The organism is Nocardioides mangrovi (assembly GCF_020073815.1).
GTDB classification, from domain to species: domain Bacteria; phylum Actinomycetota; class Actinomycetes; order Propionibacteriales; family Nocardioidaceae; genus Nocardioides; species Nocardioides mangrovi.
Genome location: NZ_JAIQZJ010000025.1, coordinates 1 through 45,018, shown reverse-complemented (window position 1 = coordinate 45,018; position 45,018 = coordinate 1). Strand labels below are relative to the sequence as shown.

The following is a 45,018-nucleotide window of genomic DNA, read 5'->3' as shown; positions in this document are numbered from 1 at the left end:
CAGGCCCCCGCCCTGCTGGTTCTAGTGAACTACTACTAGCACCGGCAATGGATCACTGGGTAACCCCGATCGGACCGAGGTCCGGGTAGGAGTTGGACGCGGCGTCGGTCATGAAACCGGTGATCGCCGAGCCACGCAGCCAGTAGAACACCGAGGTGTCCAGCGGGATGTAGGCGGTGTCGTTCGCCAGCACCGTGTCGGCCTGGGTGAGCAGGTCGTTCTGGGTGTCGATGTCGGGGGCCGTGGCCGCCTGGTCGATCAGACCCTCGAACTCGTCGCTCTGGTAGTAGCCGTAGTCCTGGCCCAGGTTGGTGACGTTGCCGTTGGCGTCACGGGCGAAGTTCGTCCGCGAGTCGAACAGCGGCGGCAGGACCGTCATCGCCGACGGCCAGTCAGCACCCCAGCCGGCCCACACGACGTCCGAGTCCTTGTCGGGCTGGTTGATGACGTCGTAGTAGGTGTCGGCCAGCGGGTCCAGGGTGACCTTGAAGCCGGCAGCCTCCCAGCCCTCCTTGAGGATGGCCGCGGTCTTGTCCTGGGTCTCGGACTGACCGTAGGTGTAGGTGATCGGGTACGGCATGTCGACGCCGGCCTCCTCGAGGAGGGCCTTGGCCGCCTCGGGGTCGCCGTCGTTGGAGCCGGAGAACGCCTCCTGCTCGGTGTAACCGGGCAGGTTCGGGTTGATGATCGACTCGGCCGGGACACCGGCCTTGTCGCCACCCTCGGCCTTGATGTAGCCGTTCACGTCGGTGGCGAGAGCCAGCGCCTGGCGGACCTTCGGGTCGGTCAGGGTCTTCTGGTTCGGCACCAGGTAGTTGGTGTACGGCGACTCGACCAGCGAGGCGCGGTCAGCGACCGGGCCCTCGATCTGGCTGAAGTACGACGGCGCGATGCGGGCCGAGGTGATGGCGTTCGGGTCCGAGTCCGCGACCAGGCGGTCGAGGATCGGCTCGGCGGCGGTGAAGATCTGGTAGTCGATCTCGTCCGGCAGCGCGAGGCGCAGCTTGTCCGGGGTGTCGGTGGACTCGTCGTACTGGTCGTTGCGGACCAGCGTGGCGCCCTTGTCGACGTCCCAGGTGTTGCCGTCGATCTTGTAGGGGCCGTTCGAGAAGATCGTCCACTTGGACTTGTCACCGTGGTCCTGCGACTCCTTGTAGGGGTCGGTGGCCATCAGCGACGCGACGGACAGCGGGAAGTCCGGCCACGGCTTGTTGAAGTGGTAGGTGATCGTCTTGCCGTCGCAGGTGACGGCCTTGTCGAACAGCTCCTGGCCGTCGCCGCGGTACGGGCCCTTGTACATCGAGCCGCCCTTGGGGTCGGTCGGGATGTCCAGGTAGCTCTTCAGGTAGAAGCCAGCGCCACCGGTGAGCACGTCGTCGGCGAACGCACGCGACGCGCCGTACTTGAAGTCCTCACACGTGATGTCGGAGCCGTCCTCCCACTTGATGCCGTCCTTCAGGGTGAAGGACCACACCTTGTTGTTCTCCGTCGAGGTACCGGTGTCGGTGGCCAGGTCGGGGACGGGAGCGTTCGCGACCTTGGGGTCGTTGTCGAACGGGAAGCCCACCAGGGAGCGGTACACCGTCCGGCGGAAGTTCGCGAGCTCGACACCGTAGTAGATGCGCTGGGGGTCAACGCTCTCGAACGGGAAGTGCTGCAGGTACTGCAGCGTCCCACCCTTGGCGCCGGTGTCGCCCGAGCCGCCGTCGCTGCTCGGCGATCCGTCGGAATCGCCACCCCCGCACGCCGCGAGGGTGACGGCCAGAGCCGCCGCAGCGCTGAGGGCGACCATCCGCTTTCGCATGTTGGCCATTACTTCTCCTTGAATGTGTACGCGCCGAGACCGGCGGCACTGTTCGGCGACGCGGTGCCGCCGAAGACTGTGGGGTGGGGGTGACGCGCGGTCAGCGGTCGCCCTTGGGATCCAGGGCATCGCGCAGGCCGTCGCCGAGCAGGTTGAACGAGACCACGATGAGGGCGATCAGGAAGGCCGGCATGAAGAAGTACATGAAGTCGCCGGTGGCGTACTGGATCGAGTCCTTGAGGATGTTGCCGAGCGTCGGCGTCGGCGGCCGCACGCTCACGCCCAGGTAGGACAGCGCCGCCTCGGCGGAGATGAAGGCCGGCATGTAGAGCGTGAAGGTGACCAGCACCGGTGCCCACAGGTTGGGCAGCAGCTCCTTGAACCAGATGCGGCGGCGGCTCGCGCCGTAGAGCCGCGCGGCGTCGACGAACTCGCGCTCGCGCAGCGACAGCACCTGTCCGCGGATCAGGCGGGCCGTGCCGGTCCAGCCGAAGAGGCCGAGCACCAGGATCACGAAGAGACCCTGGGCCAGCGGCCCGGCGGGGACGTGGAAGGTGTCGGTGAGCAGCGCGATGCCGACCGACGAGGCCGCCAGCAGCAGCAGCGTCTGCGGGAAGGCGAGCACCAGGTCGATGAGCCGGCCGATGATGGCGTCGACCCAGCCACCGGCGTACCCGGCGATGATGCCGAGCACGACGCCCAGGAGGACCGCGATCACCGAGGCGGCGAGGGCGACGGTCAGCGAGTAGGTCAGGCCGAGCCAGATCCGGCTCAGCACGTCGCGGCCGATGCCGGGCTCGATGCCCAGCGGGTGGTCCCACGTGATGCCCCACCACTTGCCGCTCGGCAGCGCGTCGGGACCGATCGCGTCCTGGTCGGAGCTGAACGGGTCGAGCACCCCCGCCAGCTTCAGGATCGGGCCCGCGATCGCCGCGAGGAGGTAGAGGATGACGATGACCAACGCGGCCATCGACTTCTTGTCCTTGCGGAACCGCGCCATCGCGAGCTGCGTGGGCGACTTGCTCGCGGGGCCTGAAGCGGCTCGCCTGTCGGCAGCCTGCTGGGCGCTCTCGGGCTCGCGCTCGTTCACCGGACTGGCGGTCATGGCACCTCTGTCTGATCGGATCGTGCATGGCGTCGGGATCCCTTGCCGGGGTGACGGCTCCGGACCCACGAACCGGCAGCGACTCTATGTGACACCGGGCGAGGAACCGATCTTCTGCGTGTAACGATCTGATCTCGACCCGGCGCCAGCCGCATTCGTCGGAATGGTCCTGGAGCGCGACAGCCTTCGTGACTCCATCGTGATCACCACCGTCCTTGCGCCGCGGGGGCGCTCGGACGGCAGGATCTTTAGGTCACAGGCTGGCGACAGGCTACGTCGCGGGGACGCAGGTCACGCGGGTGGGGTGGCGTCCTGCGGGTCGGCCTTCGGCTCCGGACGGGCGTCCACCCCCGCCTCCTTGCGCTGCTCCGGGGTGATCGGAGCGGGCGCGGCGGTGAGCGGGTCGAAGCCGCCGCCGGACTTGGGGAAGGCGATCACGTCGCGGATCGAGTCGCTGCGCGAGAGCAGGGCGACGATCCGGTCCCAGCCGAAGGCGATCCCGCCGTGCGGCGGCGCGCCGTACTTGAACGCCTCGAGGAGGAAGCCGAACTTCTCCTGCGCCTCGTCCTCGTCGATGCCCATGATCGCGAAGACGCGCTTCTGGATGTCGTCGCGGTGGATACGGATCGAGCCACCGCCGATCTCGTTGCCGTTGCAGACGATGTCGTAGGCCCACGCGATCGCGTTGCCGGGGTCCTGGTCGAAGGTGTCGAGGTCCTGCGGCGAGGTGAAGGCGTGGTGGACCGCGGTCCAGGCGCCGCTGCCGACGGCGACGTCACCGGCGGCCGTGGCGTCGTCGGCCGGCTCGAAGAGCGGCGCGTCGACGACCCAGAGGAAGCTCCACTCGTTCTCGTCGATCAGGCCGCACCGGCGGCCGATCTCGAGGCGGGCGGCGCCGAGCAGCGCACGGCTCGACTTCACCGCGCCGGCGGCGAAGAAGACGCAGTCGCCCGGCTGGGCGCCGACGTGGGCGGCCAGGCCGGCCTTCTCCTCGTCGGAGATGTTCTTCGACACCGGCCCGCCGAGCTCGCCGTCCTCCTGGACCAGGACGTAGGCGAGGCCGCGCGCGCCGCGCTGCTTGGCCCACTCCTGCCAGGCGTCGAGCTGCTTGCGCGGCTGGCTCGCTCCCCCGGGCATCACGACGGCGCCGACGTACGGCGCCTGGAAGACGCGGAAGGGGGTGTCCTTGAAGTAGTCGGTGCAGTCGACGAGCTCCTGACCCATCCGCAGGTCGGGCTTGTCGGAGCCGTAGCGGGCCATCGCCTCGGCGTACGTCATCCGCGTCAGCGGCACGGGTACGTCGTGGCCGATCAGCTTCCAGAGCGCGACCAGGATCTGCTCGGCGACGGCGATGACGTCGTCCTGCTCGACGAAGCTCATCTCGATGTCGAGCTGGGTGAACTCCGGCTGCCGGTCGGCGCGGAAGTCCTCGTCGCGGTAGCAGCGGGCGATCTGGAAGTAGCGCTCCATGCCGGCGACCATCAGCAGCTGCTTGAAGAGCTGCGGGCTCTGCGGCAGGGCGTACCAGCTGCCCGGCTGCAGGCGCGCGGGAACCAGGAAGTCGCGGGCGCCCTCGGGGGTGCTGCGGGTCAGGGTCGGCGTCTCGATCTCGACGAAGCCCTCCGCGTCGAGCACGTCGCGCGCGGCCTTGTTGACCTTGCTGCGCAGGCGGATCGCGGCGCCGGGGCCGCTGCGGCGCAGGTCGAGGTAGCGGTGGCGCAGGCGCGCCTCCTCGCCGACGTCGACGTGGTCGCTGATCGGGAAGGGCAGCGGGGCCGCGGCGCTGAGCACCTCGACGTCGGTCGCCACGACCTCGTAGGCGCCGGTGGGCAGGTTCGGGTTGATGTTGCCCTCGGTGCGCTCGACCACCTCACCGGTGACCTTCAGGCAGAACTCGTTGCGCAGCGGGTGCGCCACCTCGGAGTCCCGGATCACCACCTGGACGACGCCCGAGGCGTCGCGGAGATCGATGAAGGCGACCCCGCCGTGGTCGCGCCGGTTGGCCACCCATCCGGCGAGGGTCACGGTCTGGCCGACGTGCGCAGGCAGCGTCAGGGCGCCGGCGTCCTGGGTGCGGATCACTTCTCTGTCTCCTTGACTAGCACCTGCGGTCGCAGGTCCTCGATGGGTGGGGTCCAGTCGGCCGGATCGGCGGCGACCTGGTCCCCGGATCGGATGTCCTTGACCTCGTGGGCCTCGCCGGGGAACCACACGTAGGGGATGCCCCGGCGCTCGGCGTACCGGATCTGCTTGCCGAACTTCTGCGCGGACGCCGCGACCTCGCACGGGATGCCGCGAGCGCGCAGCGCCGTCGCGACGGCGGTGCTCTGCGCGCGGGTCTCCTCATCGGCGACGGCGACGAGCACGGCGCTCGGGACCGGCCGGCTGCCGGCGAGCACCCCGTCGGCGAGGAGCGGGATGAGGCTGCGGGAGACGCCGAACGACACGCCCACGCCGGGGTACGTCGAGCGGCCGTCGGTCGCGAGCGCGTCGTAGCGGCCGCCGCCGCCGACCGACTTCAGGCGCTCGTAGCCCTCCATGAAGATCTCGACGACGGTGCCGGTGTAGTAGTCGAGACCCCGCGCGATCCGCAGGTTGGCCTCCACGCTGACGTGGCGGTGGTCCCCCGCCGAGCAGCCCTCGACGACGGCGGCGAGCTCGACCAGGCCCTCGTCGAGCAGCTCGTCCTCGACGCCGAGCGCCCGCACCCGGTCGACGAAGGAGGTGTCGGCGACCCGGATGGTCGCGAGCTCCAGGCAGCGCTGCGCCTGCTCGGGGGTCGCCCCGGCGTCGCTCACGAGGAGCGCGGCGACCTGCTCGGCGGGGAGCTTGTCGAGCTTGTCGATGGTGCGGATCGCGGTGGTCACGTCGGGCAGGCCGAGGCCGCGGTAGAAGCCCTGGATCAGCTTGCGGTTGTTGAACTGGAAGCTCACCGGCGGGATCGGCAGCGCGTCGAGCGCGTCCACCATCACCCGCATCACCTCGACGTCGTGGTGGAAGGGCAGGACGTCCTTGCCGACGATGTCGACGTCGGCCTGGGTGAACTGCCGGTAGCGGCCCTCCTGGGGCCGCTCGCCCCGCCAGGCCGGCTGGATCTGGAAGCGGCGGAACGGGAACTCCAGGTGGCCGGCGTGCTCGAGCACGTAGCGCGCGAACGGCACCGTGAGGTCGAAGTGCAGGCCGAGCCCGGAGTCGCCGTCCTCGTCGCCGGCCTGGAGCCGGCGGAGCACGTAGATCTCCTTGTCGATCTCGCCGCCCTTGGCGAGCCGGTCGAGGGGCTCGACGACGCGGGTCTCGATGTTGGCGAAGCCGTGCAGCTCGAAGGTGCGCGACAGGGTCTCGACGACCTGCCGCTCCACGGCCCGGTCTGCGGGCAGGAGCTCAGGGAACCCGCTCAGCGGGGCGATCTTGGAAGCCATCAGAGGTCCTGGAGGAAGGGGTTGGTCACGCGCTCCCGGCCGATCGAGGTCTGCTCACCGTGGCCCGGGAGCACGACGACGTCGTCGGCGAGGGGAAGCACCTTGCTCTTGAGGCTCTGCAGCATCGTCAGATGGTCGCCGCCGGGCAGGTCGGTGCGGCCGATCGAGCCCGCGAAGAGCAGGTCGCCGGAGAACATCACCTCGGAGACGTCCGCTGCCCCGGGACTCGGGGCGTCGTACGGCGTCCGGAAGGTCACCGACCCCTCGGTGTGGCCCGGGGTGTGGTCGACGACGAAGCGCAGGCCTGCGATCTCGAGCTCCTGGAGGTCGGTCAGCTCGCGGACGTCGTCGGGCTCGGCGAACTCGTAGCTGCCGCCGAGCAGCATGGCGGTCGTCTCGCGGGACATCCCGGCCATCGGGTTCGCGAGCAGGTGCCGGTCGGCCGGGTGGATCCACGCGGTCGCGTCGTAGGTGCCGGCGACCGGCGCGACGCACCACATGTGGTCGACGTGCCCGTGCGTGACCAGGACGGCGACCGGCTTGAGACGGTGCTCCCGGACCACGTCGGCGACGCCGCCGGCGGCGTCCTTGCCGGGGTCGATCACGACGCACTCGCTGCCGGGTCCGGTGGCGGCGACGTAGCAGTTGGTGCCCCACGGACCCGCGGGAAAGCCGGCGATCAACACCCCGGCAGACTATCGAGCACGGCGTCCACCCGTCGCATCGGTATCTGCGCCCCGGTCCCGGCCTTGACTAGCATGGTCCCCGACCGGTTGCCCGGAACGACGGACGAGCTTCGAGTGGAGTGCACCTGTGACGAGTCATGAGTGGGGACGAGTCGACGACGACGGGACCGTCTTCGTGCGGACCGCCGACGGCGAGCGCTCCGTCGGACAGTACCCCGAGGGCACCCCGGAAGAGGCACTCACCTTCTTCACCGAGCGGTACGCCGCGCTCGCGTTCGAGGTCGACCTGCTCGAGCAGCGCGTCTCCTCGGGCGTGATGTCGCCCGACGAGGCGGCGTCCTCGGTCCGGACCGTGCGCGAGCAGGTCGAGACCGCCAACGCCGTCGGCGACCTGGCCGCCCTCACCGGCCGCCTGGACGCGCTCGCGCCGCTGCTGGAGCAGCAGCGTGAGGCGCGCAAGGCCGAGCGGGCGCAGAAGTCCGCCGAGGCGCGGGCCGGCAAGGAGAAGATCGTCGCCGAGGCCGAGACGCTCGCCGAGAGCCAGGACTGGCGCCAGGGCGCCAACCGGATGCGCGAGCTGCTCGACGAGTGGAAGGCGCTCCCCCGCATCGACCGCGCCTCCGACGACGCGCTCTGGCGGCGCTTCTCGACCGCGCGCACGGCGTACACCCGGCGCCGCAAGGCGCACTTCGCCGAGCAGCACGAGAAGCGCGACGCGGCACGGGGTGTCAAGGAGCGGCTGGCCACCGAGGCCGAGTCGCTGGCGACCTCGACCGACTGGGGCCCGACCGCCGGGCGCTACCGCGACCTGATGCGCCAGTGGAAGGCCGCCGGCCCGGCGCCGCGCGAGGTCGACGACGCGCTGTGGAAGCGCTTCCGGGGCGCCCAGGACACCTTCTTCGGGGCCCGCGACGCCGCGGCCGCCGAGCAGGACCAGGAGTTCGCCGCCAACGCGGTGGTCAAGGAGGAGCTGCTCGTCGAGGCCGAGGCGCTGCTCCCCCCGCTGCGCGAGACCGGCGACATCGACGCCGCCAAGCGCGCGTTCCGCGACCTCGCGGACCGCTGGGACGCCGCCGGGAAGGTGCCGCGCGACCGCATGAAGGAGCTCGAGGGCCGCATGCGCAAGGTCGAGCAGGAGATCCGCGGCGCCGAGGACGAGCAGTGGCGTCGCTCGGACCCGGAGAAGTCCGCCCGCGCCGACGACATGGTCTCCAAGCTCGAGGCGGCGATCGCCCAGGTCGAGAAGGACCTCGAGAAGGCCCGGGCCGCCGGCAACGCCAAGAAGGTCACCGAGCTCGAGGACAACCTCGAGTCCCGCAAGTCCTTCCTGGAGATGGCCAAGCGCGCCTCGGCCGACTTCAGCTGACCGGCGCCGCGCGTCGTACCTGACGTCTCGGTCGCGATCCGTGCGGATCCACGACCATTCCGTCAGGTACGACGGCTACTGGGTCACGCGATAGGCGTCGAACACGCCGGGGACCGAGCGGACCGCCTTGAGCACGGTGTCGAGGTGCTTGGCCTCGGCCATCTCGAAGGTGAAGCGGCTCTTGGCGACCCGGTCGCGGGTCGTCGAGAGGTTGGCGCTGAGGATGTCCACGTGGGCGTCGGAGAGCGCCATCGTGATGTCAGAGAGCAGCCGGGCCCGGTCGAGCGCCTCGACCTGGATGTTGACCAGGAAGCTCGACTGGCCGGTCGGCGCCCACTCGACGTCGATGAGCCGCTCGGGCTGGGACTGCAGGCTCGAGGCGTTGGTGCAGTTCTGGCGGTGCACCGACACTCCCCCGCCCTTGGTCACGAAGCCCAGGATCGGGTCGGGCGGCACCGGGGTGCAGCACTTCGCCAGCTTCACCCAGACGTCGGCCGCGCCCTTGACGATGACGCCCGAGTCGCCGCCCGGCTGGACCTTCGCCCGCGACCGGCGGCCGGTGATCGTGACGCCCTCGGCGAGGTCCTCAGCCGCCCCGTCGTCGCCGCCGTGCAGGTCGATGACCCGGCGTACGACGGCCTGCGCGGACAGGTTGCCCTCGCCGACGGCGGCGTAGAGAGCCGAGACGTCGGTCAGCTTGAAGTGGGTCGCGGCGAGCATCAGCGACTCGTGGGTCATGAGCCGCTTGAGGGGCAGGCCCTCCTTGCGCATGAGCTTGGCGATCTGCTCCTTGCCCTGGTCGATCGCCTCCTCGCGCCGCTCCTTGGTGAACCACTGACGGATCTTCGAGCGGGCCCGCGGAGACCTCACGAAGGCGAGCCAGTCGCGCGACGGACCGGCGGTCGGCGACTTGGAGGTGAAGACCTCGACCACGTCGCCGTTCTCCAGACCCGACTCCAGGGGCACCAGGCGGCCGTTCACGCGGGCGCCGATGGTGTGGTGGCCGACCTCGGTGTGCACGGCGTACGCGAAGTCGACCGGGGTCGAGCCGGCCGGGAGCGCGATCACGTCGCCGCGCGGGGTGAAGACGTAGACCTCGGCGCGGTTGATCTCGAAGCGCAGCGACTCCAGGAACTCGCCCGGGTCCTCGACCTCGTTCTGCCAGTCGAGCAGCTGGCGCACCCAGGTCATGTCGTCCTGGTCGGCGAGCCGGTCGGTGTCGACGCCGGCGCGGCCGTCCTCCTTGTACTTCCAGTGCGCGGCGACGCCGTACTCGGCGCGGCGGTGCATGGAGTAGGTGCGGATCTGCAGCTCGACCGGCTTGCCCTGCGGGCCGATCACCGTCGTGTGCAGCGACTGGTACATGTTGAACTTCGGCATCGCGACGTAGTCCTTGAACCGGCCGAGGACCGGGTTCCAGCGCGAGTGGAGCACGCCGAGGACGGTGTAGCAGTCGCGGTCGTTCTCGACGAGCACCCGGATGCCGACCAGGTCGTAGATGTCGGAGAAGTCGCGGCCGCCGACGATCATCTTCTGGTAGATCGAGTAGTAGTGCTTCGGGCGGCCGGTGACGGTGCACTTGACCTTGGCCTCGCGCAGGTCGGCCTGGACCTGCGAGATCACCTCGGCCAGGAACTGGTCGCGCGAGGGCGCCCGCTCGGCCACCATCCGCACGATCTCGTCGTAGATCTTGGGGTGCAGGGTCGCAAACGCGAGGTCCTCGAGCTCCCACTTGATGGTGTTCATGCCCAGCCGGTGGGCCAGCGGGGCGTAGATGTCGAGGGTCTCGCGGGCGACCCGCTCCTGGGTCTCCTGCCGGACGTAGCGCAGGGTGCGCATGTTGTGGAGCCGGTCGGCGAGCTTGATGACCAGCACCCGGATGTCGCGCGACATCGCGACGATCATCTTGCGGATCGTCTCGGCCTGCGCGGAGTCGCCGTACTTGACCTTGTCGAGTTTGGTCACGCCGTCGACGAGCTGGGCGATCTCGTCGCCGAAGTCCTGCCGGACCTGCTCGAGGGTGTACGGCGTGTCCTCGACGGTGTCGTGGAGCAGCGAGGCGGCCAGCGTCGGCTCGGTCATGCCGATGTCGGCGAGGATCGTGGTGACCGCGAGCGGGTGGGTGATGTAGGGGTCGCCGCTCTTGCGGGTCTGGGTGCCGTGCATCTTCTCGGCGGTCAGGTAGGCCCGCTCGAGCAGGCCGAGGTCGGCCTTCGGGTGGTTGGCGCGCACCGATCGGAAGAGCGGCTCGAGGACCGGGTTGGCGGTCTGGTTGCGGGTGCCCATCCGGGCCAGCCGGGCCCGCATGCTCCGCGTGGAGGGGGCCGCCTCGGGCGCGCGACGCTCCCGCTCTTCGGGCGGTGCGGTGCGCTCCTCGGTCACGCTGGCCAGTCTACGTGGCGGGCCGGTGCTGGCTAGACGCTGAGGAGCGTGGTGAGGGGGACGCCGTCGAGGGCGGCCCGCCCCGGCAGGAAGCTCAGCTCCATCAGCATCGCGACCGCGTGCACCGAGCCGCCACACATGCCGACCAGGTCGACCGTCGCCTTCGCGGTGCCACCGGTCGCGAGCACGTCGTCGACGAGCAGCACCCGGTCCCCCGGCTGGAGCGCGTCCTGGTGCACCTCGAGCGTGGCCTCGCCGTACTCGAGGGCGTAGGAGACGGCGTACGTCGGGCGGGGCAGCTTGCCGGCCTTGCGGACCGGGACGAAGCCGACGCCGAGGGCGAGCGCCACCGGGGCGCCGAGGATGAAGCCGCGCGACTCCATGCCGAGGACCTTGTCGACGACCGGGCGGCCCGCGTCGTCGCGGCCGGGCGCCGCCAGCGCCTCGACCACGGAGCCGAGGGCCGTCGCGTCGTCCAGGAGCGGGGTGATGTCCTTGAAGAGGATCCCGGGCTCGGGGAAGTCGGGCACGTCCGCGATGAGCGAGAGCGCCCGCTCGAGCCCGGGCGTCACTTCTTGCCGCGCTTGGACTTCGTCTGCCGGGTCGGCTGCTGGCGTCCGGACGCGGCGCTCTGCTGCACCGGGCGGCTCTGCTGCGGGACGTTGCGGCCGCGGCCCATCGCCTCGGGAGAGCGGGGCGCCCGCTCGACGACCGGACCGCCGGAGACCGGAGCTTCCTCGCGGAGCTCGTCGTCGGCACCCGGCTCGTCGCCCACCGGCATGTCCTCGGTGAAGGACGGGACCGCGGCGTACCGGTCGGCGTTGCGGCGCTCGGCGGCCTTGGCGCGACGCTCGGCCAGCTTGACCTCGGTCTCGTTGGACTTCAGGTGCACCAGCACGCGGGGGGCGATGTAGACCGAGGAGAAGACACCGGCCGCCATGCCGACGAACTGCGCGAGCGCGAGGTCCTTCAGCGAGCTGGCGCCCAGCTGCACGGCGCTGACGTAGAGGATCGCGCCGATCGGGATGAGGGCCACGATCGAGGTGTTGATCGAGCGGACCAGGGTCTGATTGACCGCCAGGTTGGCCGCCTGGGCGTAGGTCTGCCGGGTGTTCCGGAGCTCGTGGGTGTTCTCGCGGATCTTGTCGAAGACCACGACCGTGTCGTACATCGAGAAGCCCAGGATCGCGAGCAGGCCCGTGACCGCCGCGGGTGTCACCGCGAACCCGGACAGCGAGTAGACGCCGACCGTCAGGGCGATGTCGTGGAACAGGGCGACCAGCGCGGCCACGGACATCTTCCACTCGCGGAAGTAGCCCCAGATGAAGAGCACCACGAGGAGCAGGAAGATGATGACGCCGGTGATGGCCTTCTTGGCGACGTCCTGACCCCAGCTGGCGCCGATCTCGGTCTTGGAGATCTGGTCCGCGTCGGCCCCGGTGACGTCCTTGATGATGCCGCGGACGACCACGTCGTCGGCGGCACTGAGGTCCTCGGTCTGGACGATGAGCGAGGACTCGCCCGAGGTGGTGACCGTGGGCTCCGAGGCGGTGTCGATCGAGGAGCTGCCGATGTCGTCGCGCAGCTCGTCGGCGGTGCTCTGCCCGGCGACGTCGGAGGACAGGTCGCTGATGGTGTACTGCGTGCCGCCGGTGAACTCGATGCCGAAGTTCAGGCCCTTGATGAGGATCACCAGGATCGCCAGGGCGACCAGGGTGCCGGAGATGCTGTACCAGAGGATCCGCCGGTGGACGAAGTCGATCGACTTGCGTCCCTGGTAGAGCTCGTTGCCGAGCCGTGAGAACTTGCCCATCAGGCCTTGCCTCCCGTCGACGGCGCGACCCGGTCGATGCCGAGCGTGCTCGCGCTCAGCCCGGACAGCTCGCCGCCACCGTTGAAGAACTTGAACCGGGCCAGGAAGGTGACCATCGGCTTGGTGAACCAGAAGAGGATCGCGAGGTCGATGAGCGTGGAGAGGCCCAGCGCGAAGCCGAAGCCCTTCACGACGCCGATCGCGAAGAAGTAGAGCACCGCCGCGGACAGCAGCGACACGACGTTCGCCGCCAGACGCGTCTTGCGGGCCCGTCGCCAACCGGTCTCCACCGCGACCCGCATCGACCTGCCCTCACGCATCTCGTCACGCATGCGCTCGAAGAAGATGATGAAGGAGTCGGCGGTGACACCCACGCCGATGATCAGACCCGCGATGCCGGGCAGGGTGAGGGTGAAGCCGGCGGTGTGCCCGAGCAGCAGGACCAGGGCGTAGGTGATCGCGCCCGCCGTCAGCAGCGAAGCGAGCACCACGAGGCCGAGGCCGCGGTAGTAGAGCAGGCAGTAGATCATCACCAGGATCAGGCCCAGCGCGCCGGCAGTGAGGCCCGCGGTGAGCTGGTTGCCGGCCAGCGACGGGCCGATCTGCTCGACCTGCTTGCCGTCCTTCTCGAAGGAGATCGGCAGCGCGCCGAACTTCAGGCTGGTCGCGAGCGACTTCGCGGTCTGGTCGGTGAAGCCACCGCTGATCATCGCGTTGCCGTCGGTGATGACGCCGTCGAAGCCGGGGTCGGAGATGACGTTGCCGTCCAGGACGATCGCGAACTGCTGGTCGGTCGTGTACATCGCACGGGACAGGTCGGCGAAGGTCTTCTTCGCGTCGCCGCCCAGGGTCAGGTTGACCTGCCACGCGACCTGGCCGGACTGGACGCCCGCGCTCGCGTCGGTGAGGTCGGTGCCCTCGATCACGGCCGGCGAGAGGAGGTACTTCTGGCCGGCGGTGTCACCCGTGCCGCAGGTGACCAGGAACTGGTCGGCCTTGTCCTCGACCGGCTTCTTGGCCGGGCAGCTGTAGGCGTTGTAGGCGTCGATCGCGTCCTGGCCGGGGCTCGACATGAAGTCGAGGCCCATCTGGGCCTTGCTGTCGTTGCCGGAGTCGGACCCGGTGCTCGCGCTGGGCGACTCGCTCGGGGTCGCGGTCTCGGTCGGGGTGGCGGAGTCCGACGGCGAGGCGGAGGACGAGGGCTTGGCGCCCTTGCTCTTGTCCGCCTTCGTGGCCGACTTGGTCTTGTCGACCAGGAAGCCGGGGCGGTTCTTCGCGCTGCCCTTGCCCGACGTGTCGCCCTTGCTGTTGCCGGACTTGCCGCTGCCGGAGCTGGAGCCGGTCGAGCTGTTGGGCAGGGTCTGGGTGCCGGTGCCCGTGTCGGTGCTGGAGGTGGCGCATGGACCGGGGACCGAGCTCGAGCACGCCACGGTGCGGAAGCGCAGCTGCGCCTGCCGCTCGACGGTCTCGATGAGGCTGTTGGAGGTGTCACCCGGGACCTCGACCACGATGTACTGGTCGCCCTGGGTGGTCACCTCGGCCTCGGAGAAGCCGGAGCTGTTGACGCGCTCGTCGATGATCTTGGCGGCCTCCTCCAGGTTGTCCTTGCTGGGGTTGTCGGCCGCGGTCAGCGTGATCCGGGTGCCGCCCTGGAGGTCGAGGCCGAGCTGGGGCTTCCAGTTGCCGCCGATGGCCACGAGGCCGTACAGGACGGCCACGGCGGCGGCGAAGACGAGCAACGTGCGGCCGGCGTGAGCGGCGGCGTTGCGCTTGGCCATGTCAGTTCTCCTCAGGGCCGTCGGCGACGGCGTCCGACTCGTCGGTCCCAGCCGGCTCGCTGGGCTCGGGCGCGTGGTTGACGGTGCCGATGGCGCCGCGCGCGACCTTGATGGTCACCCCGGGCGCGATCTCGAGGTGGACGTGCTCGTCGTCGAGCTCCCGGACCGTGCCGTAGACGCCCGAGGTGAGCACGATCTCGTCCCCGACCGAGACGGAGGACTGCATCGTCCGCATCTCCTTCTGGCGCCGCGAGGCGGGCCGGATGATGAAGAGCCAGAAGAGCAGCACGATGCCGACGAGCGGCAACAACTCCAGCACGAAACAACCTCTCGAGCGCGATCAGGAAGCGTCGGGCGCCCAACACCGAGCCAGGCTCTACCGACGACGGGAAAGTGTAACCGTGGAGATGGCGCAGACCACGAATCAGGCCCTCTCGACGGGTACAACGCTCAGTCGTCGAAGAGAGTGCCCTCCGCCGGCGCCTCGGCGGGCGCCCGCAGCCCGAGATGGGTCCAGGCGGCCGGGGTGGCCACCCGGCCGCGCGGGGTGCGGGCCAGGAAGCCGTTGCGGACCAGGAAGGGCTCGGCGACCTCCTCGACCGTCTCGCGCTCCTCGCCGACGGCGACGGCCAGGGTGGAGATGCCGACCGGTCCCCCACCGAACCGGCGGCAGAGGACGTCGATGACCGCCCGGTCGAGGCGGTCGAGGCCGAGCTGGTCGACCTCGTAGAGGTCGAGGGCCGACTGGGCGACCGGGAGGGTGACGACGCCGTCGGCCCGCACCTGGGCATAGTCCCGGACCCGGCGCAGCAGCCGGTTGGCGATGCGCGGAGTGCCCCGGGAGCGGGAGGCGATCTCGGAGGTGCCGTCGGACTCGACGTCGACGTCGAGCAGCCGCGCGGAGCGCTGGACGATCAGGTCGAGCTCGTCCGGCTCGTAGAACTCGAGGTGGGCCGTGAAGCCGAAGCGGTCGCGCAGCGGCCCGGGCAGGAGGCCGGCCCGGGTGGTGGCGCCGACGAGGGTGAACGGCGGGATCTCCAGCGGGATCGCGGTCGCACCCGGGCCCTTGCCGATGACGACGTCGACCCGGAAGTCCTCCATCGCCATGTAGAGCATCTCCTCCGCCGGTCGCGACATCCGGTGGATCTCGTCGACGAAGAGCACGTCGCCCTCGTTCATGCCGGAGAGGATCGCGGCGAGGTCGCCCGCGTGGGTGATCGCCGGCCCGCTGGTCAGCCGGAGCGGCGCCCCCATCTCGCCGGCGATGATCATCGCCAGGGTGGTCTTGCCGAGACCGGGCGGGCCGGAGAGCAGCACGTGGTCAGGGGCGCGGCCACGCATCCGGGCGGCCTCGAGGACCAGGCCGAGCTGGTCGCGCACGCGCACCTGGCCGACCACCTCGTCGAGGGTGCGCGGGCGCAGCGCCGCCTCGACCGCCCGCTCGTCGCCCTCCGCCTCGGCGGCGGTCAGCGAGCGGAAATGGGTCGCCTCCGCCTCGTCGAGCTCGTCCTCGTGGAAGGGCATCCGCTCCCCCTGCCTATGCCTTGCTCAGCGTGCGGAGCGCGGCCCGCAGCAGCGCCGCCACGTCGGGGACGTCGCCCGCCTCCGGCGCCACGGTGTCGATGGCCTTCTCCGCGTCCTTGACCGACCAGCCGAGACCGACAAGGCCCTGCTGGACCTGGTCGCGCCAGGGGTCGGCGGCGACGGGGGCCGAGGCGGAGCGACCGCCGGTCGGGGCGCCGATCCGGTCCTTGAGCTCCAGGATGATCCGCTGGGCGCCCTTCTGGCCGATGCCGGGCACCTTGGTCAGCGTCTTGACGTCATCGCTCGCGATCGCGACCCGCAGGTCGTCGGGGCTGAGCACGGCGACCATCGCCTGGGCGACCTTCGGGCCCACGCCGGAGGCGGTCTGCACGAGCTCGAAGGTCTGCTTCTCGTCGTCGTCGACGAAGCCGAAGAGGGTCAGCGAGTCCTCGCGCACCACCATCGAGGTGGCCAGCGTGGCCTTGGTGCCCGGCCGGAGCGTGGCGAGGGTGCCGGGCGTGCACATCAGCTCCAGGCCCACTCCCCCGACCTCCAGCACCGCGCTGGACAGGGTGAGGGCGGCGACCTCGCCGCGGACGAACGCGATCACGACAGACTCCTCGGTGGACGAGCGTGGCGGGCGCCCGCGAGCGCGGCGTCGATGCGGGCCTGGGCGCCCCCGCGCCAGATGTGGGTGATGGCCAGCGCCAGCGCGTCGGCGGCGTCAGCGGGCTTGGGCATCGCATCGAGCCGCAGGATCCGGGTCACCATCGCGCCGACCTGGGCCTTGTCGGCCCGGCCGTTGCCGGACACCGCGGCCTTCACCTCGCTCGGCGTGTGGAGTGCGATGGGCAGCCCCCGTCGCGCCGCGCACACCATGGCGATGCCGCTGGCCTGCGCCGTACCCATGACCGTGCTGACGTCGGAGCGCGCGAACACCCGCTCCACGGCGACCGCGTCGGGGCGGTGCTCGTCGAGCCAGGCGTCGACGCCCTTCTCGATGGTCACCAGCCGCTCCGGCACCGGCAGGTCGGAGGAGGTGCGCAGCACGTTGACGTCGACCAGGCGGAGCGGCCGCCCGACCGAGCCCTCGACCACGCCCATGCCGCAGCGGGTCAGCCCGGGGTCGATCCCCAGCACACGCATCCGTCAGCCCTTCCGTCCGAACAGGTGTTCGGAGGCCACGCTAACGGCCGCCTCCCCCGCTTGCCGGTCCGACACGCCCGCTCGACCGCAGCGAGGTATGTAACGCCCGGTGACCGACTCTTTCCACCATGCTGCAGCACGGTGGGAAGGCCAGGTAACACGGCGTTACAGACCGACCGGGCAGTCAGCCAGGAACCGTCCACAGGATCGTCCCGAGCACCGTCGTCCACAGCCGCCGGCGTCGAGCGAGCGCGGAGGTGGGTGCCCGGCTGACCGTTGCGCATGGACCTCCGCGCACTCCTGCCCCTCGACGCCCACGGGATGGTGTCTCGCGCCGACGCGCTCGCCGCCGGCCTGGACGACGCCGACCTCCGTGCACTCCGGCGTGAGCAGGCGTTGGTCCCCCTCAGGCGGGGGATCTACGTCGAGGCCGCGGTCTGGCAGGAAGCCGACCCCTTCCGCGCCCAGCCCGTCCTGCGCATCCGGGCAGCCGAGCAGGTGCTGCGCTCCGACCACGTGCTCAGCCACGACTCGGCTGCCATCGTGCTCGGCCTGGGCGTGCCCGACGCGCAGCGCGCGCTCGTGCACATCACCCGACCGAAGGTGCACGGTGACGCCGTCCGGGCTGGGATCAAGCACCACCTGGCACCGTACGCCGACGCGCAGGTGGTGGTCGTCGACGGCTTCCGTGTGCTCGACCGTGCGCGCACGGCGCTCGACATGGCACGTGAGCACGGCCTGGTCGCCGGGGTCGCCTGCTGCGACGCCGCTCTCCGGGCCGGAACGACGCCCGACGATCTCGCTCGCGCTCGCGAGGCGATGTTCTGCTGGCCGCAGAGCCGGGTCATGGACGCCGCGCTCGATCTGGCCGATCCCGGCGCCGAGTCGTGGCTGGAGTCCGAGGGACGGGTGTTCGTGACCGGTCTGGCGATCGGCAGGCCCCAGACGCAGTTCGGACTGACGGACGGCCAGCGCACCGTGTGGTGCGACCTCAGGGTCGGTCGGCACGTGTTCGAGATGGACGGATGGCTCAAGTACCTCCCCGACCACGTCGCAGGAGACCCGAAGGCCGTGCTCCGGGAGGAGAAGCGCCGGCAGGACTTCATCACCGGTTTCAAGCTCGGCGTCTCCCGGATCACCCGCGAGGACCTCCGCCGGCCGGAGCAGACCCGCCGCCGACTGCTCCGCGAGTACGCCGACACCTGCGGGAGGTTCGGCACCGACATCACCGATTTGGACGAATTCCGTCCGCAAAAGCCGCGGCGGCACTGACTCCGCCCGCTCGTCTGTAACGCCCGGTTACCGACTGTTGCCACGACGCTGCAACAGGGTGGGAGGAGCGGGTATCCGGGCGTTACAGACCCGCCCACGCCGAGGCACCACCCCGGTCAGGCGTCGATGGACTCCAGGACGTCGTCGGGGATGTCGGCGTTGCTGAAGACGTTCTGGACGTCGTCGAGGTCGTCGACGGCGTCCACGAGGCGGAAGACCTTGCCCGCGACGTCGACCTCGGCGACCGGGATGTCCATGGTCGCCACGAACTGGACCTCGGCGGAGTCGTAGTCGATGCCGGCCGCCTGCAGCGCGGTGCGGACGGCGACGACGTCGCCCGGCTCGGACTGGACCTCGAAGCTGTCACCGAGGTCGTTGACCTCCTCGGCGCCCGCGTCGAGGGTCGCCTCGAGGACGTCGTCCTCGGAGACCTCCCACGGGCTGCCGGCCCGCTCCTGGCTCTTGGCCGCGACGACGACGCCCTTGCGGGTGAAGAGCCGCGAGACCGAGCCGGGGTCGGCCATCGTGCCGCCGTTGCGGGTGACCGCGGTGCGGACCTCCATCGCGGCGCGGTTGCGGTTGTCGGTGAGGCACTCGACGAGGAGCGCGACGCCGGAGGGTCCGTAGACCTCGTACATGATCGTCTCGTAGTCGACGCCGCCGCCGTCGAGGCCGCCCCCGCGCTTGACCGCGGAGTCGATGTTCTTGTTGGGGACCGACTGCTTCTTGGCCTTCTGGATGGCGTCGTAGAGGGTCGGGTTGCCCGAGGGGTCGGGCCCACCCATCTTCGCGGCGATCTCGATGTTCTTGATCAGCTTGGCGAACAGCTTGCCGCGCTTGGCGTCGATCGCGGCCTTCTTGTGCTTCGTGGTCGCCCACTTGGAGTGGCCAGACATGCGTCCCTCTTCTACTCAGCTCTCGGCTCGGTCCGTCACCAGGTCCACGAACAGACGGTGGACCCGGGCGTCGCCACCCACCTCGGGGTGGAACGACGTCGCCATCAGCGAACCCTGGCGGACCGCCACCACTCTACCGGCGGCCTCGCCGTCCTCGACACGTGCGAGGACCTCGACGCCGGGCCCGGTCTCCTCGACCCAGGGGGCCCGGATGAAGATCGCGTGCACCCGGCCGTCGATCCCGGCGACGTCGAGGTCGCCCTCGAAGGAGTCGACCTGCCGCCCGAAGGCGTTGCGCCGGACCGTGATGTCGAGCCCGCCGACGGTCTCCTGGCCGACCGCGCCGTCGAGCAGCCGGTCGGCGAGCAGGATCATCCCCGCGCACGTCCCGAAGGCCGGCATCCCCTCCTTGACCCGCTGCCGCAGGGGCTCGAGCAGGTCGAAGGTGCGGGCCAGCTTGGCCATCGTCGTCGACTCCCCGCCGGGGATCACGAGGCCGTCGCAGGCGTCCAGCTCCGTCGTACGACGCACGGCGGTCGCACGGACGCCGAGGCCCTCCAGCGTCCGCACGTGCTCCCGCACGTCGCCCTGGATCGCCAATACGCCGACGGTGATGCCCACGACCCTGCATCCTAGGTGGGTGCGCGTCGCGATCGTGGCCCTGGCCTGTGCCCTGGCGTTCCTGACGCCCGCGCCGGCCGGGGCCGCCACGGTCGACGGCTGGCACACGACCACCCCGGCGAAGGCCGGCTTCCATCCCCAGCGGCTCGCGAAGGTCGCCCGGCAGGCGAGGTCCTACGACAGCACCTGCTTCGCCGTCGTGCGCGACGGCCGGCTGGTGCGGGACTGGAACTGGGGCACCGACCGCACCACCCACCGCCAGACCTTCTCGGTGACCAAGTCGATCACCAGCGCCCTCGTCGGCATCGCCGTGCGCGACGGCGACCTCGACCTCGACGACCCGGTCGCCGACTACGTCCACGCCTGGCGCGGCACGGCGTCCGCGGACGTCACCGTGCGCGACCTGATGAGCAACGTGAGCGGCCGCTTCTGGTCGGTCGACTCCGACTACGCCCAGCTCACGCAGGCGCGGAACCGGACGGCCTACGCGATCGGGCTCGACCAGGAGTTCCCGCGCGGCACCGTCTGGTCCTACAACAACGCGGCCATCCAGGTCCTCGACAAGGTGCTCCGCACGGCCACCGGCACGCGCACCGACCGCTTCGCCGCCACCCGGCTCTTCGAGCCGCTCGGCATGACCCACACGTTCATGACCCGCGACGTCGCCGACCGCTCGACCAACGTCTACTTCGGCGTCGAGTCGACCTGCCTCGACCTCGCGCGCTTCGCCCGCCTCTACCTGCAGCAGGGCTCGGTCGGCGGCCACCGGATCCTGGCCCGGAGCTACGTGCACGCCTCGGTCGGCGAGTCGTCGAGCACGCTCAACGCGGCGTACGGGCTGCTCTGGTGGGTCAACCGGTACGGCGCCCTGCGCGGACCGATCGACGACGTCGACGAGGACGGCCAGCCCGTGACGCCGGTGACCGGCCGCCTCGTGCCGGGCGCCGCCGGCAACCTCTTCTCCGCGATCGGCCTGCGCGGCCAGATCGCGATGGTCGACCCGGGCTCGCGCACGATCGTGGTGCGCCTCGGGCCGGGCACCACCGACGGCTACGGACCGCGCAAGGCGGCCCGCGCCGTCACGTGGGCGCTGAAGAGGTAGCGACTACCAGCCGCGCTCGGCGAACTGGATCGAGCGGGCGGGCTCGTCGACGTTGATGCCGACCATCGCCTCGCCGAGCCCGCGGGAGACCTTGGCGACCACGTCGGGGTCGTCGTGGAAGGTGGTGGCCTTGACGATCGCCTCGGCGCGCTGCGCCGGGTTGCCCGACTTGAAGATGCCCGAGCCGACGAAGACGCCCTCGGCACCGAGCTGCATCATCATCGCCGCGTCCGCAGGAGTCGCGATGCCGCCCGCGGTGAACAGCACGACGGGGAGCTTGCCCTGCTCGGCGACCTCCTTGACCAGGTCGTACGGCGCCTGCAGCTCCTTGGCCGCCACGAAGAGCTCGTCCTCCTGGAGCGCGCCGAGCCGGCGGATCTCCTTGCGGATGGTGCGCATGTGGGTGACGGCGTTGGAGACGTCGCCGGTGCCGGCCTCGCCCTTGGAGCGGATCATCGCCGCGCCCTCGGTGATCCGCCGCAGCGCCTCGCCCAGGTTGGTCGCACCGCAGACGAAGGGGACCGTGAAGGCCCACTTGTCGATGTGGTTCTCATAGTCCGCGGGGGTCAGCACCTCGGACTCGTCGATGTAGTCCACGCCCAGGCTCTGGAGGACCTGCGCCTCGGCGAAGTGGCCGATCCGGGCCTTGGCCATCACCGGGATCGAGACGGCCTCGATGATGCCGTCGATCATGTCCGGGTCGCTCATCCGCGAGACCCCGCCCTGGGCGCGGATGTCGGCCGGGACCCGCTCCAGCGCCATCACCGCGACGGCACCGGCGTCCTCGGCGATCTTGGCCTGCTCGGGCGTGACGACGTCCATGATGACGCCGCCCTTGAGCATCTCGGCCATGCCGCGCTTGACCCTGGTGGTGCCTGTGTTCTCACTCATGGGAGGAGGGTAGTGCGGCCTCCGCGAGGGCCTGCTTCCGGACCACCCACACCCGCTGGCCGACGGTGACCGTCGACGCGACGGCGAGGGCCCAGAGTGCGATGTAGAGCAGCACGGGAGCGTCGAAGATGGCGCTGAAGCCGGTCATCACGAGGATCGCGACCAGGCGGTCGGCGCGCTCGGCGATGCCGACCTTCACCTCGAAGCCGAGGGTCTCACCGCGCGAGCGGGCGTACGACGTGACCGCCCCCATCAGCAGGCAGACCAGGCTCAGCACCAGGTAGAGCCTGCTCGGCTCCTCCCAGGCGAAGTAGAGCGCGAGGCCGATGAAGATCGCGCCGTCGGCGACCCGGTCCAGGGTGGAGTCCCAGAACGCCCCGAACTTGCTCACCCGCCCCGTCGTCCGGGCCATGTAGCCGTCGATGAGGTCGCTGAACACGAAGGCGGTGATCACCAGCACGCCGGTCAGCAGCATCCCCTGGGGGAAGAAGACCAGCGCGCCGGCACAGACGCCGAGGGTTCCGACCAGGGTCACGGCGTCGGGGCTGACGCCCAGCCGGATCAGCAGGTTGGCGATCGGCGAGATGACCTTCGTCCAGAAGGCGCGGAAACGTTCCATCATGGCGGCAGCAGGCTACCGGTCCACAGGACCCGCTGAGGACTCAGACAGCCTGCGGCACGGTCTGCGGGTGGTCGAGCACCGGCTCGAAAGCCAGCTCCGCGGCCCCGACGAGGGGCGAGTCGTCACCGAGACGGGCGGCGCGGATCACCGTCTCCGCGCGGGGCGACATCAGGCTGCTGCGCTGGAATGAGTGCAGCACGGCGGGCTCGGCGGCCCGCCAGACCTGCGCGAGGCAGCCGCCGAGGATGACGACCTCGGGGTTGAAGAGGTTGACGATCGCCCGGATCCCGACGCCGCACCACTCGGCGACGCCCTCGACCGCGGCGGCGGCCCGGGCGTCGCCCGCGCGCGCCGACTCGATCACCTCGGCGACGGCCGGTGGCCCGCCGCCCGTCAGACGGCCGGCGTTCTGGAGGAGGACGTTCTCACCGACCTTCATCTCCCAGCAGCCGACCGCGCCGCAGCGGCACTCCGGCCCCTGGCTGTCGACCTGCATGTGGCCGACCTCGCCGGCGTACCCGCTGGCACCGGTCAGCGGACGGCCACCCACGAGGAAGCCGCCACCGATGCCGACGCTGGCGCTGAGGTAGGCGACCTCGGTGTAGCCGACCGCGGCACCCCGCACGTGCTCCGCGAGGACGCCGAGGTTGGCGTCGTTGCCGGTCGAGACGGGCCTGCCGAGCCGCTCGGCGAGCAGCTCGGTGAAGGGCTCGTCGAACCAGCCCAGGTTGGGCGCGAAGCGGACCTGACCGTCGTTGGCCCGCACCGCTCCCGGCACGGCGACGCCCACGCCGAGGCAGCGGCGTCCGCTGGCGGCCGCGAAGGTGTCGTCGACCATCTGGGCGACGGACTCCACGACGTGGGCGACGTCGTGCTCGCCGCGCTGGTGGGCTCGGATGCGACGGTCCAGGACCTCGCCCCCGAGCCCGACCAGCGCCACGGCGATCCGATCGACGCCCACGTCGATCGCGACCACCACATTGTCGGGACGAGGCACCACCAGGTGGGACGGACGTCCCGACCTGCCCCCCACCGCCGCCGTCTCCTCAGAGACCAGCCCGAGCGCCTGGAGCTCACCGGTGAGCGCACCGATGGTGCTCCGGTTGAGCCCGAGCTGCTTGGTCAGCACCGCGCGGGTGGTCGGGCCGTGCGTGTGCACCGTCTGGAGGATGGCGCGCAGGTTCGCACGCCGCAGCTCCTCGGTGCCGACGCCGGTGGGGGTGGGCAAGGTCGGCTCCCGTCAGACCCGACCGGTGGAAGCGGCGCGGCGACGGCTGATCGCGTCGACGCTCGCTGCCACGAGCAGCACCAGGCCGGTCACGATGTACTTCCGGCTGTCGGGCTGGTTCATCAGACCCATGCCGTTCTGGATGACCGCCACGACGGTGCCACCGATGAGCGCGTCGACGACGCGTCCCTTGCCACCGAAGAGGCTGGTGCCACCGATGACCGCCGCACCCACGGCGTAGAGCAGGGTCTGGCCGCCACCGGAGACGTTGTTCACGCCGCCGCTGTAGCTGGCGAGCATCATGCCGCCGACGGCCGCGACCGTGGAGCACATCATGAAGCAGCTCAGCTGCACCATCTTGACGTTGATGCCCGCACGGCGCGCCGCCTCGGCGTTGCCGCCGACGGCGTAGACGTGGCTGCCCCACCGGGTCCGCCCCAGCACCAGGCTGAGCACGAGGGCGAGGCCGATGATGATGACGAGCGAGATCGGAACGCCCTTGATCGACTTGATGTTCGCGTTCGGGCTGCGCTCGATCGACAGGTACAGGACGACCAGGAACACGAGGACGGCGAGGCTCGCCGACTTCAGCGCCCACAGGACGTCCGGCTCACTGGTCAGACCGTTGCCCCGACGACGCCGGTTGTTCGCGAACGTCATCAGCGCGTACGCCGCCACGAGCACGACCGCGAGGACCCAGCCGAGCCAGATCGGGAGGTTGTCGCTGTTGAGCTTCGCGATGAAGTCGCCCGCGCTGACCGACCCCTTCTCACCGATGAACGTCAGCAGGACGCCCTGGAGCGCGAGGAAGGTGGACAGGGTCACGACGAACGACGGGATGCCGAGCCGGGACACGATCAGGCCGTGGAAGATGCCGATGGCCGTGCCCGTGAGCAGTCCCAGCACGATGGCCGCGGCAGCGGGCCAGCCGTGGTTGGAGATCAGGACGGACGTGACGGCCGCGGACACACCGGCGGTGTAGCCGGCCGCGAGGTCGATCTCGCCGAGCAGCAGCACGAAGACGAGGCCCATCGCGATGATGGTGACGCCGGCCGACTGCTGGATCAGGTTGCCGAAGTTGAACGCCTTCGTGAAGGTCTCGGGCCGCAGGAGCGAGAAGGCGACGACGAGCACGACCAGCCCGAGGATCGCCGGGAGGGACCCGACGTCGCCGCCGCGGATCTTGGCGACGTAGTCCTTCCAGAGGGTGCTGGCGGAGTCGTCCGGCTGCACGTCGTGGATCTCGTCGGTCGAGACGCTCATGCCGCATCCCCCTTGTTCAGCTCGCCGGTCGTGATCGCCGTGACGATCCGGTCCCGGGTGGTGGAAGCGGCGTCGACCTGGGCGACCATCTGGCCGAGGTAGAGGACCGCGATGTCGTCGGCGACCTCGAAGACGTCGTTGAGGTTGTGGCTGATCAGCACGACGCCGAGGCCACGGTCGGCCAGGCGTCGGACCAGCTTGAGGACCTGCTCGGTCTGCGCCACGCCGAGGGCCGCGGTCGGCTCGTCGAGGATGACGACCTTGGAGTTCCACAGGACTGCGCGCGCGATGGCGACGGTCTGGCGCTGGCCGCCCGAGAGGGACGCGACGCGGGTGCGCACGGACTTCAGGGTGCGGACCGAGAGACCGTCGAGGGTCTCGCGGGCGCGCGACTCCATGGCGTCCTCGTCCACGAGGCCGTTCTTGGTGACCTCGCGACCGAGGTACATGTTGTGGACGACGTCCAGGTTGTCGCACAGCGCGAGGTCCTGGTAGACGACCTCGATGCCCAGCGCGTTCGAGTCGCGCGGGCTCTTGACGTGGACCTCGCTCCCCTCGAAGCGGTAGTCGCCCTCGTCGAAGGGGTAGATGCCGGCGATCCCCTTGATCAACGTGCTCTTGCCGGCACCGTTGTCACCGACCAGCGCGGTCACGCGGCCGGGTCGTACCGTGAGATCGACGCCGCGCAGCACGTGCACGGCGCCGAAGGTCTTCTGAACGCCGCGCAGCTCGAGCAGCGGCTCTCCACTCGACATGTGTCACCCTCCTGGGGTTTTGATCGTGGAACGGGGGCCCGCCCTGTCGGACGGGCCCCCGCGTCTTCACGCTGTCGGACGACCGCCAGCGATCAGCTGACGCCGTACTTCTTGCAGAGGTCCTCGATGCCCTTGCAGATGTCCGCCGCGCTGGCCTGACCGGCGTCGACGACGTCCTGGACGTTGTCGGCGGTGATCCAGACCGGGGTGGCCAGGACCGACGGGACGTCGACACCCAGCTCCGAGTCGTTCACGGTGCCGGTGGCGATGGTCGACGGGTCGTCGCCGTTGATGATGGCGATCGCCAGGTCGGACGCGGCCTTGGCCTCGAGCGAGGTGTCCTTGAAGACGGTGCCGAACTGGTAGCCCTGCAGGACGTTGGCGAGACCCTCGGGGGTCGCGTCCTGGCCGGTCACCGGGATCTTGCCCTCGACGCCCGCGGCCTTCTCACGAGCGATGACGCCGCCGGCCATGCCGTCGTTGGCGGTGATCAGACCGACGAGGTCCGGGTGGGCGGCGTAGAACTGGTCGAAGACCTTGCCGGCGGTGTCCGGGTCCCAGTCACCGGTCTGGTCGGCGACGACCTTGTAGCTGCCGTCGTCCTTGATGACCTGCTCGTAGCCCTGCTTGAAGAGGGTCGCGTTGTTGTCGGTCGCCGCGCCGTTGATGAAGGCGATGTTGCCCGACTTGACGCCCATGCCCTGGAGGCCGTCGATGAGGCCCTGGCCCTGCAGCTCGCCGACCTTCACGTTGTCGAACGAGACGTAGTAGTCCGCGCCGCCGCCGAGGGTGAGGCGGTCGTAGTCGATGACCGCGATGCCGGCGTTCTTGGCCTTGTCGATGCACGCCTTGCCCGAGTCCGGGTCGAGGTCGGTCTCGATGAGGACGTTGACGCCCTCGGTGATCATCTGGTCGCAGAGCTGACCGAACGTGTCGGGCGAGCCCTCGGCGTTCTGGATGATCGACTCCAGGCCGGCGGCCTTGAAGGCGGCCTCGAGGTTCGGGCGGTCCTGGGTCTCCCACCGGACCGACGACTTCGAGTCGGGGAGGATGACGCCGACCTTGCCCTTGGCGTCACCGCCGCTGCTGCTGCCGCCGTCGCTGCTGCCACCGTCGCTGTCACTTCCACAAGCAGCGAGCCCGCCGAACGCCAGCACGCTCACTGCCACCAGGGACGCCATGCGCGCACCCTTGTTCCTGACCATTTCCTCGACCTCCGTGGTTCGGGATCCAGTGACCACTGTCATGTGACGGCAGTCACCGGGTATGTTGTGGCGGACAACATACTTACGCCCGCAGGCCACCGCAAGCGGTTCTGAGCGCGTGTTTTGTTGCACGTTCAAACCAAGTCTGCGCACGCCTGAGCGTGACCGAATCGTGATGGAACGAGGAGCCCGATGAGCCAGACCAGCACCACCTCCGACGCCTACGCACCGACCCGCGAGGACCGCTTCTCCTTCGGCCTGTGGACGGTCGGCTGGCAGGGCGTCGACGTGTTCGGTGGCGCCGTGCGCCCCGTCCTCGACCCCGCGGAGGCGATCCACCGCCTCAGCGACCTGGGCGCCTACGGGATCACCTTCCACGACAACGACGTCTTCCCCTTCGACGCCTCCCCCGCGGAGAAGGAGCAGCACCTCGCGCCCTTCCGCAAGGCGCTCGAGGAGACCGGCGTGGTGGTCCCGATGGTGACCACCAACCTCTTCTCGCACCCGGTCTTCCGGGACGGCGGCTTCACCAACAACGACCGCGACGTACGCCGCTTCGCGATCCGCAAGGCGGCCGAGCAGATCGACCTGGCCGCCGAGCTCGGCGCCAAGATCTTCGTGGCCTGGGGCGGCCGCGAGGGCGCCGAGTCGGGTGCCGCCAAGGACATCAAGTCCGCGCTCGCGCGCTACAAGGAGGCCTTCGACGTCCTCGGCGCCTACTCCGAGGAGCAGGGCTACGGCCTGCGCTTCGCGATCGAGCCGAAGCCGAACGAGCCCCGCGGCGACATCCTGCTGCCGACCGTCGGGCACGCGCTGGCCTTCATCAACGAGCTGGAGAACCCGGACCTCGTCGGCCTCAACCCCGAGGTCGGCCACGAGGAGATGGCCTCGCTCAACTACGCCCACGGCCTCGCCCAGGCGCTGTGGCACGGCAAGCTCTTCCACATCGACCTCAACGGCCAGACCGGCCCGCGCTACGACCAGGACCTGCGCTTCGGCGCCGGCAACGCGCGCGGTGCCTTCTGGACCGTCGACATCGTCGAGAACGGTGGGTACGACGGCCCGCGGCACTTCGACTACAAGCCGCCGCGGACCGAGGACATGGACGGGGTCTGGGAGTCGGCGCGTGCCTGCATGCGCAACTACCTGATCCTGCGCGACAAGGTCCGCGCCTTCCGCGCCGACCCGGAGGTCCAGCAGGCGCTCACCGACGCGCGCGTCGACCAGCTCGCCGTGCCGTCGCTGGCGGCGGGCGAGACCATCGCCGACCTGCGCGCGGAGTCGTTCGACCCGGACGCCGCCGCCGAGCGGGGCATGGCCTTCGAGCGCCTCGACCAGCTCGCCCTGGAGTACCTCTACGGCGTCCGCTGACCTGACAGCGCCGCGGCGACCTCGGCCACCGCGGTCGGGGCGCCCGCGACGTACCACTCGACGCCGGCGGCACGGACGGTCCTCGTCGTGCCGCCGGCGGCGAGGATGATCGCCTCGCCGGGCAGGCGGTCCCACGGCGGGACGGAGTGCTGGCACAGCACGTGCAGGCGCCCCTCGGCGATCGCCATCGCGTCCATCGTGCCCGAGCCGAGCATCCGCACCGTCGCGACGCCGGAGACCATCCGGCCGAACGCCGCCCCGACCTCGGTGTCGTAGAACGGTGGGTGCAGGTAGGTGACGAGGCACGACTCCGCAGCCGACCTGTCGGGCAGCCGTGGCAGCGGCACGCCGTCGACGGAGGGCCCCGCCGCCGGGCCGCCGACCCAGGTGCGCCCGGTCGCGGCGTGGTGGACCGCGCCGAGCACGAGGTCGTCGCCATCGACCAAGGCGAGGGCGGAGCACCACCAGTCCAGGCCGGCGACGAAGTTGTAGGTGCCGTCGACCGGGTCGATCACCCAGCGCCGACCCGACGTGCCCTCGCGGTCGGCGCCCTCCTCCCCCAGGACGCCGTCCTCGGGTCGCTGCCGGGCGAGCGTGTCGACGATCAGCCGCTCCGCGGCGTGGTCGGCCGCGGTGACGACGTCCGAGATCGACGTCTTGCGCTGCGGGTCCAACCCGTCGGCCCGCATCCGCTGCGCGAGCACCCCGGCCTCGCGGACGAGGTGGGCCGCGAGCTCCACGTCGTCGGTCGGGCCGTTCACGACCACGCCTCCGCGAGCAGGGAGCGCGTGTCGGACAGCAGCTGCGGGAGCGTCTTGGTGCCACCGACCACCGTGATGAAGTTGGCGTCGCCCGACCACCGCGGTACGACGTGCTGGTGGAGGTGCTGCGACAGCGAGCCGCCGGCCACGCCGCCCAGGTTGAGCCCGACGTTGAAGGCGTGCGGGCCACTGACCTGGCGGAGCACCCGCACCGCCTCCTGCGTCGTGGTCATCAGCTCGGCGGCCTCCTCGGGCGTGAGGTCCTCGAGCTCGGCCACGTGGCGGTGCGGCAGCACCATCAGGTGGCCGGGGTTGTAGGGGTGCAGGTTGAGCACCGCGAAGCAGGTCCTCCCGCGGTGCACGACCAGGCTCTCCTCGAGCGGCAGGTCGGCCATCGCGCAGAAGGGGCAGCCGCGGTCCTCGGCCGGCTCGCTGGGCGCGACGTACGCCATCCGGTGCGGCGTCCAGAGACGGTCGAAGCCCTCGAACCCGTCGCGCGGGTGGCCGGCCGGATCGGTCATGGCACCACCCTAGGGTGGTGGTGTGCAGCTCCGACCGGCCGTCCCCGCCGACATGGCGACCGTCGCCGACATCTGGCACGCGGCGTGGCACGTCGCGCACGCCGGACACGTGCCCGACGGGCTCACCGCGGCCCGGACGCTCGAGGCGTTCCACGAGCGGACGCCGGCGCGCGTCGACGACACGGTCGTCGCGGTGGTCGACGGCGCGGTCGTCGGCTTCACGATGGTCGACGGCGACGAGGTCGAGCAGGTCTTCGTCGACCCGGCTCACCACGGCGGCGGCGTCGCCGCTCCCCTGCTCGCCGCCGTCGAGCAGCAGGTCGCCGACGCCGGGTACGACGTCGCCTGGCTGGCCGTCGTCGTCGGCAACGCCCGGGCGCGGCGCTTCTACGAGAAGCACGGCTGGTACGACGAGGGAGACCTGCCCTACGAGGTCACCGCGCTCGGCCAGCAGTTCATCTCGCCCTGCCGTCGGTACGAGAAGCGCCTCGTGGTCAGTACTGCGTGAACCACCGGCCGAGCCGGGCCGCGGCTCCCGGGCAGGTGACGTCGAGGTCGCGACGGTCCTCGACCCACTGCGCCAGCACCGCGTCCCCGTCCTGGATCCGCCAGTCGTCGCCGCAGCGGTCGAGCGCCTCCTCGCGCGAGGTCTGCCCCGCCGCCCGCCACTCGGGCAGGCCGAGCGCCAGGTCACCGACGACGTCCGACCACAGCGACGGCGTCGAGTAGACGCCCGCGTGGTAGCCGGCGTCCTGGTAGCCGCGGGCCGCCCCCTGCACCACCGCGGCGTTCGCCGTCACGTCACTGCTCCACTCGAAGTCGGGCACGTGCTCGACGTCCAGCCACACGACGGGGCTGGCCAGTCCGGCACGTCGCATCGTCGCGACGTTGGCGAGCGCCTGCTGGTAGCCGGTGTTGGCCAGCGACCCGAGCTCGGTCGTCCCGTCGAAGGGTCCGTCGGTGCCGTGCTCGGCGATCGCGGACGCATCGGGCTGGCTCACCACGGCGTACGCCGCCGCCAGGAGGTGGCGCTCCTGCACCCAGGCCACCTGGTCGGCGAGGCACGGGTTGGCCGTGAAGCCGGGCCCGTTGGTGAGCCCGAGCACGACGTACTGCGCCTCGTCGGTCGGCATCGGCAGCCCCAGCGTGCGGCGTTCGGGGATGCCCATCCCCTTCGGGCACTGCGGCCAGCTGATGTCGGCGCCGAGGACGGTCTCGTCTCCCTGCGCCCGGATCCGCGGCGGGCTGGCCGTGGGGATCGTGGCCGCGGCGGCCTCCGCCAGCTGCGCGAGCGCCCGCAGGCGCGAGGTCTCCCGGTCGACCTCCGCGGTCACGACCGCCGTCGGCCGTGGCGACGGCGGGCTGGTCGTCGGCGTGGGTCCGGCGTCGCCCGGGTCCGACGTCGAGCACCCTGCGAGCAGCGCGACCGCGGCGACGAGCGCCGCGGCGCGCCGGATCACACCTGCTCGCGCGAGGCGACCGCGTCGACGACCCGCTGGATCGCCTCCTCGAGCGGGACGCCGTTGTCCTGGCGCCCGTCGCGGTAGCGGAAGGACACCGCACCGGCGGCCACATCATCGCCGCCGGCGATGATCATGAACGGCACCTTCTGCAGCTGCGCGTTGCGGATCTTCTTCTGCATCCGGTCGTCGGAGTCGTCGACCTCGACCCGGATCCCCCGCGCGCGCATCTGCTTCGCAACGTCGTACAGGTAGTCGGCGAAGGCGTCGGCGACCGGGATCGCCTGCACCTGCACCGGCGCGAGCCACGGAGGGAAGGCGCCGGCGTAGTGCTCGACGAGCACGCCGAAGAAGCGCTCCAGGGAGCCGAACTTCGCGGAGTGGATCATCACCGGCTGGTGCTTCTGGCCGTCCGCGCCGTTGTACTCGAGGCCGAACCCCTTGGGCTGGTTGAAGTCGTACTGGATGGTCGACATCTGCCAGGTGCGGCCGATGGCGTCCTTGGCCTGGACCGAGATCTTCGGACCGTAGAACGCCGCGCCACCCGGGTCGGGCACGAGCTCGAGGCCCGAGGCGATCGCGACGTCCTCGAGGACCTTGGTCGCGACCTCCCAGTCCTCGTCGGACCCGACGAACTTGTCCGGCTTGGAGTCGTCGCGGGTCGAGAGCTCCAGGTAGAAGTCGTCGATGCCGAAGTCGCGCAGCAGCCCGAGCACGAAGTTGAGCAGGTGCTCGATCTCGGCCGGCGCCTGCTCCGGGGTGACGTAGGAGTGGGAGTCGTCCTGGGTCAGGCCGCGCACGCGGGTGAGGCCGTGGATGACACCGGACTTCTCGTAGCGGTAGACCGAGCCGAACTCGAAGAGCCGCAGCGGCAGCTCCCGGTAGGACCGCCCGCGCGACCGGTAGATCAGGTTGTGCATCGGGCAGTTCATCGGCTTGATCATGTAGTTCGAGCCCTCGAACTCCATGGGCGGGAACATGGTGTCCGCGTAGTAAGGCAGGTGGCCCGAGGTGTAGAAGAGCTGGTCCTTGGTGATGTGGGGGGTGCCGACGTACGAGAAACCCTCCTCGATGTGCCGCTGCCGGACGTAGTCCTCCATCACCCGCTTGATCACGCCACCCTTGGGGTGGAAGACCGCGAGGCCGGAGCCGATCTCGTCGGGGAAGCTGAAGAGGTCGAGCTCGCGGCCCAGCTTGCGGTGGTCGCGCCGCTCGGCCTCCTCGATCCGGTGGAGGTGCTCCTCGAGCGCCTCCTTGGACTCCCACGCGGTGCCGTAGATGCGCTGCAGCTGCTTGTTCTTCTCGTCGCCGCGCCAGTACGCCGCGGCGCTCCGCATCAGCTTGAAGGCGGGGATCCGCTTGGTGGTGGGCAGGTGCGGGCCGCGGCAGAGGTCGCTCCAGGCGACGTCGCCGTTGCGCCGGACGTTGTCGTAGATGGTCAGCTCGCCGGCGCCGACCTCGGCGCTCGCCCCCTCGGCGATCTCATGGGCGGCGTCCTCCGCCTTGCCCGCGCCCTTGAGACCGATCAGCTCGATCTTGTAGGGCTCGTCCGCGAGCTCGTGGATCGCGTCGTGGTCGGTGGTGACGCGACGCTCGAAGCGCTGGCCCTCCTTGATGATCTTCCGCATCGCGGTCTCGATCTTCGCGAGGTCCTCGGGCACGAACGGGGTCTCGACGTCGAAGTCGTAGTAGAAGCCGTCCTGGACCGGCGGGCCGATGCCGAGCTTGGCCTCCGGGTAGAGCTGCTGCACCGCCTGCGCCATCACGTGCGCGGTCGAGTGGCGCAGGATGTCGTGGCCGTCCTTGCTGTCGATCGCGACGCCCTCGACCTCGTCGCCGTCGGCCAGCTCGTAGGAGAGGTCCTTGAGCTGGCCGCCGACCCGGGCCGCGATGATCGCGGGCTCCTCGGCGAAGAGCTCCCAGGCCTTGGTGCCGGTCGTGACCGTCCGGTCCTCACGCGCGTCGGCGTGGGCGAGGACGATCTTGAGGTCGGACACGGTGGCTCCTGGGTCTTGAGGTGGTCGAACGGACCCACCGATCGTATCGACCACCCTCCGCCGCTCGCGCGGCAGTTCTCCTCGGTTCGGTCCGCCTCGAGCCGGATCACCACCGGCCGGCGGGGATCACATGTCGCGATAGCGCTGGGCCTGGGCGAGCTTGTCGTCCAGCAGGGCGGCGTCGACCGGGCGAGCGTTGCCGTCGTCGTCGAAGTAGAGGCCGGCGTACGCCGGGAGGTCGCGCTGGTAGCGCCAGCCCTCGGCGAGGGGCCCGATGTCGTGGGCGTCGAAGCCGACGTCGCCGATGAACGCCGCCGCCTCGGCCTTCGCGTCGGCGTCGTCCCCCGCGATCGCGAGGACGCTGCGCTCCGGGTCGCCGGCCGGCCGGGCGAGGGTGCCGATGAAGACGTGGAAGATGTTGTTGAAGGCCTTCACCACGTGCGACTCCGGCAGGTGGGCCTGCAGCAGCTCGGACGTCGTCGAGGTCTCGTCGTCGAGCTCGGCGATCTGCCCGTCGCGCTGCGGGTAGTAGTTGTTCGTGTCGATCACGGTCTTGCCGCGCAGCGGCTCGACCGGCACCGCGCCGATGCTCTTCAGCGGGATGGTCACCACGACGAGGTCGCCCGCCGCCGCGGCCTCGGCCGCCGTCGCGGCGCTCGCGTGCGGCCCGAGCTCGCTGACCAGGTCGCCGAGCGTCTCCGGTCCACGGCTGTTGCTCAGCACCACGTCGTACCCCGCCGCGACCGCACGCCTCGCGATCGCGCTGCCGATGTTGCCTGCTCCGATGAGTCCGATGGTCGTCATGGAACGAGAAACGGCCCGGAGCCTGGCGGCATTCCGGACCGTTCTTTCGCGAGCTGAGGGTGGGCGATACTGGGTTCGAACCAGTGACCTCTTCGGTGCAAACGGCAGAGCCGCGCTACCACCCACGGCCGAAATGCCAAGAGCCGCACGCGATGCGTGCGGCTCTTCCAGGTGGGCGATACTGGGTTCGAACCAGTGACCTCTTCGGTGTGAACGAAGCGCGCTACCACTGCGCCAATCGCCCCTGCGGACGCAGACTCTAGCCCAACTCCGGCGCCTCTCCACATTCGGGAGGAGAACCGCGTCACGGACCACCGGGTACGCCGTCTCCTCGTCGTGATGCAGCAGCCGATGTCGCCGGCCCTGAGCCAGGCCGTGACCCTCCAGTGCCTCGACGCCCGGGGTCGCAGCCTCGACCTCCCGGCGTCCCTCGCCTACGACGCCCACGACCCGTGGGCCGTCACCATCACCTTCCGCGGTCCGCAGGACCAGGTCAGCTGGGTGGTCGGTCGCGACCTGCTGCTGCAGGGCGTCACCGACCCGGCCGGCCAGGGTGACGTCCTCCTCTGGCCGAGCATCGACGAGAACGGCCGCGCGGCCGTGGTCATCGAGTTCTGCTCCCCCGACGGCCGCCTGGTGACGCAGCTGCGCACCCACGAGCTCTACCGGTTCCTGACGCGCACGCTCGCGATCGTGCCGCTCGGCACCGAGACGATCGATCTCGACAGGCTGGTCGAGGCGATCCTCGGCTCACCGACCGAGTAGCTCCGGCTCCCGCCCGCGCCACACGGCCTGCGCCTCGCGGGTGATCGGTCCGGGGGCCGGCAGCGCCCGGTCGTTCCAGCGCTCGACCGCCTGGACGTCGCGCGTCGTGGACGCCAGGAAGACCTCGCTGGCCCGCTCGACGACCTCGATCGGCTCGTCGACCTCGCGACCGCCGTACCACTCGAGGATCAGCGCGCGGGTGACGCCGGCGAGGCAGCCGCTGGCGAGCGTGGGCGTCCGCAGCTCGCCGTCGACGACGTAGAAGACGTTGGAGCCGGTGCCCTCGCAGAGGTGGCCGGCCAGGTTGGCGAAGACCGCCTCGCTCGCGCCGCGCTCCTTCGCGGCGGCCAGGGCGACGACGTTCTCGGCGTACGACGTGGTCTTGAGACCGGCCAGCGCGCCGCGCTCGTTGCGCGGCCACGGCACGGTCGCGACCGCGGTGGCCGGCGGCCAGGGCTGCATCGCGTCGGCCACCACAGCGATGGTCGGTTCGGCGTGGCCGCGACCGGAGCCCATCGGCGCCGGGCCGCCGGTGACGGTGATCCGCAGCCGGCCGAGCGGCAGCCGCTCGGCGTCCAGGACGGCCGCGATGCCGCGGCGTACGGCGTCCTCGTCGACCTCGGGCAGGCCGAGTCCCGTGGCGGATCCGTGCAGCCGCTGGAGGTGCCGGTCGAGCGCGAACGGGAGGCCGTCGACCACCTTGATCGCCTCGAAGACGCCGTCGCCCACCGTGAACCCGTGGTCGCTCACGGCCACCGCCGGAGCGGCGGGATCGTCGAGGAGATGGCCGTTGATCCACACGTGCATGAGCGTCACTCTAGGAGCGTCGCGGGTGCCCGGAGAGGGCCCGACGCGCCGGGAGACGCGCCGTACGGGGCCCGATTTTGCATGGTCTGGGGCATCGGCTACTGTTCTCACGCACGCCGACCGGGAGACCGGATCGGAGCGCAAGCGGACGTAGCTCAGTTGGTAGAGCGCAACCTTGCCAAGGTTGAGGTCGCGAGTTCGAGCCTCGTCGTCCGCTCGGAGAGGTCTCTCCCTGGTTTGGCCTCCATGGTGGGTTGGCCGAGAGGCGAGGCAACGGACTGCAAATCCGTGTACACGGGTTCAAATCCCGTACCCACCTCCACGCAGTCCCTCCACCAAACTCAAGACCCGGGCGATTGGCGCAGCGGTAGCGCGCTTCCTTGACACGGAAGAGGTCACTGGTTCAAACCCAGTATCGCCCACCAGCGCGACAAGGGCCCCTGAGCAGGCAGAACGCCTCTCAGGGGCTTCTTGCATCTCAGGCCGTGTGCGATCAGTCCGCGGCAGAGCTCCACAAGCCCGGCGCATCGCAGCGCTCCCGCCGATTCACCGGATTAGGGGAACTGGATCCGCGGAGCGCGACGTACCGTCGAGTCAGCACTCGCGGTCACGAACGCCTGATGTCCTTTGACCGGATTCGTGGCCCACTTCCGAGGGGTGCTGCCCGAGGCGACGTCCGTAGCAGCAGGGGGTGCCGCTTCGGACGTCCCGGCCGTGCTGCCGGCCGGGACACCGGGACCGCAGGACGGCTGATGACCCCCAACTTCAGGCCTCCGGCGGTCCCGCCTGCGTGGCCTCCCGACGTCCCGCCGTTCGAACACCTGTTCTATTCTGGCCCGATGGGAGGGGAGCCGCGAGCGGGGACGACGCGGCTCCCCCGTGCGGTCTGGATCGACTCCACCGGCATGTGGAACCACAACGCAGGGCTGCCGCCGAGCGTGGGGCTGCTGCTCGAGTGGCGACGGGGCGCCGACCCGCGCGGGCAGCCGGCGTGGGAGGGGCTGGTGATCTGGGCGAACAGCCACCGCGAGGGCACTTGGTCGAGCGGGTGCACGTGGATCCGGGCGGCCTGCATCCGGCCGATGGCCGCGTCGGACTGGCGGGCCTAGCGCGGGTGGCGCGTCGTACCTGGAATTGGGTGAAGCACGGGGTGCCACCCACCTGCGGAGCGGTCGACGTGGCCCACTTCCGGCATGACCGCCGTGCCGCGTCTGACGCCGATCCAGCTCCTGCTCCTCGAGGTCGACGAGGCGCGCGAGGCGGTGGTCAGGCTGCGCGGCGACGTCGAGCAGAGCCGGCGGAAGGTGCTCGCTGCCCAGGCACGGCTCCGGCGGGCGCTCGAGACGTACGCCGCCTTCGCGGACGCGCGGGGCCTGGCGCTGCCGCACCGGCTGCGCATCGAGCTCACCGTCTACCGCTCGCTGGAGTCGTGGAACGGGCGGCACGAGGACGAGGCACCGGACCGCGACTGGAGGTCGCGCTACCGTCACGAGGATGACGACCCTCATCGGTAGGCGGGGCGTGGGCGGGTTCTACCTGCTCCACCACCACCCGTGGCTCCTGGTGGTCACCCTGGCCGTCGTGATCGCGGTCGTGCTCTACCTGCAGCGACGCGGGTAGCCCACGGGCAGCCGAGACAGCGAGGACAGGGAGGGTCCGAGGGCAGCGACGACCTCGGGCCCCCTCCCTGTCGACGTGTGTCCCGCCGGACTGAGCCGACGGGGCGGAACCAGATCGGCGTCTCGGGTCGCCGAGGTGGTTCTCCTCCAGAGTAGGCGCCGTCCGGTGAGCGCGGGCGACCTTGCAGGAATCTGGCAGAAGCACAACAAATGGCCAGGTCTGATCCGGCTGGACCCGGCGGCCGCACCCCGCCCCGATCCCCCGAGGCGCGGGGACGAAGGGTGGGCCGCACGGGCAGGGTCAGGATCGCTCGTGGCCGCCCCGGGCGGCTCACCCGGAGGGATGAGCGTCCGGATGAATCCCTCAGGCGTCGTACGCCGGGAGCGTGAACTCGAAGACCGAGCCCTGTCCTTCGGGGTTGGGCATCGCACTGATGGTGCCGCCGTGCCGGTTCACGATCCGGCGGACGATCGAGAGCCCGAGGCCGCTGCCTTCGTACTCCCGGTAGTGCGCGCGGTGGAACTCCTCGAAGATCCGGTCGCGATCGCCCTCGGGGATGCCGATGCCGTTGTCGGCGACCTGGATGGTGACCCAGCGGGCGTCGGTGCGGGCGCCGCGGACGGCGACCTTGGCCTGCTCCCCCGGTGCGACGTACTTGAGCGCGTTGCCGATCAGGTTGTCGAGGACCTGGCGGATCAGCACCGGGTCGCCGAGGACGGCGGGTGCGTGCTCGGCGCTGACCTGGCCCTCCGCGTGCCGGCCGGCGGCGATCTCGCGGACCAGGGCCGCGATCTCGACCTTGCCGACATCGAGGTCGCGGGCGCTGCTGGTGGCGTGGGCCAGCAGGTCACGGATCAGCTCCCGCATCCGCCGCGAGGCCGACCGCACACGGGAGACGAACTCCTGCGCGAGCTGGGCGTCGAGGGCGCCGGCGTCGAGCTCGTCGGCGATCATCTCCGTCCAGCCGTCGATCGCGGCCAGCGGGTTGCGCAGGTCGTGCGCGACGACCCCGGCGAACGCCGAGAGCTCCTCGCGGTTGGCGTGGTCGGAGGTCGTGTCACGGATCAGCATGAGCGCGCGGGCGCGGGCGTTGATCTCGTCCCGGGGCAGCGGGATCGCCGAGATCGTCAGCACCCGCTCCGTGCCGTCGTCGATGCGGATCAGCAGCTGCTCGTCGTACACGGCCTCACCGGCCAGCGCGCGGCAGCTGGGCTGGTGGTCCTTGGTGACCTCGCTGCCGTCGAGCCGGGTCGACTCGATGGCGGCGATCGTGCCCGCGCTGAGCGGGGCCGCCATGCCGAGCGCGCGAGCGGCGGCCTCGTTCTGGACGAGCAGGTCACCGGCCTCGTCGACGACGAGGACACCCTCGGTCATCGACCCGATGACCGCGGCCCGCATCCGCTCCTCGTAGACGGCCGCCTCTCGGGTGCGCCGCAGCTCGTCGGCGAGCGCGACCCGCTCGTCGCGGCCGGTCGCGATGGCCAGCCCGGTGAGCGCGATCGTGCTGACGTAGAGCTGGGCGAGCAGGTAGCCGAGGGCGACGTCGTCGACCCCCGCGAACGGGCCGGTGCCGTTGAGGGTCAGCGCCATCGTCACCAGGCCGACGACGAGCGAGTGCGAGGCGCTGACCAGCGTCGAGAAGCGGGCGCCCACCCACACGCTCGCGGCGAGCAGCGGGAAGGTCAGCGGGAGATCGTCGAACTGGAAGACCAGCGCGTACATGCCGACGGTGAAGGTGAGCGCGGCCGTCAGCTCGATGACACCGCCCTCGCCGCGTGCGCTCGGGCGCGGTCGCGGCGAGGTGATCCGCTGCCCCAGCAGGAGCCCGAAGCCCAGCACGATCAGCGCGGCGCACAGGTTGCGCCCGAACCACAGCGCCACGTCGACGGTGCCGAAGCCGCCGGGCACCTGGTCCGGCAGCAGCAGCGCGCCCGCCGTACCGATCCCGGTGCCGACGGCGATCGCGACGACCAGCGCGGCACCGAGACCCGCGACCGACCGCGGCCGGTCCAGGGGCGCCTGTCCCCCGCAGCCCCACAGGCGCGGGCACCACCGGCGCAGCAGCAGCACCGCGACCCAGGTCTGCACGACGTTGGCGGCGGCGAAGACGGCCGCGAGGCCGAGGTCGGCACCGGCGACCAGGTTGGCGGCGTACGCCGCGGCGACGAGCAGCGCGGAGTCGACCGACACGGTGCGAGCGCCGCGGACCAGGAGCCAGAGGATCGGGATGCCGCCGGCCGGCCAGAGGGCCGAGAAGGACTCCCCGTCGAGCGCGGACATGCGCGGCACCAGGCCCGACACGACCATGAGCGCAGCGAAGCACAAAGCCCCGGCTGCACCCACGTAGACGTGCGGTTGCAGCCGGTTGTCGCGCGTTCCACCCACAGGGCCCCCACCCACGTCCAGCAGGCTAGCCGTCCACCGTCCGTTTTGTGGGGAAGCTGCGCAAACGGCCGATCACGAGTCCTCGGACGCGAGCTCCTCGTTGTGCGTGCCGGGACGGGGCGCCCAGGGCAGCTCGCGCGCCGGGCGTACGACGATCAGCCGGTCGCCGCGGGCGAGCTGGGTGACCACCGGGTCGAAGTAGCGGTAGACCTTCTCGTCGCGGACCACCGCGATCACCTGGTCGGGCAGCTGCTGGGGCTGCTTGCCGACCTCGGAGACGATCAGCTCACGCTCGGCGACCTCGAGGCCCTCGCCGTACGTGAGGAGGTCCTCCATCACCTGCCCGAGCGTCGGCGAGAGCGAGGAGAGCCCGAGCAGCCGGCCGACGGCGTCCGAGGACGTGATGACCGAGTTGGCGCCGGACTGGCGCATGAGCGCCACGTTCTCCTGCTCCCGGACCGCGGCCACGATCCAGACGTCCGGGTTGAGCTGGCGCACGGTGAGGGTGGCGAGCACGTTGGAGTCGTCGCGGTTGGTCGTGATGATGACCTGGTCGGCCTCTGCCACACCGGCCCGGCGCAGCACGTCGCGGCGGGTCGCGTCGCCGGTGACCACGGCGAGGCCGTCGGCGTGCGCCTCCTGCAACGCGCTCGAGCCCGGGTCGACCACGACGATCGCCTCCCGCTCGAGCCCGTTGTTGACGAGGGTGTCGACCGCGGCACGGCCCTTGGTGCCGTAGCCGATGACGACGACGTGGGACGCCATGTTCTTCCTCCACCGGGCGATGCGGAACATCTCTCGACCCTGCGAGGCGAGCACCTCGAGGGTGGTCCCGATCAACAGCACCAGGAAGGCGATGCGGAGCGGGGTGATCACGAACGCGTTGATCAGCCGGGCGTGCGGGGCGACCGGAGCGATGTCGCCGTACCCGGTCGTGCTCAGCGTGACGGTCGTGTAGTAGATCGAGTCGATCAGGTTGACGCCGTAGTGCGGCGGGTCGTTGCCGTCGCGATAGGCGCCGCGGTCGAGGTAGACGATCAGGACGGTGCCGACCAGGATCGCGAGCGCCAGCAGCAGCCGGCGGCCGAGCTCCCACCACGGCGAGCGTGCGGGGTCGGGGAGCGACAGCTTGCCGCGGGCGCGGCCCTGCGTGATGTCGCTGGAGTCGTCCGGCACGAGGGTGAATCTAGCCGTTCGCCTGGCGGGTGACGGTACGGCGTAGCCGCTGCACGAGCTCGAGTCGCGCGAGCACGGTCGTCTTCTGCGGGAAGACCTCGTCGAACGCCGCGTTGACGGCCGCGCCGATGAGCACCGCGATCGAGACCAGGTAGAGCCAGAGCAGCACCGCGATGGGGGCCGCGAGCGGGCCGTAGATCGAGCGCGAGTCGGTGGCGGTGATGGTGAGGAACCACCGCAGCAGGAAGGACCCGACGACCCAGCCGGCGAAGGCGAAGGTGGCGCCCGGGAGGTTGAAGCTCCAGTTGGTCCGCACCGGGACGGACACGTGGTAGAGCGTCGCGAGGAAGCAGACGCAGATCACGATCACCAGCGGCCAGTAGAAGTGCATGAGGAAGTCGAGGCGCTCGGGGAGCCACGCCGCCACGAGGTCCGGTCCGGCGACGACGAGCGGGATCATGAAGACGCCGGTGACCAGGGCGAGGATGTAGAGCAGGAAGGACAGCGCGCGGGTCTTGACGATCCCGCGGTGCCCCCCGAGCCCGTGCATGATCGTGATCGCGTCGACGAAGACGTGCAGCGCCCGCGACCCCGACCAGAGCGCGAGCACGAAGCCGAGCGAGATGACGTCGATGCGGCCGCCCTTGAGGACGTCGTCGATGGTCGGCGTGATGATCTTGTTGACCGCGCCGTCGGTGAGCCCGCGACTGGCGAGGTCGATCACCGCCGTGCGTACGTCGTCCACCTGCCCCGCGCTGAAGCGGTCGGTGACGAAGCCGATGGCGCCGGCCAGCGCGAAGATCAGCGGCGGGACCGAGAGCACCGCGAAGAACGCCGCCTCGGCCGCGAGGCCGGTGACCCGGTAGCGCAGGCAGCTGCCGACCGTCGTGACCACCAGCCGCCAGACCAGCGCGCGGGCCGTCGCCCAGCGGGCCGCCAGCGCCGACGCCACGGGGCCGGAGGATGCGCGCGGCCGAGTCTGCGCACGCTCCGCCTCGGTCATGGACCTACCGTAGGCACATGGATTCCAACATCCGGGTAGCCACGAACCAGGCGCCGCTCCTCGTTGGTCACAACATCGTCACGGGCGACCACGCCCTCGTCGAGGCGGTCACCCGGCACGGGTCGGCCGAGGTGGTCGACGACATCGCCCCGATCGGTGCGCTCGCCGGCACCGCCGAGGCGCGTGAGCACGGGATGCTCGCCAACGAGCACCACCCCCGGCTCACGCCGTACGACCGCTACGGCAACCGGATCGACGAGGTCGAGTTCCACCCGTCCTGGCACTGGCTGATGGAGCGCGCGGTCGGCCAGGGCCTCGCCGCGGCGCCCTGGGAGTCCGACTCGCCGCACGCGCACGTACGCCGCGCCGCGGGCTTCATGGCCTGGTCGCACACCGAGCCGGGCCACGGCTGCCCGATCTCGATGACCTACGCCGCGGTCCCGGCGCTGCGGGCCGACGACGCGCTCGCCAAGGAGTGGACCCCCCTGCTGGCGTCGCTGTCCTACGACCCCGGGGTCCGGGCTCCGTCGGCCAAGCTCGGCGCGCTCGCCGGGATGGGGATGACCGAGAAGCAGGGCGGATCCGACGTCCGGGCGAACGTCACCGAGGCGCGGCGTACCTCCGTGGAGGGCGAGTACACCCTGCACGGCCACAAGTGGTTCACCTCCGCCCCGATGAACGACGTCTTCCTGGTGCTCGCGCAGGCCGAGGGCGGGGTGACGTGCTTCGTGGTGCCGCGCGTGCTCGCGGACGGGACCCGCAACCAGCTCGACGTGGTGCGGCTCAAGGACAAGCTGGGCAACCGCTCCAACGCGTCGTCGGAGCTGGAGTTCGACGGCACGGTCGCGCTCCGGCTCGGCGACGAGGGCCGCGGGGTGCGCACCATCATCGAGATGGTGGCGGCGACCCGGCTCGACTGCGTCCTCGGGTCGACGTCGCTGATGCGGCGCGCGGTCAACGAGGCCAGCTGGCACGCTGCGCACCGCTCGGCGTTCGGCTCTCTCCTCGCGGAGAAGCCGCTCATGCAGAACGTCCTCGCCGACATGGCCGTCGAGACCGAGGCGGCGACCGCGCTCGCGATCCGGCTCGCGTCCGCCGTCGACAACATCCAGGACCCGCACGAGGCCGCCCTGCGCCGGATCGCGCTGCCGCTGGCGAAGTTCTGGGTCTGCAAGCGCACGCCGTTCCTCGTCGCCGAGGCGCTGGAGTGCCTGGGCGGCAACGGGTACGTCGAGGAGTCGGGCCTGCCGCTGCTCTACCGCGAGGCGCCGCTCAACTCGGTGTGGGAGGGCTCGGGCAACGTCAACGCGCTCGACGTCCTCCGCGCGCTCGGCCGCGAGCCGGAGGTCCTGGACGCCTGGATCACCGAGGTCGGCCGGGCTCGCGGCGGCGACGCGCGGCTCGACCGGGCGATCGAGGACACGCTCGCGCTCATCGGCTCGCTGATGGACGACCCGGGCTCGCTCGAGGTCAACGCCCGCCGGCTCGCCTCCCGGATGGCGCTCTGCCTCCAGGGCTCCCTGCTCGTGCGGTTCGCCCCGCCGGAGGTCGCCGACGTGTTCTGCGCGTCGCGCCTCGGGTCGTCCTACGACGGGGTGCTGGGCACACTCGCCGGCGGCGACCTGCGATCGATCGTCGAGCGCACCACGCCCGTCGTCGCATGAGCAGCGTGCGCGAGTGGGACGCCGCGTCGTACGACGCGCTCCCGCTCCCCCACGTCGCGTGGGGCCAACGGGTCCTCGACCGCATGGAGCTCGCGGGCCTGGGCGGTGACGAGCTCGTGCTCGATGCCGGCTGTGGCACCGGGCGGGACGCAGCCGCGCTGCTCGAGCGGTGGCCGGGCGTGCGGGTGGTCGGCATCGACGGCTCGCAGCAGATGCTCGACCAGGCACGGGAGCGGCTCGGCGACCGCGCGACGCTGGTACGCGCCGACCTCACCCGACCGCCGCTGCCGGTGCCCGAGCCGGTCGACGCCGTCATGAGCGTCGCCGCGTTCCACTGGATCCAGGACCACGCCGGGCTCTTCGCGAACCTCCGCGCCGCCATGCGGCCGGGCGCCGCGCTGACCACCGACTGCGGCGGTCGCGGCAACGTCGCCGGCGTCAACCGCGCGCTGGCGAGGGTCACCGGCGAGGAGCACGACGGCTGGGAGTTCGCCGGCGAGGACGACACCCGGGCGCGGCTCCTCGACGCCGGCTTCGAGGTGCGGTCCGTGGTCCTGCGCGCCGATCCCTTCCGCTGCGAGGACGCCGACGTGCTCGAGCGCTACCTCGCCACCGTCGTCCTGGGCTCGAAGCTCGACGCGCTCCCCGAGGCCGACCGCGCCGGCTTCGTCCGCGACGTACGCCTCGCCCTCGACGAGCCCGTCGTCGACTACGTACGGCTCGAGATCGATGCCGTCGCCCGCTGAGCCCGCCGGCCGGGTCCGGTCGGTCAACCTCGGGAGCCGCGAGCCCAACCCGGCCAAGCGGGTCGGCGTCACCGGCCACCACAAGCGGCCCGTGGAGTCGGCGCTGCTCCGCGCGCCCGGCCCCAAGCACGGAGGCCTCGGCAGCGGCCTGGTCGGCGACTTCATCGGCGACACCCGCAGCCACGGGGGCGACGGCCAGGCGGTCTACGCGTTCGCCCGCGAGGAGCTCGACCGGTGGTCGGCCCGCCTCGACCGGCCGCTGGCCGACGGCGCCTTCGGCGAGAACCTCACCACCGAGGGCCTCGACGTCGACGCCGCCCGGGTCGGTGACCGCTGGGCGGTCGGTGACGAGGTCGTCCTCGAGGTCACCGGCCCGCGGCTGCCCTGCGCCACCTTCGCCCTGCGGATGGGCGAGCCCGGCTGGCTCCGCACCTTCAGCGAGGTCGGCCGCACGGGCGCCTACCTCGCGATCGTCACCGGCGGCACGGTCCGGCCCGGCGACGCCGTCCGCGTGCTGTCCACCGCCGACCACGGCATCGACCTGCCGACCACGTTCCGCGCCCTGCTGGGCGACCTCGACGCCGCCGACCTCGTCCTCGCCGCCGGCATCCTGCCCGCCGACGAGGAGGAGTGGCTGCGCGACCGGCTCGACCGTCGTACCTGACGTATCGGCTGCGGATCCACCGGCGGAATCAGGTGGTCGAAGCAACACCGAGTGGTGGAGGTGTTGTGAGGTGGTTCGTGGAGTTCGGTACGAGGTGCGGCTCGCGTTCTTTGACCGGGTGGTGGAGGGCTGGTCGGTTTCGGCCGCGGCTGCCGAGGCTGGCGTGGCGAAGCAGTCGGCATGGGATTGGTGGCGCCAGTCTGCTCCGGTGACGTTGGAGTTGGCTCGCTCGAAGGTAGGTGGTCTCGGTGTCGTGCCGGTGGTCGAGGGTGTTTCGTCCAGGGGCGCTCCAGCCCAGCGTCGAGCGTTGACCGGTGAGGACCGGGCGGTGATCGCGGCCTGTCTACGCCGACGTGCTGCGGGCGAGAAGATCACGCTGGCGCAGATCGGTGAGCT

At 70.9% G+C, this 45,018-nt stretch carries 42 protein-coding genes, 4 tRNA genes and 1 pseudogene; 16 read left to right on the top strand and 31 right to left on the bottom strand.

The annotated features are described in order from the left end of the window. Nucleotides 1-52: 52 nt before the first annotated feature. From K8U61_RS23720 to K8U61_RS23700, 5 genes are all read right to left on the bottom strand, one after another. Nucleotides 53-1,813, bottom strand: a complete 1,761-nt coding sequence (locus tag K8U61_RS23720) for an ABC transporter substrate-binding protein (RefSeq protein WP_224125483.1) — start codon at nucleotides 1,811-1,813, stop codon at nucleotides 53-55. 91 nt (nucleotides 1,814-1,904) lie between these two features. Continuing rightward, complete coding sequence (locus K8U61_RS23715; protein ID WP_224125482.1) at nucleotides 1,905-2,909, bottom strand: ABC transporter permease; 1,005 nt, start codon at nucleotides 2,907-2,909, stop codon at nucleotides 1,905-1,907. Nucleotides 2,910-3,200: 291 nt separating this feature from the next. Continuing rightward, nucleotides 3,201-4,991 (bottom strand): aspartate--tRNA ligase, encoded by a 1,791-nt coding sequence (gene aspS, locus K8U61_RS23710; RefSeq protein ID WP_224125481.1) that lies wholly within the window; start codon nucleotides 4,989-4,991, stop codon nucleotides 3,201-3,203. Further along, nucleotides 4,988-6,328 carry a histidine--tRNA ligase gene (gene hisS / locus K8U61_RS23705; RefSeq protein WP_224125480.1) on the bottom strand — a complete coding sequence of 447 codons (1,341 nt, stop codon included), beginning with the start codon at nucleotides 6,326-6,328 and terminating at the stop codon, nucleotides 4,988-4,990. Before hisS ends, aspS begins: the two co-directional genes overlap by 4 nt. Beyond that, a complete protein-coding gene (locus K8U61_RS23700; RefSeq protein ID WP_224125479.1) occupies nucleotides 6,328-7,014 on the bottom strand; it encodes an MBL fold metallo-hydrolase in 687 nt (228 codons plus the stop codon). The genes hisS and K8U61_RS23700 overlap by 1 nt, the downstream gene beginning before the upstream one ends. Nucleotides 7,015-7,141: 127 nt before the next feature. Here K8U61_RS23700 and K8U61_RS23695 point away from each other — a divergent pair, with 127 nt between their 5' ends. Further along, nucleotides 7,142-8,380, top strand: coding sequence for a DUF349 domain-containing protein (locus K8U61_RS23695; RefSeq protein WP_224125478.1), 1,239 nt, complete (start codon nucleotides 7,142-7,144; stop codon nucleotides 8,378-8,380). A gap of 75 nt (nucleotides 8,381-8,455) precedes the next feature. Here the strand turns inward: K8U61_RS23695 and K8U61_RS23690 are convergent, their stop codons facing one another. The 8 genes from K8U61_RS23690 to ruvC form a co-directional block, all read right to left on the bottom strand. Further along, complete coding sequence (locus tag K8U61_RS23690) at nucleotides 8,456-10,687, bottom strand: RelA/SpoT family protein (RefSeq protein ID WP_224125486.1); 2,232 nt, start codon at nucleotides 10,685-10,687, stop codon at nucleotides 8,456-8,458. A 107-nt stretch (nucleotides 10,688-10,794) separates the two neighbouring features. Then, nucleotides 10,795-11,334, bottom strand: a complete 540-nt coding sequence (locus tag K8U61_RS23685) for an adenine phosphoribosyltransferase (protein WP_224125477.1) — start codon at nucleotides 11,332-11,334, stop codon at nucleotides 10,795-10,797. Then, nucleotides 11,331-12,575, bottom strand: a complete 1,245-nt coding sequence (gene secF / locus K8U61_RS23680) for a protein translocase subunit SecF (RefSeq protein WP_224125476.1) — start codon at nucleotides 12,573-12,575, stop codon at nucleotides 11,331-11,333. Before secF ends, K8U61_RS23685 begins: the two co-directional genes overlap by 4 nt. After that, nucleotides 12,575-14,353 carry a protein translocase subunit SecD gene (gene secD, locus K8U61_RS23675; protein WP_224125475.1) on the bottom strand — a complete coding sequence of 593 codons (1,779 nt, stop codon included), beginning with the start codon at nucleotides 14,351-14,353 and terminating at the stop codon, nucleotides 12,575-12,577. The genes secF and secD overlap by 1 nt, the downstream gene beginning before the upstream one ends. Before the next feature lies 1 nt (nucleotide 14,354). After that, nucleotides 14,355-14,672: a preprotein translocase subunit YajC gene (yajC, locus tag K8U61_RS23670; protein WP_224125474.1), complete on the bottom strand. Its 318-nt coding sequence runs from the start codon at nucleotides 14,670-14,672 to the stop codon at nucleotides 14,355-14,357. A 131-nt stretch (nucleotides 14,673-14,803) separates the two neighbouring features. Beyond that, complete coding sequence (gene ruvB, locus K8U61_RS23665) at nucleotides 14,804-15,877, bottom strand: Holliday junction branch migration DNA helicase RuvB (protein ID WP_224125473.1); 1,074 nt, start codon at nucleotides 15,875-15,877, stop codon at nucleotides 14,804-14,806. Nucleotides 15,878-15,890: 13 nt separating this feature from the next. Next, a complete protein-coding gene (ruvA, locus tag K8U61_RS23660; protein ID WP_224125472.1) occupies nucleotides 15,891-16,487 on the bottom strand; it encodes a Holliday junction branch migration protein RuvA in 597 nt (198 codons plus the stop codon). Then, nucleotides 16,484-17,014 (bottom strand): crossover junction endodeoxyribonuclease RuvC, encoded by a 531-nt coding sequence (gene ruvC, locus K8U61_RS23655; protein ID WP_224125485.1) that lies wholly within the window; start codon nucleotides 17,012-17,014, stop codon nucleotides 16,484-16,486. The genes ruvA and ruvC overlap by 4 nt, the downstream gene beginning before the upstream one ends. A gap of 291 nt (nucleotides 17,015-17,305) precedes the next feature. Here ruvC and K8U61_RS23650 point away from each other — a divergent pair, with 291 nt between their 5' ends. Beyond that, a complete protein-coding gene (locus tag K8U61_RS23650; RefSeq protein WP_224125471.1) occupies nucleotides 17,306-18,295 on the top strand; it encodes a type IV toxin-antitoxin system AbiEi family antitoxin domain-containing protein in 990 nt (329 codons plus the stop codon). Nucleotides 18,296-18,411: 116 nt separating this feature from the next. Here K8U61_RS23650 and K8U61_RS23645 read toward each other — a convergent pair whose 3' ends face one another. Continuing rightward, entirely contained in the window at nucleotides 18,412-19,191 is a 780-nt protein-coding gene (locus tag K8U61_RS23645; RefSeq protein WP_224125470.1) for a YebC/PmpR family DNA-binding transcriptional regulator, read from the bottom strand. 15 nt (nucleotides 19,192-19,206) lie between these two features. After that, complete coding sequence (pdxT, locus tag K8U61_RS23640; protein ID WP_224125469.1) at nucleotides 19,207-19,812, bottom strand: pyridoxal 5'-phosphate synthase glutaminase subunit PdxT; 606 nt, start codon at nucleotides 19,810-19,812, stop codon at nucleotides 19,207-19,209. On the opposite strand from pdxT, the gene K8U61_RS23635 reads away from it, so the two are divergent. Beyond that, complete coding sequence (locus K8U61_RS23635) at nucleotides 19,805-20,914, top strand: serine hydrolase domain-containing protein (RefSeq protein ID WP_224125468.1); 1,110 nt, start codon at nucleotides 19,805-19,807, stop codon at nucleotides 20,912-20,914. The two genes, pdxT and K8U61_RS23635, sit on opposite strands and share 8 nt — an antisense overlap. A 3-nt stretch (nucleotides 20,915-20,917) precedes the next feature. On the opposite strand, the gene pdxS is transcribed toward K8U61_RS23635, so the two are convergent. From pdxS to K8U61_RS23605, 6 genes are all read right to left on the bottom strand, one after another. Further along, the gene (gene pdxS / locus K8U61_RS23630) at nucleotides 20,918-21,805 is read right to left on the bottom strand and encodes a pyridoxal 5'-phosphate synthase lyase subunit PdxS (protein WP_224125467.1); all 888 of its coding nucleotides are present in this window, start codon (nucleotides 21,803-21,805) and stop codon (nucleotides 20,918-20,920) included. Continuing rightward, on the bottom strand, nucleotides 21,798-22,424 hold the full coding sequence (gene pgsA, locus K8U61_RS23625; RefSeq protein WP_308043338.1) for a phosphatidylinositol phosphate synthase: 627 nt from the start codon (nucleotides 22,422-22,424) through the stop codon (nucleotides 21,798-21,800). The genes pdxS and pgsA overlap by 8 nt, the downstream gene beginning before the upstream one ends. A 43-nt stretch (nucleotides 22,425-22,467) precedes the next feature. Continuing rightward, nucleotides 22,468-23,655 carry an ROK family transcriptional regulator gene (locus K8U61_RS23620; RefSeq protein WP_224125465.1) on the bottom strand — a complete coding sequence of 396 codons (1,188 nt, stop codon included), beginning with the start codon at nucleotides 23,653-23,655 and terminating at the stop codon, nucleotides 22,468-22,470. A 12-nt stretch (nucleotides 23,656-23,667) separates the two neighbouring features. Next, nucleotides 23,668-24,918: a sugar ABC transporter permease gene (locus tag K8U61_RS23615; RefSeq protein WP_224125464.1), complete on the bottom strand. Its 1,251-nt coding sequence runs from the start codon at nucleotides 24,916-24,918 to the stop codon at nucleotides 23,668-23,670. Next, nucleotides 24,915-25,673 carry an ATP-binding cassette domain-containing protein gene (locus K8U61_RS23610; protein WP_224125463.1) on the bottom strand — a complete coding sequence of 253 codons (759 nt, stop codon included), beginning with the start codon at nucleotides 25,671-25,673 and terminating at the stop codon, nucleotides 24,915-24,917. The genes K8U61_RS23615 and K8U61_RS23610 overlap by 4 nt, the downstream gene beginning before the upstream one ends. A gap of 92 nt (nucleotides 25,674-25,765) precedes the next feature. Then, the gene (locus K8U61_RS23605; protein WP_224125462.1) at nucleotides 25,766-26,854 is read right to left on the bottom strand and encodes a sugar ABC transporter substrate-binding protein; all 1,089 of its coding nucleotides are present in this window, start codon (nucleotides 26,852-26,854) and stop codon (nucleotides 25,766-25,768) included. Between the two features lie 216 nt (nucleotides 26,855-27,070). Here K8U61_RS23605 and xylA point away from each other — a divergent pair, with 216 nt between their 5' ends. Continuing rightward, nucleotides 27,071-28,249, top strand: a complete 1,179-nt coding sequence (xylA, locus tag K8U61_RS23600; protein WP_224125461.1) for a xylose isomerase — start codon at nucleotides 27,071-27,073, stop codon at nucleotides 28,247-28,249. Here the strand turns inward: xylA and K8U61_RS23595 are convergent. Both K8U61_RS23595 and K8U61_RS23590 read right to left on the bottom strand, forming a co-directional pair. Continuing rightward, entirely contained in the window at nucleotides 28,234-29,010 is a 777-nt protein-coding gene (locus K8U61_RS23595; protein ID WP_224125460.1) for an inositol monophosphatase family protein, read from the bottom strand. The genes xylA and K8U61_RS23595 overlap by 16 nt on opposite strands. Next, on the bottom strand, nucleotides 29,007-29,531 hold the full coding sequence (locus K8U61_RS23590) for an HIT family protein (protein WP_224125459.1): 525 nt from the start codon (nucleotides 29,529-29,531) through the stop codon (nucleotides 29,007-29,009). Before K8U61_RS23590 ends, K8U61_RS23595 begins: the two co-directional genes overlap by 4 nt. Nucleotides 29,532-29,553: 22 nt before the next feature. On the opposite strand from K8U61_RS23590, the gene K8U61_RS23585 reads away from it, so the two are divergent. Next, on the top strand, nucleotides 29,554-30,039 hold the full coding sequence (locus tag K8U61_RS23585) for a GNAT family N-acetyltransferase (RefSeq protein ID WP_224125458.1): 486 nt from the start codon (nucleotides 29,554-29,556) through the stop codon (nucleotides 30,037-30,039). Here the strand turns inward: K8U61_RS23585 and K8U61_RS23580 are convergent. From K8U61_RS23580 to K8U61_RS23565, 4 genes are all read right to left on the bottom strand, one after another. Then, nucleotides 30,026-30,991, bottom strand: a complete 966-nt coding sequence (locus K8U61_RS23580) for a glycoside hydrolase family 25 domain-containing protein (RefSeq protein WP_224125457.1) — start codon at nucleotides 30,989-30,991, stop codon at nucleotides 30,026-30,028. The two genes, K8U61_RS23585 and K8U61_RS23580, sit on opposite strands and share 14 nt — an antisense overlap. After that, nucleotides 30,988-32,988 carry a threonine--tRNA ligase gene (gene thrS, locus K8U61_RS23575; RefSeq protein WP_224125456.1) on the bottom strand — a complete coding sequence of 667 codons (2,001 nt, stop codon included), beginning with the start codon at nucleotides 32,986-32,988 and terminating at the stop codon, nucleotides 30,988-30,990. The genes K8U61_RS23580 and thrS overlap by 4 nt, the downstream gene beginning before the upstream one ends. 126 nt (nucleotides 32,989-33,114) lie before the next feature. Then, nucleotides 33,115-33,918: an NADPH-dependent F420 reductase gene (locus K8U61_RS23570; protein ID WP_224125455.1), complete on the bottom strand. Its 804-nt coding sequence runs from the start codon at nucleotides 33,916-33,918 to the stop codon at nucleotides 33,115-33,117. 46 nt (nucleotides 33,919-33,964) lie between these two features. Then, a tRNA-Val gene (locus K8U61_RS23565) sits at nucleotides 33,965-34,036 on the bottom strand. 95 nt (nucleotides 34,037-34,131) lie between these two features. Between K8U61_RS23565 and K8U61_RS23560 the strand changes: the two genes are divergently transcribed. Then, nucleotides 34,132-34,557, top strand: a complete 426-nt coding sequence (locus K8U61_RS23560) for an SsgA family sporulation/cell division regulator (protein WP_224125454.1) — start codon at nucleotides 34,132-34,134, stop codon at nucleotides 34,555-34,557. Here K8U61_RS23560 and K8U61_RS23555 read toward each other — a convergent pair. Beyond that, nucleotides 34,543-35,364, bottom strand: coding sequence for an aminotransferase class IV (locus tag K8U61_RS23555; protein WP_224125484.1), 822 nt, complete (start codon nucleotides 35,362-35,364; stop codon nucleotides 34,543-34,545). The two genes, K8U61_RS23560 and K8U61_RS23555, sit on opposite strands and share 15 nt — an antisense overlap. Nucleotides 35,365-35,508: 144 nt before the next feature. Here K8U61_RS23555 and K8U61_RS23550 point away from each other — a divergent pair. The 6 genes from K8U61_RS23550 to K8U61_RS25240 all read left to right on the top strand — a co-directional run bounded on the left by K8U61_RS23550 (nucleotide 35,509) and on the right by K8U61_RS25240 (nucleotide 36,984). After that, nucleotides 35,509-35,581 (top strand) — tRNA-Gly (locus K8U61_RS23550). Nucleotides 35,582-35,612: 31 nt separating this feature from the next. After that, nucleotides 35,613-35,686, top strand: a tRNA-Cys gene (locus K8U61_RS23545). 28 nt (nucleotides 35,687-35,714) lie between these two features. Next, nucleotides 35,715-35,789: transfer RNA gene (locus K8U61_RS23540), tRNA-Val, on the top strand. A gap of 414 nt (nucleotides 35,790-36,203) precedes the next feature. Continuing rightward, the gene (locus K8U61_RS23535; RefSeq protein WP_224125453.1) at nucleotides 36,204-36,473 is read left to right on the top strand and encodes a hypothetical protein; all 270 of its coding nucleotides are present in this window, start codon (nucleotides 36,204-36,206) and stop codon (nucleotides 36,471-36,473) included. Between the two features lie 84 nt (nucleotides 36,474-36,557). Continuing rightward, nucleotides 36,558-36,878 (top strand): hypothetical protein, encoded by a 321-nt coding sequence (locus tag K8U61_RS23530; RefSeq protein WP_224125452.1) that lies wholly within the window; start codon nucleotides 36,558-36,560, stop codon nucleotides 36,876-36,878. Then, nucleotides 36,859-36,984, top strand: a complete 126-nt coding sequence (locus K8U61_RS25240; RefSeq protein WP_263427673.1) for a hypothetical protein — start codon at nucleotides 36,859-36,861, stop codon at nucleotides 36,982-36,984. The genes K8U61_RS23530 and K8U61_RS25240 overlap by 20 nt, the downstream gene beginning before the upstream one ends. Before the next feature lie 363 nt (nucleotides 36,985-37,347). Here K8U61_RS25240 and K8U61_RS23525 read toward each other — a convergent pair whose 3' ends face one another. The 3 genes from K8U61_RS23525 to K8U61_RS23515 all read right to left on the bottom strand — a co-directional run bounded on the left by K8U61_RS23525 (nucleotide 37,348) and on the right by K8U61_RS23515 (nucleotide 41,548). Then, complete coding sequence (locus K8U61_RS23525) at nucleotides 37,348-39,327, bottom strand: sensor histidine kinase (RefSeq protein WP_308043342.1); 1,980 nt, start codon at nucleotides 39,325-39,327, stop codon at nucleotides 37,348-37,350. A gap of 114 nt (nucleotides 39,328-39,441) precedes the next feature. Then, a complete protein-coding gene (locus K8U61_RS23520) occupies nucleotides 39,442-40,545 on the bottom strand; it encodes a potassium channel family protein (protein ID WP_224125450.1) in 1,104 nt (367 codons plus the stop codon). 10 nt (nucleotides 40,546-40,555) lie between these two features. Further along, nucleotides 40,556-41,548: a YihY/virulence factor BrkB family protein gene (locus K8U61_RS23515; protein WP_224125449.1), complete on the bottom strand. Its 993-nt coding sequence runs from the start codon at nucleotides 41,546-41,548 to the stop codon at nucleotides 40,556-40,558. Between the two features lie 17 nt (nucleotides 41,549-41,565). Between K8U61_RS23515 and K8U61_RS23510 the strand changes: the two genes are divergently transcribed. From K8U61_RS23510 to K8U61_RS23495, 4 genes and pseudogenes are all read left to right on the top strand, one after another. Further along, a complete protein-coding gene (locus tag K8U61_RS23510) occupies nucleotides 41,566-43,212 on the top strand; it encodes an acyl-CoA dehydrogenase family protein (RefSeq protein ID WP_224125448.1) in 1,647 nt (548 codons plus the stop codon). Continuing rightward, entirely contained in the window at nucleotides 43,209-43,958 is a 750-nt protein-coding gene (locus K8U61_RS23505) for a class I SAM-dependent methyltransferase (RefSeq protein ID WP_224125447.1), read from the top strand. The genes K8U61_RS23510 and K8U61_RS23505 overlap by 4 nt, the downstream gene beginning before the upstream one ends. Continuing rightward, nucleotides 43,942-44,622: an MOSC domain-containing protein gene (locus K8U61_RS23500; RefSeq protein WP_224125446.1), complete on the top strand. Its 681-nt coding sequence runs from the start codon at nucleotides 43,942-43,944 to the stop codon at nucleotides 44,620-44,622. The genes K8U61_RS23505 and K8U61_RS23500 overlap by 17 nt, the downstream gene beginning before the upstream one ends. 70 nt (nucleotides 44,623-44,692) lie before the next feature. Next, nucleotides 44,693-45,018: pseudogene (locus tag K8U61_RS23495) on the top strand (IS30 family transposase); the annotation flags it as partial.

Excerpts from the sequence above, each read along its gene's own strand:
- K8U61_RS23510 (WP_224125448.1), top strand. The coding sequence starts at position 41,566 with ATGGATTCCAACATCCGGGTAGCCACGAACCAGGCGCCGCTCCTCGTT.
- K8U61_RS23610 (WP_224125463.1), bottom strand. The coding sequence starts at position 25,673 with ATGTCGAGTGGAGAGCCGCTGCTCGAGCTGCGCGGCGTTCAGAAGACC.
- ruvB (WP_224125473.1), bottom strand. The coding sequence starts at position 15,877 with ATGCCCTTCCACGAGGACGAGCTCGACGAGGCGGAGGCGACCCATTTC.
- pgsA (WP_308043338.1), bottom strand. The coding sequence starts at position 22,424 with ATGGAACGTTTCCGCGCCTTCTGGACGAAGGTCATCTCGCCGATCGCC.
- K8U61_RS23650 (WP_224125471.1), top strand. The coding sequence starts at position 17,306 with ATGGACCTCCGCGCACTCCTGCCCCTCGACGCCCACGGGATGGTGTCT.
- K8U61_RS23645 (WP_224125470.1), bottom strand. The coding sequence starts at position 19,191 with ATGTCTGGCCACTCCAAGTGGGCGACCACGAAGCACAAGAAGGCCGCG.
- K8U61_RS23590 (WP_224125459.1), bottom strand. The coding sequence starts at position 29,531 with ATGACCGATCCGGCCGGCCACCCGCGCGACGGGTTCGAGGGCTTCGAC.
- secF (WP_224125476.1), bottom strand. The coding sequence starts at position 12,575 with ATGGGCAAGTTCTCACGGCTCGGCAACGAGCTCTACCAGGGACGCAAG.
- hisS (WP_224125480.1), bottom strand. The coding sequence starts at position 6,328 with ATGGCTTCCAAGATCGCCCCGCTGAGCGGGTTCCCTGAGCTCCTGCCC.
- pdxS (WP_224125467.1), bottom strand. The coding sequence starts at position 21,805 with ATGAGTGAGAACACAGGCACCACCAGGGTCAAGCGCGGCATGGCCGAG.
- K8U61_RS23615 (WP_224125464.1), bottom strand. The coding sequence starts at position 24,918 with ATGAGCGTCTCGACCGACGAGATCCACGACGTGCAGCCGGACGACTCC.
- K8U61_RS23560 (WP_224125454.1), top strand. The coding sequence starts at position 34,132 with ATGCAGCAGCCGATGTCGCCGGCCCTGAGCCAGGCCGTGACCCTCCAG.
- K8U61_RS23500 (WP_224125446.1), top strand. The coding sequence starts at position 43,942 with ATGCCGTCGCCCGCTGAGCCCGCCGGCCGGGTCCGGTCGGTCAACCTC.
- K8U61_RS23535 (WP_224125453.1), top strand. The coding sequence starts at position 36,204 with ATGGGAGGGGAGCCGCGAGCGGGGACGACGCGGCTCCCCCGTGCGGTC.
- K8U61_RS23635 (WP_224125468.1), top strand. The coding sequence starts at position 19,805 with ATGCCCACGACCCTGCATCCTAGGTGGGTGCGCGTCGCGATCGTGGCC.
- xylA (WP_224125461.1), top strand. The coding sequence starts at position 27,071 with ATGAGCCAGACCAGCACCACCTCCGACGCCTACGCACCGACCCGCGAG.
- K8U61_RS23515 (WP_224125449.1), bottom strand. The coding sequence starts at position 41,548 with ATGACCGAGGCGGAGCGTGCGCAGACTCGGCCGCGCGCATCCTCCGGC.
- K8U61_RS23720 (WP_224125483.1), bottom strand. The coding sequence starts at position 1,813 with ATGGCCAACATGCGAAAGCGGATGGTCGCCCTCAGCGCTGCGGCGGCT.
- K8U61_RS23690 (WP_224125486.1), bottom strand. The coding sequence starts at position 10,687 with ATGCGGGCCCGGCTGGCCCGGATGGGCACCCGCAACCAGACCGCCAAC.
- K8U61_RS23605 (WP_224125462.1), bottom strand. The coding sequence starts at position 26,854 with ATGGCGTCCCTGGTGGCAGTGAGCGTGCTGGCGTTCGGCGGGCTCGCT.
- K8U61_RS23530 (WP_224125452.1), top strand. The coding sequence starts at position 36,558 with ATGACCGCCGTGCCGCGTCTGACGCCGATCCAGCTCCTGCTCCTCGAG.
- K8U61_RS23555 (WP_224125484.1), bottom strand. The coding sequence starts at position 35,364 with ATGCACGTGTGGATCAACGGCCATCTCCTCGACGATCCCGCCGCTCCG.
- secD (WP_224125475.1), bottom strand. The coding sequence starts at position 14,353 with ATGGCCAAGCGCAACGCCGCCGCTCACGCCGGCCGCACGTTGCTCGTC.
- K8U61_RS25240 (WP_263427673.1), top strand. The coding sequence starts at position 36,859 with ATGACGACCCTCATCGGTAGGCGGGGCGTGGGCGGGTTCTACCTGCTC.
- K8U61_RS23505 (WP_224125447.1), top strand. The coding sequence starts at position 43,209 with ATGAGCAGCGTGCGCGAGTGGGACGCCGCGTCGTACGACGCGCTCCCG.
- K8U61_RS23715 (WP_224125482.1), bottom strand. The coding sequence starts at position 2,909 with ATGACCGCCAGTCCGGTGAACGAGCGCGAGCCCGAGAGCGCCCAGCAG.